Origin of the sequence: Halopseudomonas yangmingensis (assembly GCF_900114825.1) — a bacterium.
GTDB lineage: Bacteria > Pseudomonadota > Gammaproteobacteria > Pseudomonadales > Pseudomonadaceae > Halopseudomonas > Halopseudomonas yangmingensis.
Genome location: NZ_FOUI01000004.1, coordinates 1 through 57,671, shown reverse-complemented (window position 1 = coordinate 57,671; position 57,671 = coordinate 1). Strand labels below are relative to the sequence as shown.

Below are 57,671 nucleotides of genomic sequence, written 5' to 3'. Positions count from 1 at the left end.
GCCGTCATCACCTTCCACCATGTAGACAGTGGCGAAATGCTCGCGACGACGAATGCTGGCAATATCGGTCCCGGCCGGCAGACGCTCGGACAAGGCCGGCTCCTTGGCAGCCCTCTGCTGGTCATAGTTCAGCGGATCCATTTCATCGCTGAAACGACCTGTGCGCAGGTCAACCAGACGCGGGGTAATCTTGCCAAACTGCTCAGGTACGCTGCGGCCTTCTTCAAGCAAGCCGGCAATCGACAGGATGTTGCGCTGCTTGTCGAGCAACTGGTTCTTCTGCTGCACCGGCTTCAGTGCCACTGCGGCGGCGGACACCACCACGGAGCAGACCAGACAGACCAGGAACGCCACCGTAACGGTGCGTCCTACGGTTTCTTTCTTACTGGACATTGCGTGCAAGCCTCCGATTAATGTTGGCCTGAACCACGAAGTGGTCGATCAGGGGCGCGAACAGGTTGGCGAACAGAATCGCCAGCATCATGCCCTCGGGGAATGCCGGGTTGACCACACGGATCAGTACCACCATCACGCCGATCAGCGCACCGAAGATCCACTTGCCCTGATTGGTCATGGAGGCGGATACCGGATCGGTAGCCATGAAGATCATGCCGAAGGCAAAACCACCAACCACCAGATGCCAATACCAGGGCAGCGCAAACAACGGGTTGCTGCTTGAACCTATGGCATTGAACAGCAGACTGGTAGCCACCATGCCCAGCATCACACCGGCGACAATGCGCCAGTTGGCAATCTTGCTCAGCAGCAATACAGCACCACCAATAAAGATCGCCAGCGTGGAGACCTCGCCCATGGAACCATGGATATTGCCGACAAAGGCATCCATCCAGCTGATACCGCCAGCGACAATCCCCTCGACGCCACCTTCAGCCGCCAGGCTCAACGCCGTCGCGCCAGTGTAGCCATCAACCGAAGTCCATACCGCATCACCGGAAATCTGTGCCGGGTAAGCGAAGAACAGGAAGGCACGGCCAGTGAGTGCCGGGTTGAGGAAGTTTTTGCCGGTACCGCCAAAAACTTCCTTGCCGATCACCACGCCGAAGCTGATGCCCAGAGCCACCTGCCACAGCGGAATGCTCGGCGGGACGATCAGCGCGAACAGCACAGAGGTAACGAAGAAGCCTTCGTTGACCTCATGCTTGCGGATCGAGGCAAACAGGACTTCCCAGAAACCACCAACCAGGAAGGTCACCGCATACACAGGCACGAAATAGGCTGCACCATGAATGAAGTTATCCCACAGGCTGCCCGGATCAAAGCCGGCCAGCATGGCGATGATCGCCAGACGCCAGTTATCCTGAGCTGCCAGCAGATCAGGGCTGGCCGCATAGATGCTGTTAGCCTGGAAACCGATGTTGTACATGCCGTAGAACATCACCGGGAAGGTGCACAGCCATACGGTGATCATCATGCGCTTGAGGTCAAGGCCATCACGCACATGCGCAGTGGTCTTGGTGACATCAGCCGGACGGTAGAAGAAGGTATCCACTGCTTCGTAAAGGGCGTACCACTTCTCGTGCTTGCCGCCTTTTTCGAAGTTGTGTTCGATCTTGTCTAGAAACGCTCGCAGACCCATGGATTAACCCTCCTTTTCGATACGGGCGAGGTTGTCCCGCAGGATCGGGCCGTACTCGTACTTGCCGGCGCAGACATAGCTGCACAGCGCGAGATCTTCTTCGTCGAGTTCCAGACAGCCGAGCTTCTGAGCCATATCGGTATCACCCACCACCAGATAACGCAGCAACTGGGTCGGCAGGATATCCAGCGGCATGACCTGCTCGTACTGACCCACCGGCACCATGGCACGCGGACTGCCGTTGGTAGTGGTGGTGAAATCAAACAGCTTGCCGCCAGTCAGCTTGGAGATGAACACGTTGAGCACCGAGTGCTTGTTCACCCCGGCACGCAGGTAGTGCAGCATTTCACGCTCGTTGCCTTCAAGCAGCACCGATACCTGCTGGTGATAGCGACCGAGGAAGGCCACCGGACCACGGGCATTGCGGCCACCAAACACGGAGCCGGACACAAGGCGATTATTGCCCTGCTTGAGTTGACCGGCGGTCAGTTCGGTGAGGTTGGCACCGACACGGGTACGCAGCAAGCGCGGCTTCTGCACTTGCGGCCCACCCAGGGCTACGACCCGCTCGGTCCACAAACGCCCCTCGGTAAACAGCTTGCCAACCGCGATCACGTCCTGGGCATTGATCTGCCAGACACAGTGATTGACGCTGACAGGATCAAGGAAATGGATATGGGTGCCCGCATTACCTGCCGGGTGGGGGCCGGCAAAGCTTTCGGTACGCACACCACTGACGCCCTCACCCGGAAGCTTGGCGTCTTCGGCCTTGCACAGCCAGATGGGTGCAATGCGCGCCAGTACCTTCAGGCCATTCTCGAAGTCACTGGCATGCTCACGCACGATCAACGCAATATCGGCAGCCAGCGGGTTGCTGTCCATTGCCGTGACGAAAATCGAGGAGGGCTTGCTGTCGAGCGCCGGCACCTTGCTGTAGGGACGGGTACGCAGCGCAGTCCACAGACCGGAGGCAACCAGTTGGTCGCGCACCTTCTGCGGATCCAGCTGTTCAAGCTGGCTGACAGAATGGGCGTCGAAGGTCACTTCGTCGTTGCCGTCAATATCAATGACTACCGACTGCAGCACGCGCTTCTCGCCACGATTGATGGCGCTGACCACACCACTGGCTGGCGCGGTATAGATTACGCCCGGTGTTTTCTTGTCGCTGAACAGGATCTGGCCCAATTTGACCCGGTCCCCTTCGCGCACCTCCATGGTCGGTTTCATACCGTGGTAGTCGAAACCGATTACGGCGACGCTGCGCACAGGATTTCCATCCTCAATGCGCTGCTCGGGAGAGCCGGTGATTGGCAGATCCAAGCCCCGTTTGATTTTTATCATACGAATAGCCTAATCACTGGTTTGGAAGCTTCAGGGGCGGGAAGCCAGTACAGGTTGCGAGCCGGAAGACCGACCCGGATGACGCAGAAAACCCACGACCAGGCGACCACAAACCCCCAGTAAAAAATCCCGCCAAGTATAAAGATTCGGCCCTGTAAAGGCTACCGAAGCCCTTGGTTTTTTCAGGAATCTGCCCTGTCAAGCGGGAAAAATGCCGCAGCCTCGACAGCCTGCATGACCGATTCGCAAACAAACTTGACGCATATCAAATATAGCTGGCAATCCCGTATGCGATGCACGGCAAATACCTTTCGGGCAGACACAAAAAAAGGCGCCGAAGCGCCTTTTTTTGCCAGCACCCGAATCAGGCCGGGAAGGCCGGCGGGTTGACGTGGGCCATATCCTCGAGGATACGCACCACCTGGCAGCTGTAACCGAACTCGTTGTCGTACCAGACGTAGAGAATCACCCGGTTGTCATTGCAGATGGTCGCCTCGGCATCCACCACGCCGGCGTGCCGCGAGCCGACAAAGTCAGTGGACACCACCTCCTGGGAATTGGTGAAGTCGATCTGCTTGTGCAGCTCGGAGTGCAGCGCCATATGCCGCAGGTACTCGTTGACCTCGTCACGATCGGTCGACTTCTCGAGGTTCAGGTTGAGGATGGCCATCGACACGTTCGGCGTCGGCACCCGGATGGCATTACCGGACAGCTTGCCAGCCAGCTCCGGCAGCGCCTTGGCCACCGCCTTGGCGGCACCGGTCTCGGTAATTACCATGTTCAGCGCCGCACTGCGGCCACGGCGATTGCCCTTGTGGAAGTTGTCGATCAGGTTCTGGTCATTGGTATAGGAGTGCACTGTCTCCACATGACCATTGACGATGCCGTACTTGTCATTGATCGCCTTGAGCACCGGCACGATGGCGTTGGTGGTGCAGGAAGCGGCAGAAATGATCTTGTCTTCCGGGGTAATCACCGCATGGTTGATGCCATGCACGATATTCTTGATATCGCCCTTGCCCGGCGCGGTCAGCACTACCTGCGAGGCACCCTTGCACTGCAGGTGCTGGGACAGACCCGCCTCATCACGCCAGACGCCGGTATTGTCGACGATGATCGCATCCTCGATACCGTACTGGGTGTAATCGATGCTGGTCGGATCACTGGCGTAGATCACCTGGATCTGCACGCCATTGGCGGTAATGGTGTTGTTGTCCTCGTCAATGGTGATGGTGCCCTGGAAGGAGCCATGCACCGAATCACGACGCAGCAGACTGGCACGCTTGGACAGGTCGTTGGCGGCGCCCTTGCGCACTACCATTGCACGCAATCGCAGACCATCACCGGCACCGGTCTTCTCCACCAGAATGCGCGCCAGCAGACGGCCAATGCGACCGAAACCGTAAAGCACCACATCGCGCCCCTGACGCTTCTCGCCCTTGTGGTCAATAACACTGGCCAGCTCGGTTTTCAGGAAGGCATCCAGGTCAGCGCCACCGTTCTTCTTGAACTTGTCGACCAGGCGCGCCAGGTCGATGGAGGCCGGCCCAAGATTCAGGGTCAGCAGCTTTTCGATAACCGCATGGGTATCACGCACCGACAGCTCGGTATCGTCAATCTGACGGGCAAAACGGTGGGATTTGAGGATACTGATTACCGAACGGTTGACCAGGCCACGACCGTAAATCGAGGTAACAACACCATGCTCGCGGTACAGGCGACCGATCAGCGGAATCATCGCCTCGGCGATAGCCTCACGTTGGGTCCAGTTTTCCAGCCTTTGATCAAATTGGGATTGGGTCACGGCGATACCTTCCGGGGTCTGAGAAATCTGGGGCGCTATTATGCGTTTTGCTGCTCCTTGAGGCAACGCCATGCATCCCCTGCCCCGTGATTGCCGGGCTTGGGGTAAACTGGCGCCTTTTTGCAGGGACACACGGGTATGCCGGCCACACCGACTCTTTTCAGCCTCCCGGAAATCAGCAGCAACCAGCCACGCAGCAGCTGGAGCGGCCTGCATGGCGCCGCACGCGCACTGGCGATTGCCGAGGCGGCCAGCGCACACCCTGGACTGAGCCTGGTTGTCGGCAAGGACAGTGCCGAAGCCGACACGCTGGAACAGGAACTGCGCTTCTTCGCCCCGCAGCTGCCGGTACTCAGCTTTCCCGACTGGGAAACCCTGCCCTATGACCGTTTCTCGCCGCACCAGGACATCATATCCCAGCGCCTGACCAGCCTGTTCAAGTTGCCACAGGTCAGCCAGGGCATCCTCGTGGTGCCGATGACCACACTGCTGCAGCGGATTGCCCCGCGCAGTTTCCTTGGTGGATCAGTCCTGATGCTGGAGGTCGGCCAGCGGCTGGATATCGAGCGCATGCGGCTGAACCTGGATGCCGCCGGTTACCGCTGCGTGGATACCGTGTACGAGCACGGCGACTACGCGGTTCGCGGCGCCCTTCTGGACCTGTACCCGATGGGTAGCCGCCTGCCCTACCGCATCGATCTGCTGGATGACGACATTGACACCCTGCGCACCTTTGATCCGGAAACCCAGCGCTCAATCGACCGGGTCGAGCGCATCCAGCTATTGCCGGCCCGCGAATTTCCGCTGGACAAGTCGGCACTCACCGGCTTTCGCGCGCGCTTTCGCGAGCGCTTCGACGTCGATTACCGCCAGTGCCCGATCTACCAGGATCTCAGCGAAGGCATGGTGCCACCGGGCATCGAGTATTACCTGCCGCTGTTCTTCGAAGAACTTGACAGCCTGTTCGACTACCTGCCGGACAACACCCGCCTGTTCAGCCTGCCCGGCATCGAGCAGGCCGCCGAACACTTCTGGCAGGATGTGCGCAATCGCTACGAGGAACAGCGGGTTGACCGCACCCGACCGCTGATTCCACCAGCCGAGCTGTTTCTGCCGGTCGAGGAATGCTTTGCCCGGATCAAGCAGTACCCGCGAATCATCTGCCACCAGCAACAGCAACCGGCCGCGGTCGGCCACAGCGTATTCAACTGCCCGCCACCGGCCGAACTGGCAATCGACAACAAGCGTGAACAGCCACTGCAGGCATTGCTCGCCTTTGTCGCCGAGTTCAACGGACGCATTGCCTTTATTGCCGAATCCGCCGGCCGCCGCGAGGCGCTGCTGGATCTGCTGCGCCCGGCTGGTCTGCAACCCCTGGCCTTTGACGACTGGCCAGCCTTCCTCGCCAGCCAGCACCCCCTGGGACTGTTGATTGCCCCACTGGATCAGGGCCTGACCATCCAGCACCCGCCACTGGCACTGATCACCGAAGGTCAGCTGTTCGGCCAGCGGGTGATGCAACGGCGGCGGCGCGGCAAGGCCACCGATCTGGGCGATGCGATCATCCGCAACCTCACCGAACTGCGCGAAGGGGCGCCGGTGGTGCATATCGACCACGGCGTTGGCCGTTACCGTGGCCTGAGCAATCTGGAAATCGACGGCCAGCAGGCCGAGTTCCTTATGCTGGAATATGCCGGCCAGGCAAAACTCTACGTCCCGGTGGCCAACCTGCACCTGATCGCCCGCTACAGCGGTGCCGAGGATGACAGTGCACCGCTGCACCGGCTCGGCTCCGAGCAATGGCAAAAGGCCCGGCGCAAGGCTGCCGAGCAGGTGCGTGACGTGGCTGCCGAGCTGCTCGATGTGTATGCCCGCCGTGCCGCACGCAAGGGCTTCAGTTTCAGTGCACCGGAACGTGACTATCAGGCCTTTGCCGAGGCCTTCCCGTTCGAGGAAACCGCCGACCAGCAGGCCGCCATCGAGGCGGTGATTGATGATATGACCGGCAACCAGCCGATGGATCGTCTGGTCTGTGGCGATGTCGGCTTCGGCAAGACCGAAGTAGCGATGCGCGCCGCCTTTATGGCGGTGCACAGTGGCAAGCAGGTGGCCGTACTGGTGCCCACCACCCTGCTCGCCCAGCAGCACTACAACAGCTTCAAGGACCGCTTTGCCGACTGGCCGGTAACGGTCGAGGTAATGTCGCGTTTCAAATCAGCCAGGGAGGTGAAGGCTGCCGTCGAGGCGCTTGGCGAAGGCAAGGTCGACATTATCATCGGCACCCACAAGCTGCTGCAGGATGATATCCGCTTCAAGGACCTGGGACTGGTGATCATCGACGAGGAGCACCGCTTCGGCGTGCGCCAGAAGGAGCGACTGAAGGCCCTGCGCAGCGAGGTCGATGTACTGACGCTGACCGCCACGCCGATTCCTCGGACGCTGAACATGGCGATGTCCGGCATGCGTGACCTGTCGATCATCGCTACCCCCCCGGCGCGCCGGTTGTCGGTAAAGACCTTTGTCATGCAGCAACAGCCGAATGTGGTGAAGGAAGCCATCCTCCGCGAGCTGTTGCGCGGCGGCCAGGTCTACTACCTGCACAACGAGGTTGAAAGCATCGAGAAATGTGCCGCCGAACTGGCCGAGCTGGTACCTGAGGCACGTATCGGCATCAGTCACGGGCAAATGGCTGAACGCGCCCTGGAACAGGTGATGCGCGACTTCTACCACCGCCGCTTCAATGTGCTGGTCACCTCGACCATCATCGAAACCGGTATCGACGTGCCCAGCGCCAACACCATCATTATCGAGCGCGCCGACAAGTTCGGCCTGGCCCAGCTGCACCAGCTGCGCGGACGGGTCGGTCGCAGCCACCACCAGGCCTACGCCTACCTGCTCACCCCGCACGGGCGCAAGGTTACCGGCGACGCGGAAAAACGTCTGGAAGCCATTGCCGCTGCCCAGGATCTGGGTGCCGGCTTTACCCTGGCCACCCACGACCTGGAAATTCGTGGCGCCGGCGAACTGCTCGGTGACGGCCAGAGCGGGCAGATCCAGGCGGTCGGCTTCACCCTCTACATGGACATGCTGGAGCGGGCGGTCAAGGCCATCCAGCAGGGCAAGCAGCCGGAACTGGAGCAGCCGCTATCCGGCGGGCCGGATATCAACCTGCGCCTGCCGGCGCTGATCCCCGACGACTACCTGCCGGATGTGCATGCCCGACTGATTCTCTACAAGCGCATTGCCAGCGCGGCCAGTGACGATGACCTGAAGGATCTGCAGGTAGAAATGATCGATCGGTTCGGCCTGCTGCCAGAACCGGTAAAGACGCTGTTCCGGGTCACCCAGTTTAAACTGCGCTGTGCGCCGCTCGGCATCGTCAAGCTGGATGTCGGTGCCGAGCACGGACGCGTCGAGTTCGGCGCCGAGACCAGCGTAGATCCGCTGACGCTGGTGCGACTGATTCAGGACAGCCCACAGCGCTACCGACTTGAAGGCGCCACGCTGTTCCGCTTCAATGCGCCCATGGGCAATGCCGAACTTCGCCTGAACACCGTCGAAGCACTACTGGAACGCCTGCAGGCCGGCAACGGCAAATAAACCAAGGAAACATGCCATGAAAACTTTCACCCAGCGCCTGGTTAGCATTGTCCTTTTTGGCGCGAGCTGGCTGCTCGGTGCCGGCGCCCATGCCGACACTTACATTCTTGAAGTGGTTCTTTTCAGCCAGCCATCCGCCCAGTGGCAACAGGCCGAACCGCCACACTGGTCCTGGGCAGATCAGGCCACACTGCTCGAACAGAGTGCCCGAAGCAATCTGCGCGGTATCGACAGCAGTCGCCATCAGCTGCAACGTGACGCCGAACGGCTGACTGGCAACGGCTATCAGGTACTACTGCATCGCGCCTGGGAGCAGCCGGCCGACCCGGACCTGCAGGTTGCAGTACATGCCGGTGAGTCTCGTGGAGACCTGTACCCAGCCCAGGGTCTGGTCAGCCTGAGCAGCCAAGGTGCACTGCAGGTGGATCTCGAGTTCTGGCTGAATCGAGACCAAGGCAGCGAGCACCTGCAACAGAGCCGTCGCCTGCGTCTCAACGAAACCCATTATCTGGATCACCAGAGTCTCGGCATGCTGGTTCGCGTGTGGCGTTGAGCTGGCATACCGGCATTAATCAGCCGGCTTCCAGAACCTCCGCGAGTACGGCATGCACCTGCTGCATGCCGGCGGCCATCACCGATTCCATTGCCTCCATGCTCAGACTGCCAGCACTCAGTCCGGCAGCCGGATTCACCACTAAAGCCAGACAGGCATAGGGCAACCCGAGCTCGCGCGCCAGTACAGCCTCGGGCATACCTGTCATGCCAACAATATCGCAACCATCAGCAGCCATCCGGCGGATCTCTGCCGGCGTTTCCAGCCGAGGCCCCTGGGTGGCGCCATAAACACCCGCTGGCGCATGGTTGACACCCTGCTGCTTCAGCGCCTCCAGTAGATGTTCACGCATGAGCGCATCGTAAGGTTGGGTAAGATCCACATGCACCACCTGCTGCAGATCGTCCTCGAAGTAAGTACTCGCCCGTCCCCAGGTGTAATCGATCAGGTCGTGCGGCACGCAGAAATGCCCCTCGGCCAGCGCCGGATTGATCCCACCCACCGCATTCACCGCCAGCACCCGCGTGGCACCCGCCTCACGCAGGGCCCAGAGATTCGCCCGGTAATTCACCCGGTGCGGTGGAATCCGGTGTGGATCACCGTGGCGCGCCAAAAACAGCAGCTCGCGCTCCTGCAGACGCATCCGCAAGGGCGCTGCCGAAGGCTGTCCCCAGGGTGTATCAGCACTGCCCTGAGCCAGCCGCTCGACGCCCTCAAGCCGGGTCAGCCCGGTACCACCAATAATTGCCAGGGTCATGCCAGACTCCCGCCAAGCCGTTGTTCATCCTGCAGCATCTGCAAGCGCAGCCCCTCGGGCACATGCAGGGTGGAGGTCGGGAGGGCTACTTCGGCGCCCTGCTGTTCGATGATCGCCATGGTCTTCAACAGCACATCTTCCTTGATCCGGTGAAACTCTGCCCACACCGTGGTGGTCGTGAAGCAATAGATGAAGAAGTCCACGGATGAGGCTGCACAACGATCAAAATAGACCATCTGTGTCTGATCCTGGGCAATCTCCGGATGCTCGCGCAGCATCTGTCTGACCGCCTCAAGAACCGGCTGCATGCGTTGTATATCGTCGTAACGGATGCCTATATGTTCAAAGATGCGGCGATGGGTCATACGTGAGGGGTTCTGCAAGACTATGGTGGTAAACACCGCATTCGGTACATAAATCGGCCGTTTGTCGAAGGTACGGATACGGGTCAGACGCCAGCCGATATGCTCAACCGTTCCTTCGATTTCCTTTTCCGGCGAACGAATCCACTCGCCCACCTTGAATGGTCGATCCAGATAGATCATCAGCCCACCAAAGAAATTCGCCAGCAGATCCTTGGCAGCAAAACCCACGGCAATACCACCAATCCCGCCAAAGGCCAGCACACCGGAAACGCTGTATCCCAGCGACTGTAAAATCACCAGCGCGGCAGTAATGATCACCGAGATACGCAGCAACTTGCCGATGGCACTGACCGTGGTCTGGTCAACCGGTTTGGCGCGGTAGGCCGGGTCTACCAGACGCTTCTCCACCTCCAGTATCAGGCGAATCAGGAACCAAGCCAGCAACACGATCAACAACACCGATTGCAGGTTCTCCAGCACCTCGGCAAAACCCTCATCCATCTGCGTGGCGGTGATCTGCCCCGCCCATAGCAGTCCCATGCTCCAGATCAGCACCCACAGGGGACGACGCGCGGCAATCACCAGCGCATCGTCCCACACGGTATTGCTGCGCAGGGCGCGCTGTTCGATCCGATCAAGAATCAACTTGCCGATGTAGGCCAGCACCAGCGAGGTAAAGATCACGGCAAACGCCTGGTAAATCCACAACTCGCCCCCCAGTGGCAGCTCCTCCAACGGCAGGGTTTCCAGTAATTCGTTCATCGCTCCTCACCCAGCAGTCCAACAGAATCAAGCAAACGCACAGCTCGCAACCAGCGCGGATCAGCCTTGTACACTACCCCCGGCTCGCGCCTGGCCAGCAGTCCCACCAGGCGTTGCGAGGGTGCAATGCCTCGGTGCTGGGCTTGTTGTAACGCCTGCTCGGCACCACCACGGTCGTTGCATACCAACAGCATGTCGCAACCGGAAGCCAGCGCTGCATCTACCCGCGCCACCATATCGCCTGCCGCATGAGCGCCGGCCATACACAGATCATCACTGAAGATCACACCGTTAAAGCCAAGTTCGCCACGCAGGATTTCCTGCAACCAGCGCCGCGAAAAACCGGCAGGATGCCGATCAACCTGCGGATACAGCACATGCGCCGGCATGATGCCATCCAGCTTTGACGCCAGATCACGGAAAGGACGCAGGTCGGTTGCGCGTATCTCAGCTTCGCTGCGCTCATCCACCGGCAGATCAAAATGCGAGTCAGCCTCGGCCCAGCCATGACCGGGAAAATGCTTGCCAGTCGCGGCCATACCGGCCGCATGCAGCCCGTCAATATAGGCACCGCCGAGCGTTGTCACGGTCTCCGCACTGCTGCCGAGCGAACGGTTACCAATCACCGCACTGCGGCCATGATCCAGATCCAGCACCGGAGCAAAACTGATATCAATACTGCAGGCCAGCATTTCCGTGGCCATCAACCAGGCCGCTGCATGGGCCACTTCAACGGCTTGCTGCTGATTAGCAACTCGCCGTCCGATCTCGCCCAGCGCCGGCAAACGCAGCACACCCTGGCGCAACCGCTGCACCCTGCCGCCCTCCTGGTCAATGGCAATCAGCATATCCGGGCGCAATGCACGGATCGAACGCACCAGTTCACTCACCTGGGCAGGCGACTCGGTATTGCGGGCAAACAGGATCAAGCCGCCCACTTCGGGCTGGCGCAGCAGCTGACGGTCATCGGCATTCAACCAGAGCCCGTCTACATCAATCATCAATGAAGCCTGGGTCAAACGGAGTTACTCCCTGTGGTCACGGGGCAAGGGCCCCTCGAGGATATCGACCCGGCAACCAACCGGCGTCAGGTCGAACAGTGCAAGCATATTGCAGTTACTAAGGCGGATGCAGCCATGTGAAAGGGGTATGCCCAAAGGCTGGTCGTCAGGCGTGCCATGCATATAAATATAGCGACGCTGGCTGTCGCAACCGGCACCTCGATTGAAGCCCGACTGTTCACCGCACAACCAGAGAATGCGGGTCAGTATCCAGTCGCGTTGCGGGAATTGACCGGCCAGTGCAGGCGTCCATACCTCGCCGGTCGGCCGCCGGCCAACGAACACCGCCGCCAGCGGCTGGCCGTCGCCAATCCGGGCGCGCACACGATGACGACCACGCGGAGTACAGCCACTGCCATCACGCTCACCTGCGCCATTCAGCGCAGTGGATACCGTGCAGGCAAATACTACAACGCCGTCACACAGCCCCAGCAGGCGCTGCTCGGCAAGGGAAACCAGAATCTGATCAAGTGGCATGGCACCTCCGTGAAGTGCCACACAATAGCCGAAGCAGGCCGGCGATCAAACCCTCTCGAACGACTCGCGCGTGTCGGCAGATGTTGCCGTACCCGCATCCGGGCTACTGGCATGTGCACCAGCTGCCAGAAAAGGCACCATCATGCGCAACACATCATCCACGCCCGGCTGCTGACCGAACTCGGATTCGGCGATAGCCCTCAAAGCCTTCATGCTCGACAGGGTAAAGGCCGCACTGCCCAGCATGAAATTCACTCGCCAGAACAGCTCGTGTGGGGGAAGTTCTGGCAAAGCCCGCATCAGCAAGGCCATGTAACGGTTGAACACCCGACCGTAAACCTCGCCCAGATACTTGCGCAAATGGCCCTGACTCTGGCTGAAGGCCAGACCAAGCAACCGCATGAAAGTAGACAAGTCATTGCCGCTGCGCGGTTTAACCGTCAGCGCCTGCCGGACCAACATCTCCAGCAATTCCTCCAGCCCCAGGTGGTTACTGGTGCCGGCAGCCTGATGGCGATCAAGTTCCTGTTCAAGGCTGCTGACAAAAGGCCCGAGAAAGCGAACAAACACCGCCTGAATCAGCGCCTTTTTCGATCCGAAATGGTAATTCACCGCAGCCAGATTGACGCCGGCCTTGCTGGTGATAAGCCGCAAAGAGGTTTCAGCAAACCCCTTCTCGGCAAACAAAAGTTCCGCCACATCAAGAATGCGTTCTACGGTTTCAGACTGGGCCATTGGCAGACATCCACTAAAAACAATTGTTTCAAACATACGTTTCAAACACTTTGCCGTCAACCCGATTGTATCCGCCAACCCCATTCAACAAACTCAAGGGAGGACTTGCCAGCAGGCAATTGCTGTATATAATCACAGATACTGGATAAAAAAGCAGGCAAACGATATGCAGAAGCTCACCGCACGACAGCAGCAGGTTCTGGACTTCATTCGTCAGTACAGCCTCAGCAATGGCTATCCGCCGACCCGCGTCGACATTGCCCGCGAGCTCGGCTTCCGCTCGCCCAACGCGGCCGAAGACCACTTGCGCGCACTGGCCCGCAAGGGTGCCATCGAGATGATACCCGGTGCCTCTCGCGGCATCCGCCTGCCGGACGCCACCGAAGAGCAGGACGACCAGTTGCCCGTGATTGGCCAGGTCGCCGCCGGCTCGCCGATTATGGCGCTGGAAAACATAGAAGATCATTGCCGGATAGACCCGAACACCTTTCGCCCACGTGCCGATTACCTGTTGCGGGTACGCGGCATGAGTATGAAGGACATCGGCATCCTTGATGGCGACCTGCTGGCAGTGCACCGTACCAGTGAGGCTCGCAACGGGCAGATAGTAGTCGCGCGCATCGGCGAGGAAGTTACCGTCAAGCGCTTTCAGAAACAGGGCCGGAAAGTGTCGTTGATAGCCGAAAATCCGGATTTCGCCCCGATCGAAGTTGATCTTGGCGAGCAGGAATTGACCATTGAAGGATTGAGCGTTGGTGTCATCCGCCGCTGACCGAGGAGAGCAACATGGCCGCAGTAAGTGCCCGACAGTACCCCTTGCAACTGGATGAGCTTCGTGAAAACGCCCTGCGTGCTTGCCAGCGCACCCGCCTCGATCCACACAGGGACTCCCTGCGCACAATGGACTGGCCTGATGATTCCACGACAGCAGAGTGTGTGGCGGCAGGTTTCAGCGAAGTCAGCCTGTCGGATGCCGGTAGCGGTTGCCAACTGTGGCTGGCACCACTGCTGCGCGAACTCAGTCACAGTCACGAACGCCGCTGGCTGACCCTTCTCGACCCGCCGGCCAGCCTGGATCTGCGCTGGCTACGCAATGCCGGTCTTGACGGCCGCCAGCTGAGAATAATCCGCAGCAAGCCCGGAATGAATACCTGTGCTCTGTGCCTGGAATTGCTGGCCAGCGGTCTCAGTCACACCCTGATCAGTTGGCTTGAACTGTGTATCGAACAGCGCCAGAGCCTGGAAATCGCTGCACACAGTGGCAACTGCCGCAGCCTGAACATAGTGATCAAAAGCGCAGCCGCCGCCTGACAAACAAAAGGGCCGCACATGGCGGCCCTTTTGCAAACATTCCTGAACCATTCACGCATCAGTGCAATACGCGCCCCTCGGGCACTGATTGCTCGCCATCCATGATCTGGCCGACCATCTGCATACCGCTACTGATCATGACCTTGGCGACTTCAACGTGCTGGCCTTGCAAAAAATCCTGCGCCTCGTGGGAAAACTCGATCACCACCAGCGGCTCGGCATCATCATCGGAGCGGCGCAAGGCAATACGACCGTCGTCCAGTTCGATGATTTCCAAAAAAGGTGATGGCATCGGCAAATTCTCCTGTGAAAAACGACCGTAGTGTATCACAGCGATACCCTGACAGGCTTTCAGTACCGAATCACCACTCCTGCATGCCACTGCGAAATCGGTTGATGCAGTCGGACAACCCGGCTATGCACTGCTCTGCCGCCGCCGTCTCCCAACTCGCAGAAACGGCCGTGCTAGCAAGCAATTGGCTTGAACTGTCAGCAACCTCGCGCGGCGCAGCTGACAGCTGCTGCCAGGCAGACAGCATCAACGACAGCCAGCTGTCCGGTCTGCCGGCAAGCTCAATCAGCTCCCCAAGCTCGGCGCAGGGATAACGCTCAAGGTTGGAAACGACCAGCACCTGCTCCGGAATCCGCGCTTCCAGCAAGGGCCAGCGGTAACGTTCACCCACCTCGTGAAGCAGTCCGAGCAAGGTGCGCTGCAGATGCAACAGCACATGCTCACGGTGGTAGCGTTGCCGTGTCAGGGCATCCAGCGCCTGGTCATCCACAGCCGCCTGCCAGGATTGCAACGCCCAGCGGGCAAACTGAAGAGCCTGATTGGTGCGGGTGTAGACTTCATTAGCCATATGCGATTATCTCAGCGCTTGCCTTTGCCACGACCATCGTCCACCACCCACTGCTTGCCGTCATAGAAGGCCCTCCACCCGGTAGGCTTGCCGTCTACCTCGCTCTGAACATACTGCTCACGGGTCTTGCGACTGAAGCGAATCACGGTGGGCAGACCATCAGGGTCCTTTACCGGCGCGTCGAACAGGTAATGGTGTTTGGGATCTATCTCAGCCTGGTGCGGCAGCAACTCAGCCACCAGCGGCGCTCGGGTTTCACGGTTCTTGGGGAACTGACTGGCAGCCAGAAAGAGTCCGGACGCACCGTCACGCAACACATAGACATCATCCACCTTCTCGCAGCGCAACTCGGGCATGCGCACAGGATCCATCTTGGGTGGAGCAGCCTCACCGTTTTTCAACAGCTTCCGGGTGTTTTTGCAGGCACTGTTGGTGCAGCCGAAATACTTGCCGAAACGCCCGGTCTTCAACTGCATCTCACTGCCACACTTGTCACATTCAAGCGTCGGACCATCATAGCCCTTGAGCTTGAACTGCCCCTCTTCGATCTCGAAGCCGTTGCAATCCGGATTGTTGCCGCACACATGCAGCTTGCGCCGGTCATCAACCAGATAGCTGTCCATCGCCGTCCCGCACAGCTGGCAACGACGACGGCTGCGCAACACCCGTGACTCACCCTCATCATCGTCCTCGGCCACCTCGTTCCCGGGCACCAGGTTTACCGTGGCCTTGCAACGCTCCTTGGGTGGCAGTGCATACCCCGAACAACCCAGAAATACGCCGGTTGATGCAGTACGAATCATCATCGGCCGACCACAGTCCTGACAGGGAATATCGGTCAGGGTCGGCTGATTGGCACGCATGCCGACAGCGTCACCGCTGGCGCCCGCAGTTTCCAGCTTGCGCTTGAAATCGTCGTAGAAATTGTCCAATACCCGCTTCCATGGCACCTGCCCCTGCGCCACCTCGTCCAGCGACTCTTCCATGTTCGCGGTGAAGCTGTAGTCCATCAGGTTGGGAAAGCTCTCACTGAGCCGGTCAGTAACAATATCGCCCATCTTTTCGGCGTAGAAACGCCGGTTGTTCAGGGCCACATACCCCCGTTCCTGGATGGTAGAAATAATAGCTGCGTAGGTCGATGGCCGACCGATACCGCGCTTTTCAAGCTCCTTGACCAGACTGGCTTCGGAGTAACGTGCCGGCGGCTTGGTGAAGTGCTGTTTTGGTTCAAGCTGCTTCAGGGTCAGGTCGTTACCAACCTGGATATCCGGCAACACCTCATCCTCACTGCCCTTCCCTTGCGGCGGCATGACACGGGTGTAACCGTCAAACTGCAATATGCGCCCTTTCGCGCGCAGCTCAAAGGTACCTGCCTCAACCAGGATGCTGGTGGACAGATAACGCGCAGGCGGCATCTGGCACGCCACAAACTGCCGCCAGATCAATTCATACATTCGCTCGGCATCCCGCTCCATGCCTTTGAGATCGGTCGCCTTGAGCTTGACATCAGAGGGGCGGATGGCCTCGTGAGCCTCCTGGGCGCCATCTTTGCTTGAATACAGGTTGGCTGACTCCGGCAAATATTCAGTGCCGAAAGTCTTTTCGATATAGCCACGGGCCATGGCAATGGCGTCCGCCGACAGGTTGGTCGAGTCGGTACGCATGTAGGTGATGTAACCTGCTTCATACAGACGCTGGGCCATCATCATGGTCTTCTTCACGCTGAAGCCGAGCCGGGTACTGGCTGCCTGCTGCAGGGTCGAGGTAATAAAAGGTGCATTGGGGCGCGTGCTGGTCGGCTTGTCTTCACGCTTGCTGACACGGTAGGCCGCCGAGTCCAGCAGTGCCAGCGCCGCATCGGTCTGCGCCTTGTTGACCGGGCGGAAGGCCTGACCATTCTGGCGGACAACTTCAAAACGCGCCGACTCGGCCTTGGGCGTATCCAGCAACGCATGCACTTCCCAGAACTCTTCCGGAACAAAGGCGCGGATTTCCCGCTCGCGATCAACGATCAGCTTCACCGCCACCGACTGCACCCGTCCGGCGGACAGGCCGCGGGCGATTTTTTGCCAGAGCAGCGGCGACACCATATAACCGACAACCCGATCAAGAAAGCGTCTTGCCTGCTGGGCATTGACCCGGTTCAGATCCAGCTCACCCGGTTTCGAGAAAGCTTCCTGAATGGCCTTTTTGGTGATTTCATTGAACACCACGCGCTTGTAGCGGCTATCGTCACCGCCGATGCTTTCACGCAGGTGCCAGGCAATCGCCTCCCCTTCACGGTCCAAGTCCGTAGCCAGATAGACAGTATCCGCCTCGCGGGCCAGTCGTCTCAGCTCGTCAACCACCTTTTCCTTGCCCGGCAGGATCTCGTAACGCGCCGCCCAGCCGTTTTCAGGGTCGACGCCCATGCGGTTGACCAGTTGCACCCGTGCCTTGGCAGCCTTGTCCAGCTGACTGTCAGCGGTTTTGCGCGTCTTGGTCTTGCTCTCGGTCTTGGCACTACCGCTGGTCGGCAGGTCACGTATATGGCCAATACTCGACTTCACAATGAAATCGTTGCCCAGATACTTGTTGATGGTCTTGGCCTTGGCAGGCGACTCGACGATGACCAGTGCTTTTCCCATGGATAAACAGATTCCTTGCAGTAACAGAAGGATGGCGTGCTGCGCTGCGAGCCGCCGCCGCCGCGAAAGGCGTCAGGGTGCGAAAGGGATCAGAGCCTACACGTCTTCGCTGACAAAGGTAAAGCGTGGCAAGCGCTCGCCGTCAAGCTCTACGTCTTGTGTAAACATGTCCAGAGGGCGCACCCACAGATCAAAATTTCCATACAGGGTACGATAGACCACCAGCACCTCTTCAGTTTCAGAATGCCGTGCAATACCCAGCACCTGGTAGTCCTGCCCTTTGTAATGACGGTAGCGTCCCGGTTTCAGCATGCCTCGGTTCTCCCCATTCGCAAGCCGGCAAAAGCGCCGTCTCACGGTAAAAAACACTCGCCTGACGAGAGCATAGATCGTAACCTATCGGCATTGAACCGATCTGACCCGGCCTGACAGCTGGCAGGACCGGCAGAAGCAATCGACAGAAACACGAGGCAGGCAGTGGACAGCAACGCGACACAAAAGGCAACCGACTCGCTAAAGGTAAAGATTTTCCGCGCCGCGGAGGCCATCGTTAGCGAGCTGGGCGCTTCACAGCTCACTTTCGAGATTCTGGCGGAACGTAGCGAGGTCGATACCGACACGCTGAACACCCTGTTCCCCAGCCGCGAAGCCTTGCTCAGCGCAATGATTGAACACCGCCTCGAGCGCTTCCGTATCCGTTGGAGAGCCTATGAAAGCGTGTTGCCCGACGAACCCATGCGCGAATTCAAGGCACTGCTGCTGAGCAACCTGAGCGAATCCAGCGAGGAGAAAAACCTCGACTCGGCCATTCTGGCTGCTGCCGCCAGTAACCCTGCGCTGCTGCAAACCACCTCGGACGACGTGGAGGGGCTTTTCAGCATCCTTGCCAACTCGCCGCTGGGTCTGGCCCAGGCCAGCATCCTGTTCTTTTCGGTACGCGGCTATCGCCTGTTTGAGCAAATCGGCATCTGTCCGATGAGCGAAACCCAGCGCAGCGAATTTCAGGAAGAAATCATGCGTCTGGCGCGCAAGCTCTACGAACAGCGCCAGGAAGACTGATCACGCAGGATCTGTCTGCTCTCCAGTCTGGCGGCGCCATTGCCGCCAGGCAAGCCGCAAACAGGCAAAGGCCACCCAGGCGGCCATGACAATACTGGCCACCAGCGCCAGTTCAGCCAGCATCCGTCCCTGGTTATCCCCTGTGCCAAACAGGGTATCCAGTACCCAGATGATTACTGCCGGCGCCTGCTCGGCCTTGAGTTGCTCTACCGCAGCCGGGGTGAACAGCAGGACCGCCATCAGCAACTGCAGCGGCTCACGAACGAACCACCAGCCAATCCAGCGGGTCATCTTCCACCACACCAGCCAGCCGACCGCCGCCGCCGCCAGATAGATCAGCCAAACTGTCTGGTATTCGGATTCATTGAACATGCCGGTAATTCCATCCCATGGGGCCATTGAGCGGTGCCTATAATAGCGGCTTTTGCTTCCGGAGACCCGCCATGTCCGACAACTCGCAGACTGACGATTACCGCTGGCTGGAACAGCGCGACCATCCAGCGGTACTGGACTGGTTGCAGCAGCGCAATGCCGAGTGCGAAGACTGGCTGAGCCAGCATCAGGACCGCCGCCAGGCACTGTTCGAGGAGATTCGCGGACGTATCCGTGAAACCGACCTGTCATTACCCGGCGTGCGCAACGGCTGGCTGTACTACCGGCGCAGTCTGGAAGGCGCCGAATACCCGCTGTGGTACCGCTGCCGGCAAACCGCACCGGGCAATCTGCAGATCGACGACGCCAGTGAACAACTGCTGCTGGATCTGAACCTGCTGGCCGGCGACGGCTTTCTGCAACTCGGTGATCTGGCCATCAGCCCCGACCAGTGCTGGCTGGCCTACAGCCTGGACCGTCAGGGTGACGAGGTCTACCAGCTGTATCTGCTGGAAATCGACAGCGGCCATACCCGGGAGCTGCCACTGTCACAGGCGGACGGCTCGCTGGTCTGGGCCAACGATAACCGGACGCTGTTCGCCATCAGTCTGGATCAGGCCAGTCGGCCCAGCACCCTCTGGCGCCTGCGCCCCGACCAACCCGCCTGCATGGTCTACCACGAGAGCGACGAGCGTTTTCTGCTCAGCTGTGGGCGCAGTAGCAGCGAGCACTACCTGCTGCTGGAAAGCAGCAGCAAGAACACCAGTGAAATTCGCCTGCTGCCGGCCGATCAGCCGGATGCCAGCTGGCACGTGCTGGCGACCCGCCGCAGCGGCCATGAATACCATGTCGACCACGGCCCACAGGGGCTGCTGATCCGCAGTAATGACCGCGGCAGCAACTTCTGTCTGTACCGTTGCGATCCGGCCGGATGCGCTCCGGCCAACTGGCAGTTGCTGGTCGAGCAGGACCCGCAGCGCACCCTGGAAGATTTCCATGTGCAACAGCAGGCACTGGTACTGTGCTACCGCGATCAGGGACTGATACAGCTGGAGGTGCGTCCACAGTCCGGCAACAGCTACCCCGTAACCATGCCGGACAGCGTTTACAGCCTGAGTCTGGAGGCTGGCGAGGAATACCACAGCGACCGCCTGCGACTGCGCTACGAGTCGCTCAATCGGCCGGCACAGATCCGTGCCCTGCAACTGGCTGACGGCAGCCAGCAGGTGCTGCGCGAAACCCCGGTGGAGGGCCCGTTCAACGCCGCAGACTACCGTGTCGAGCGGCGCTGGGCGACGGCCAGTGACGGCAGCCGCGTACCCATCAGTCTGGTCGGCCGGCATGCCAGCTTCAACGCCCCGGCGCCACTCTACCTGTATGGCTATGGTGCCTACGGGGCCAGCCTTGACCCCTGGTTCTCGCATGCCCGGCTGTCATTGCTGGAGCGCGGCTGGATCTTTGCCATCGCCCATGTGCGCGGCGGCGCCGACATGGGCGAGCAGTGGTATCTGGACGGCAAGCTGGAACACAAGGAAAACAGCTTTGGCGACTTTATCGCCTGTGCCGAGCAGTTGCTCGCCGAAGGCCTGAGCACGTCCAGCCAGCTGGTGATTTCCGGAGGCAGTGCTGGCGGGCTGCTGATCGGCTGCGTGCTCAACCGGCGCCCGGAGCTGTTTGCCGCAGCCATCGCCGAGGTGCCCTTTGTCGATGTCTGGAACACCATGAACAACCCGTCACTGCCACTGACCATTGGCGAATACGAGGAATGGGGTGATCCGTCCGATCCTGCCGCCGCCGCGCGCATCCGCGGCTACTCGCCGTTCGACAATGTCGCCGCACAGCACTACCCGGCGCTGTATGTCAGCGCCGGTTACCACGACGTGCGGGTCCAGTACTGGGAAGCCGCCAAGTGGGTGGCGCGCCTGCGGGAACTGAAACTGGATACGCAGCCGCTGCTGCTACGCACCCTGATGGACGCTGGCCATGCCGGTGCCAGCGGCCGCTACCAGGCGATCCGCGAAGTGGCCGAGCAATACAGCTTCCTGCTGGCACTGATTGGCGACCAGGCGGACTGAGCCGGCTCAGTCACGCCGCCTGAAGCCACGCTGCTCCAGCAGCATGTAGAACACCGGCACGAAGATCAGCGCCAGCGAGCTGGCCGCCAGCATGCCGCCAACCACCACGGTGCCGATCTCCTGCCGACTGACCGCCCCGGCGCCGCTGCTGAATACCAGCGGCAGACTGCCGATGATAAAGGTCAGCGCGGTCATCATGATGGCGCGAAAGCGCTGCTGGGCTGCCGTCAGTGCTGCGTCATAGGGTGACATACCGTCCTTGCGGTTCTGCGCGGCAAACTCGACGATCAGGATGGCATTCTTCGCCGACAGGCCAATCAGCACCAGCAGCCCCACCTGAAAGTAAATGTCGTTGGGGAAACCACTCAGCAATGACGCCACCACCGCACCGAACACACCAAAAGGAATCGCCGTGGCCACCGCCAATGGCAGACTCCAGCGCTCGTACTGGGCGGCCAGAATCAAGAATACCATAAGGATGCCGAGGGCAAAGGCGATGCCACCGGAGGACGCCGAATCGATCAGCTGGTAGGCCTCACCCACCCAGCCAAGCTGGCTCTGGCTTCCCAGCACCTCACGCTCCAGTGCCTGCATCGCGGCCAGCGCATCCGCCGTGGTGTATCCCGGCGCAGGATCAGCGGTGACCTTGGTCGCCGGATACAGGTTGAAGCGACTCACCGAATCGATACCCTGGGTTCTTTCAAAGTTGACCACAGTACTCAGCGGCACCAGATCACCAGTGCCGGCTCGGACAAATACCTTGCGCAAGTCATCCGGATGGCTGCGGAACTCGCCCTCGGACTGCAGGTTGACCTGCCAGTTGCGCCCTTGCAGGGTAAAGTCGTTCACATACAGCGAGCCAAAGGTGCTGCGCAGGGTGGTGAAGATGTCATTGATGGCGATGCCCATCGCCTTGGCCTTGTCCCAGTCAACCTGGGCACTGTAACGCGGCACGCCGACATCCACCGCCGCCCGCACATTGGTCAGCTCCGGCCTCTTGGCGGCCGCCTCCAGCAGAAGGTCGGCCTCGGCTTTCAGGCGCAGCGGATCGGATTCACCACGCAACTGCAGGTAACCCTCAACCCCGCCGGTCAGCGACAGCCCGTTGATTGGTGGCGGCACAAAGGCGAAAACATTAGCTTCCTGAATCTGCGACCCCATGCCAAAGATCCGCCCGGCAATGTCCTGGGCACTCTGCCCCGGTGCCTCGCGGTCCTTCCAGTCGATCAGCGTGATAAAGGCCACACCGGTATTGGTGCGCAGGCCGCGATTGAGGATATCGAACCCGGCAAAGCTGGTAATGCCCTTGATTTCCGGCATCGCCACCACCTGCTGACTGAGATTCTCACGCACCGCCTCGGTGCGCCCGAGTGCCGACACCGGCGGTAGCTGGTAGACCGCCAGCAGAAAGCCCTGGTCTTCCTGGGGTACCAGGCCGCTGGACATACGTTCCAGCAGCCACAGGGTGGAGCCGATCAGCGCAACGAACAGCAGCAGGGTGATCAGCGCATGCCGCAGCATCCAGTCGACCACTCGGACAAAGCCATTGGTCAGCCAGTCAAATCCCCGGTTGAACCAGGCAAAGGCCGGTGATTCCTCAGTCTGATCACGACTCAGCAGCAAGGCACACATGGCCGGCGTCAGGGTCAGCGCAACCACCCCGGAGATCGCCACCGACACCGCGATGGTGATCGCAAACTGACTGTACAACTGACCGCTGAGACCACCGATAAAGGCTACCGGCAAAAACACCGCCACCAGCACCAGGGTCGAACCAACCACTGCGCCGGATACCTGCTGCATGGTCTTGCTGGCGGCCTGATAGCTGCTCAGCCCCTCGTCCCTGATCAACCGCTCGGCGTTTTCCATGACAATGATGGCATTGTCCACCACCACCCCGATCGCCAGAATCAACCCGAACAGGGTCAGCAGGTTAACCGAGTAGCCCAGCAGCGCCATACCGGCAAAGGTGCCGATCAGCGACACCGGAATCGCCACCAGCGGAATCAGCGTAGCCTTCAGGTGCTGCAGGAACAGAAAGGTCACCAATACTACCAGTGCAAGCGCCTGCAGCAGGGTAACCACCACCTCACGGATCGACACATCGATAAAGATGGTGGTGTCGTAGGGAATATCGAAACGCAGATCGGCAGGGAAGCTGGAAGACATGCGCTGCATCGCCTGGCGCACATTCTCAGCAGTTTCCAACGCGTTCGCGCCCGGCTGCAGGTAGATACCGATGGGCACTGCCGCCTTGGCATTGTAGGTAGCGGAGAAATCATAGCTCTGGGCGCCCAGTTCCGCGCGCGCCACTTCGCCAAGACGCAGGGCGCGGCCATCGACATCACTGCGCAGGATGATCCGTTCGAAATCCTCCGGAGTCACCATCCGCCCCGGGGTGCTGACACTGTAGGTAAAGGCCTGCCCTTCGGGGGCCGGCTCCGCGCCGATGCGCCCCGCAGCATACTGGGCATTCTGTTCACGCAGCGCCTGCGCCACATCGCTCGGGGTCAGCTGGTATTCGGCCAGCTTGTCCGGACGCAGCCAGATACGCATCGAATAGTCCTGCGCGCCAAACAGCGCGGCATTGCCGACACCGGGCAAACGTACCAGCTCATCCAGCACATTGAGCAACGCATAGTTACTGATTTCCAGCGTGTCCAGTTGCTGATGCTCGGAGGACAGTGCCACTACCTGCAAAATAGAGGTGGAGCGCGCCTGCACCTGTACCCCCAGATCACGCACCTCCTGTGGCAGCCGTGCGGTGGCGCGCTGCACCCGATTGTTGACGTCGATGGTGGCCTGATCCGGATCGGTACCGATGCGGAAATAGATAGTCAGCTGCATATTGCCGGAGTCGGCACTGTAGGATTCCATGTAGAGCATGTCATCCACACCATTGATCGCCTGCTCCAGCGGCGCTGCCACGGTATCGGCAATCACTTGAGCGCTGGCGCCCGGATAACTGGCGCTCACCACCACCTGCGGCGGCACCACGTCTGGGTACTGCTCGACCGGCAATTGCGTGAGTGATGCCCCACCGGCAATCAGGATAAGGATCGACAGCACCGTGGAGAAAATCGGCCGGTCAATAAAGAACTGAAACATGCCTTATTCTCCCGCCAGGTTTTCAGTTCCTGCCACCTGCACCGGCATACCCGGCTGCAACCCGGCCTGCCCGTTGATCACCACCGAGTCACCCGGCTGCAGCCCCTCGGCGATCACCTGCCGGTCACCAATCACATCACCCAGCACCACCTGACGCAACTCGGCCTGACCTTGCGGGTCGACCAGCCAGACCAGCGCACCCTCGGCATTCGCACCCACTGCCTGGGTCGGCACCATCAGCACATCATGCAGCCGGCGCAATACCAGACCCACCCGTACAAACTGGCCGGGGATCAGCTCACCGTCGGGGTTGGCCACCACTGCGCGGGCGGTAATGGTGCCGGTTGCCTGGTCAATCCGGCTGGAGGTGAAATCGATGCGCCCCTTGCGCTGGTAAAGGGAAGCATCCGGCAGCAGGATATCCACCTCACCCTGCAGGGTCTGGTCATGGATACGCGCACTGCGATGAATCGAGGCGTCCCGCTCGGGCAGCGCAAAGAACACATGCACTTGATCCTGCTGAACCACTCTAGTCAACAGGCTGCCAGCCTCCAGCAGACTGCCTTCTGGCAACACTTCCAGACTGGTTGACCCGGAAATCGGCGCAAGCACCTCGGTGTACGACAGATTCAGACGCGCCTCGTCCATTTCCGCCTTGGCCTGGGCCATCCCCGCCTCGGCAAACTCCAGGGCAGAACGTAGCCGGTCCCGCTCGCTGGCACTCACTGCGCCCCGGGAAAACAGCTGTTCGGCGCGCGTCCAGTCACGCTCAGCCTGTTGCTGCTCGGCGCGAAAGGTAGCCAACTGAGCCTCGGCCTGGGCCAAACGGATGCGCAGCGGCGTCGGATCGATACGGAACAGCAAATCGCCTTCCTGTACCAGCGAACCTTCCTGGTGCGAGCGTTCCAGCAACACCTCGGCAATCCGCGCACGCACCTCGACTTCACGAGCACCGCGCACCCGCGCCGGGTACTCCTGACGCTGGTCGACACTCAGTGGCTGCACCTGCTCGACGGTCACCAGAGTCGGCGGCATCTGCCCCTGTCCATTCTCGGCGGGCTCCCGGTTGCAACCGGCCAGCAGCACAAGGCCAGCCAGCAGCAGGGGCATGGCTCCAGTGGAAGACAGTTTGAACAGACGGCTTTTCATGGCAATTTCCATACGGGTTTCATAGTTGCGAATTAGCGGGTCGATAACCTGGGTGACAGGCACGGATAATTCCCGCTGGATGTGCGGATGATTCGCATTAGATGACACATGCGTCGCAACGACAACCGGCAGGATCAGAAAACACTGTTGCATCAGCGCAAAACCACACCCTATCCTGCGCCGATCTGTACATTCGGTACGTTAAAGGAACGCCGGCATGCCCTCCTCCACAAGCAACAATGTCCGACTGGTCGAAGTAGGTCCGCGTGACGGACTGCAGAACGAAGAACAGCCAATCACTGTGGCCGACAAGATCCGCCTGATCGATGATCTGGGCCACGCCGGCGTGCGCTGGATCGAAGCCGGCAGTTTCGTGTCGCCCAAGTGGGTACCGCAAATGGCCGGCAGCGATCAGGTATTTGCCGGCATCCAGCGCCTGCCCGGGGTGAGCTACAGCGCGCTGACACCAAATATGCAAGGCTTCGAAGCTGCACTCGCAGCCGGTGTCCGCGAAGTGGCGGTATTTGCCGCTGCCACCGAGGGTTTTTCACAACGCAATCTGAATTGTTCAATCAGTCAGAGCCTGCAGCGCTTTGCCCCGCTGCTGGAAGCTGCCAAGGCCCGGGGCATTGCCGTGCGCGGCTACATTTCCTGCGTACTTGGCTGCCCCTGCGATGGCGAGGTGGCGCCGCAGCAGGTCACGGCACTGGCCCGAGAACTGCTGGACATGGGCTGCTACGAGGTCTCCCTTGGCGACACCATCGGCGTCGGCACCCCCGGCAGCACCAGCCGGCTGTTCGAGCATGCCTTGCAGCAGCTGCCGGCAGACAGCCTGGCAGGGCATTTTCATGACACCTGGGGGCAGGCGCTGGCCAACATCCATGCCAGCCTGCAGCTGGGTATACGCAGTTTCGACAGCGCGGTCGCCGGGCTTGGCGGCTGCCCCTATGCCAAGGGGGCTACCGGCAATGTAGCCAGCGAGGATCTGGTCTACATGCTCAACGGCATGGGCCTGCACAGCGGCATTGATTTGCCCGCACTGATCGCCGCCGGACAGCGTATCTGCGAGCTGCTTGGCCGCCCCAACCAGTCACGCGTGGCGCGCGCCTGGCTGGCTGGCAATCATTGACACCGACCCATCCAGCAGGCCTTTAGCCAACAGCCCCAGCGTCACGATGGCACGCTCGGTATCGCGGTTCCAGGGAATCCCGCAGTTGAGCCGTAAACAGTGATTGAACTGGTCGGAATTACTGAAAACGATGCCCGGTGCAATGCTGATATTCTGCTCCAGCGCCAGATTGAACAGGGACAGGGTATCCACCTGTTCCGGCAGGCTCAGCCACAGGATAAATCCTCCGCGCGGCCGGGTGATTCGTGTACCCTCGGGAAAATGCTGCTGCACCGCCAGCTGGAAACAGGCCAGATTGTCGCGGTATTGCTGACGAATATGCCGAAGATGACGGTCGTAGCCGCCGTTCTCCAGATAGGCCGCCACGGCCATCTGACTGACGCTAGAGGCTGACAGTGTGGTGAAGGTCTGCAGCTTCTCGATCTGTTCCTGATACTTTCCGGCTATCACCCAGCCAGTACGCACACCCGGCGAAATCGTCTTTGAGAAACTCGAGCAGTACAGCACTGTGTCCGAACAGTCGAAAGCCTTCAGGGCACGGGTACGTCCATGGTCGAACATCAGCTCCCCATAGATGTCATCCTCGATAATCGGAATACCGCGTTGCGCCATCATTGCCACCAACCGGCGCTGGTTGGTCTCGGACATGGTGGCACCCATCGGATTGCCTGCCCGCGTGGTCACTACCAGCGTCTTGATCGGCCAGGCTTGAGCGGCTCGCGCCAGCGTATCCAGACACAGCCCGGTTTCCGGATGCGTCGGAATCTCGATTACCTGCAAACCCAGCAACTCGCACAACTGCAACAGACCGTAATAGACGGGTGACTCGATAGCTATCAGATCACCAGGGCGGGTCAGTGTCCGCAGGCAAAGCTGCAAGGCCTCGACACAGCCACTGGTAATCACCACCTGGTCAGGCTCGACCAGCGCACCGGCATCGCGCATGCGTATCGCGACCTGGCGGCGCAGCGGTTCGAAGCCCGGACTGAAGGTATAACTGAAGGCGCGTTGACCGTGGAAACGGGTGACACGGCTCATGTGCTGGTGCAATGCCCGCAACGGCAGAAACTCACTGGAGGGAACTGCCGCGCCCAGAGGAATAGTACCGTCACGACGCGCCTGACGCAGGATTTCACTGATAATGCCACTGCGGGTCACGGCATGCGGCGGCTCAACCCGGGCCATCACGGGTGGCGGCGCAGTCAAGGCAGGCGCCTGATGCACGTAGTAACCCGACTGTGGACGAGCCCTGACCAGGCCTTGATCTTCGAGAGTGGCATAGGCTTGCAATACCGTGGCATGGCTCACGCCTTTCTGCGCACTCAACTTGCGCACCGAGGGCACACGCTCACCCGGCTTGTAGAAACCCTTACGGATATCGTCCGCCAACTGGCGGGCAATCTGCTGATAAAGAAGCGTGGACATGGGACACCCTGGCATGCACGAAGCGGAGCGCCCTCAACCTCAATGGCCAAGAACGCCCTGAGGCTGATCAACTCCGAGCAATGAGTACAGCACAGACTGCGGGCGGAAGAAACTGTTCAGGTGCAAAAGTGCAAAAAACTGACTGTTGCGCAATCAGCCCTATTCCGCCACCGGCTCAACCGCCGATGCGGCTGGTGGAAACTGGGCCAGCCAACGCTCCCGATTGCGCTCCAGCAAAGGTTCCAATCGCCCCTCACGCAACCAGTCAGCCAGACCCGTGGCCAGCGCGCGACGCAGCGCCGCCGTATTGCAGGCAGAGTTGTGTGAAATTGTCAGGTACAACGGCTCGGCATTTACCGACCCTTCCATGGCCACAATTTCATCCGCCAATCCCATCTGTAGCAGCAATGCCTCACCCTGATGGCGTTCGTACACCACATAGTCAACCCGAGCACGCTGGAGCAACTGGAATGACTGCTCGATCGAGGGGACCTTCTTGATCTGCAAATAGTCACGCGCATAACGGTCAAATGCCATGCCAAAACTGTTATTGAGCAGCGTACTGCCTTTCAGGCCGCGCAGGTCGTGCCAGCCACTCCAGGGGAACAGGCTGTCACGTCGCACAAAAATAGCACTGGGTACTTCCATGTAGGGCGGATAGACATAATCCATGTATTCGAGCCGTTCCCGGGTCAGAAAAGCCCCCACCAACATATCCACACGCCCACTGCGAGCCTCTTCCTGAGCCCGTGACCAGGGACCGACATTCAACACATCAACCTTGACCCCGGCAGGCGCCAGCACGTCGGCAAGCATGTCCGCACCCACTCCGATAAGGCGGCTCCGGTCCTGCGGATCCACCCACAGCAAGGGCGGATACTGGGGATTGCCGGCAGCCACTACACGCTCGCACACAGGTGCAGCAGCCAAGGGTGTAGCCACAAGCCACAACAGCACTGCTAACAACCGGCTCATGCAGTCACCTGCGCAAGTTCCGCCGGCGCGCCACTGTGGAACCTGAATTGGGGATCATCCACATGGATCGCCAGGGCTTCCTGCTCGGCAAAAAAGGCAATGCGCTGGTCAATCGGGTCAGGGCTGTACTGGCGAGCCAGCTTCAGATAGTCCTCGAAGTGGCGTGCCTCGGACTTCAGCAATGAGCGATAAAAACTGCCCAGTTCGTCATCCAGATGCGGCGCAATCATGGCAAAGCGCTCACAGGATCGCGCCTCGATAAAAGCCCCGATAATCAGCGTATCGATCAGCCGCCCGGGCTCCTGCTGACGCACATGCTGGTGCAGACGACCGGCATACAGGCTGGCTGACAGCGAGCGATATTCCACGCCACGCTTTTTCATCAACGCCAGCACCTGCTCGAAATGACGCAATTCCTCACGGGCCAGACGGGACATCTTGTCCAGCAGCTCGGCATGTCCGGCATAGCGGAATAACAGGTTCACCGCCGTAGCGGCCGCCTTTTTCTCGCAATTGGCATGATCAATCAGCAACTCTTCGGGATGCTTGAGCGCGCGCACCACCCAGGCATTCGGCGTCGGGGCGGCAAGAAAGGACAGCAATGTATCGGGCAATGTCATCGGCTTTCCGAAATGATGCAAAAAGACTATGGTTGGCATTATAAGAGCATATTCAAGCCCGTGACCTGTTGACGCATGTCAACATGCATCAGCCGGAAACGCGCTAGATTGACACAAGACCAACAACAGACAGCGTTATCTCGCATAACTAGGGAGCAAGCCATGCAGGCCATCAAGCGTATCCTGGTCATAATCGACCCGAACCAGCAGAAGCACATCGCACTCACCCGCGCCAAACTGATCGCCGGTGTTATCGAGTCGGAGCTGCACCTGCTGGTCTGCGAGGATCGCCCGGATCACACCCCTTTACTCGAGAAGCTCACTGCAGAACTCACTGCCGAGGGCTTCACCGCAAGTCATACCCAGTGCTGGCACCGCAACCTGACTGAAACAATTATCCACGTCTTGCAATCCGAAGGGTGCGGCCTGGTAGTCAAGCAGCACCTGCCTGACAACCCGCTGAAAAAAGCCCTGCTGACGCCCGATGACTGGAAGCTGCTGCGCTACTGCCCGAGCCCCGTTCTGATGGTCAAGACCACCGAGTCCTGGATGAAAGGCGCGGTACTGGCCGCAGTCGATCTTGGCAACAGGGACGATCAGCACAAGGTGCTGCACGACACCATTGTCAGCAACGCCTCCGACATGGTCGAGATGATTGCCGGCACCCTGCATGTGGTCAGCGCCCATCCCGCGCCTATGCTGTCAGCGGCAGACCCGGTCTACCAGCTGCGCGAAAACATCCACCAGCGCTATATGGATCATGCGCAGGCCTATGTTGAACGCTACGACCTGAAAGAGGAGCAGATACATATCGACGAAGGCCCGGCTGACACGCTGATACCGCGTATCGCCCGCCAGGTTGGCGCCAGCGTCACTGTGATCGGCACCGTAGCCCGCAAAGGCCTGTCCGGCGCCCTGATCGGCAACACCTGTGAAGTGGTGCTGGACCAGCTCGAATGCGACCTGCTGGTACTCAAGCCGGAAGACATGCTGGCGCACCTCGAAGACATCCTGCAGAAGTAAGCCCGTTCCTGCCGGCATCGCCGATGCCGGCAGGATGGCTCAGACAAAGGTCGCACAGCCGGCCGTCTTAACTTCGCTGCGCTTTTAATGTAGAATTCCGCCCGCCGTAGGGCTCTGTGCCAGGCCTGCGCCTGCATTCCCCGACCGTATCCGTCAACCCGACCTCCGGGTTCCCCGCCGATACCGGACAGCGCCTGCACTGACCCGCACCTCCGGCGTCAAGATCCGTAAGGATGACCGTTCCGACCGTAGCGGAACAGACTGATGAGGGTAAAAACTGTGCTTGAAGCCTATCGCAAACACGTTGAGGAGCGCGCTGCCCTGGGCATCGTGCCTCAGCCGCTGAACGCCGAACAGACCGCCGGTCTGATTGAACTGCTGAAGAACCCGCCGGCCGGTGAAGAAGAGTTTCTGCTCGATCTGCTGATCAATCGCGTACCGCCGGGTGTTGATGAAGCGGCCTACGTCAAGGCCGGCTTCCTGTCCGCCGTTGCCAAGGGCGAAGCAACTTCTCCGCTGCTGAGCAAAGAACGTGCTGCCGAGTTGCTGGGCACCATGCAGGGTGGTTACAACATCGCCACACTGGTAGAGCTGCTGGACAACGCCGAACTGGGCGCCACTGCTGCCGAACAGCTCAAGCACACCCTGCTGATGTTCGACGCCTTCCATGACGTAGCCGAGAAGGCCAAGAACGGCAACGCCAATGCCAAGGCAGTCCTGCAATCCTGGGCCGACGGCGAGTGGTTCACCAACCGCCCGGCGGTAGCCGAGAAGATCAGCCTGACTGTATTCAAGGTTCCTGGCGAAACCAACACCGACGACCTGTCGCCGGCGCCTGACGCCTGGTCGCGTCCGGATATCCCGCTGCACGCGCTGGCCATGCTGAAAATGGCCCGTGACGGCATCGAGCCGGTCGAGCAAGGCGCCATCGGCCCGCTCAAGCAAATCGAAGCGATGAAGGCCAAGGGCCTGCCGGTTGCCTACGTGGGCGACGTGGTCGGTACCGGCTCCTCGCGCAAGTCCGCCACCAACTCGGTGCTGTGGTTCTTCGGCGACGACATCCCTTACGTTCCGAACAAGCGTGCCGGCGGCTTCTGCTTTGGCACCAAAATCGCCCCGATCTTCTACAACACCATGGAAGATGCCGGTGCACTGCCGATCGAATTCGACTGCAGCAACCTGAACATGGGCGACGCCATTGACGTCTACCCCTACGAAGGCAAGGTCTGCAAGCACGGCACCGATGACGTCATCACCACCTTCGAACTGAAGACCCAGGTGCTGCTCGACGAAGTCCGCGCTGGCGGCCGTATTCCGCTGATCATTGGTCGCGGTCTGACCGAGAAGGCCCGCGCCGAACTGGGTCTGGGTCACTCCGAGCTGTTCCGCAAGCCTGACGTACCGGCTGCCAGCAGCAAGGGCTTTACCCTGGCGCAAAAAATAGTCGGCAAGGCCTGCGGCGTCGAAGGCATCCGTCCCGGCACCTACTGCGAACCGAAGATGACCACCGTCGGCTCCCAGGACACCACTGGCCCGATGACCCGTGACGAGCTGAAGGATCTGGCCTGCCTCGGCTTCTCCGCCGATCTGGTAATGCAGTCGTTCTGCCACACTGCGGCCTATCCGAAGCCGATCGACGTCACCACCCACCACACCCTGCCGGACTTCATCCACACCCGTGGCGGTGTTGCCCTGCGTCCGGGTGATGGCATCATCCACAGCTGGCTGAACCGCATGCTGCTGCCTGATACCGTCGGTACCGGTGGCGACTCGCACACCCGTTTCCCGATGGGCATCTCGTTCCCGGCCGGCTCCGGTCTGGTCGCCTTTGCCGCCGCCACCGGTGTAATGCCGCTGGACATGCCGGAGTCGGTACTGGTGCGTTTCAAGGGCAAGATGCAGCCCGGTATCACCCTGCGTGATCTGGTACACGCCATTCCCTATTACGCCATTCAGGAAGGTCACCTGACCGTCGAGAAGAAGGGCAAGAAGAACATCTTCTCTGGCCGCATCCTCGAGATCGAAGGTCTGGACCACCTGACCGCCGAACAGGCGTTCGAGCTGTCTGACGCCTCTGCCGAGCGTTCTGCTGCCGGCTGTACCATCAAGCTCAGCGAAGAGTCGGTAGCCGAGTACCTGAAGTCGAACATCGTCCTGCTGCGCTGGATGATCGCCAACGGCTACCAGGACGCCCGCACCCTCGAGCGCCGCGCCCAGGCCATGGAAGCATGGCTGGCCAACCCGAGCCTGATGCAGGCCGACGCCGATGCCGAGTACGCGGCAGTGATCGAAATCGATCTGGCCGAGATCAAGGAGCCGGTACTTTGCGCCCCGAACGATCCGGATGACGCCCGCCTGCTGTCGCAAGTAGCTGGCGACAAGATCGACGAAGTGTTCATTGGCTCGTGCATGACCAACATCGGCCACTTCCGCGCTGCCGGCAAGCTGCTGGACAAGAACAAGGGCGCCCTGCCGACCCGTCTGTGGCTGGCTCCGCCGACCAAGATGGATGCGTTCCAGCTGACCGAGGAAGGCTACTACGGCATCTATGGCAAGGCCGGCGCCCGTATGGAAATGCCAGGCTGCTCGCTGTGCATGGGTAACCAGGCGCGTGTGGCTGCCAAGTCCACCGTGGTCTCCACCTCCACGCGGAACTTCCCGAACCGCCTGGGTGATGGGGCCAACGTGTACCTGGCCTCCGCCGAACTGGCCGCCGTGGCATCGATTCTCGGCCGCCTGCCGAGCGTTGAGGAGTACATGGCCTACGCTGCGGAAATCGACAGCATGGCCAGCGATATCTATCGCTACATGAACTTCAACGAGATCGAGACCTACCAGAAGGCTGCAGCGTCCATCCCGGTCGCCCAGCTGTAAGGGCAGGTGTAGTAAACAAAAACCGCTGCAGGTTAAGCTGCAGCGGTTTTTTTATGTCTGCGGCCAATTCCTCAGGCCAACGCAAAATAAATCTGTCCCCTTTATAGGGCGGGGTAACTCAATGAAAGTGTGTGGCGTAGAAATCAACAGCAACGATGTGAACCTCTGCCTGCTGTCTTTGGCAGACGGGATTTTTGAACTACCGGATTGTCGCGCGCGCCGACTGACGCTCAGAGACATCCACAGCACAGGTGAGCTGCGCTATTTTCAGCAGACCTTTGCCAAGCTGATGCAGGATTACCAGGTAGACCAGGTCATCATTCGGCAGCGGCCGATGAAGGGCAAATTTGCCGGCGGTGCGGTTGGATTCAAGCTTGAAGCGGCCATAGAACTGATCCCTGACCTGAACGTGCAGATTATGTCTACAACTGATATCAAGGAATCCCTGAAGCGCAATCCGATACAGATCGCATACGCCGACACTGACCTCAAGGCATACCAGGAGACAGCGTTCAACACCGCCTATGCTTTTCTGATGAAAGACAAATACGCTCCCAAGGATGAGTGAGTGGCACGCCTTCCTGCAATATCAGGATTGACCTCTGTAACCGCCGCAACATGCCACACCAGCGACCATATCCGGTTTTGGGGGGGCGCCGGCTTTCCTGGCCTGCCCCAAAGCCCGGCGACAGATGACCCCATCGTCTCGAACAGGTATCATTGGCGCCTTTCAAATCCGTCAGCCAATCAAGCCGAGTGTCCATGTCCAGCCAAGCTCAACAACGCCAGATCCTGGTGACCAGCGCCCTGCCCTACGCCAATGGTTCTATCCATCTGGGGCACATGCTGGAGTACATTCAGACCGATATCTGGGTGCGCTTTCAGAAGCTGCGCGGCCATCAAGCCATCTACGTCTGCGCCGACGATGCCCACGGCTCGGCAATCATGCTCCGCGCAGAGAAGGAAGGCATTACCCCCGAGCAGCTGATTGCCAACGTCAAAGCCGAACATACCGCCGACTTTGCCGATTTTCTGGTCAATTTCGACAACTATCACTCGACCCACTCGGACGAGAACAAGTACTTCTCCGAGCTGATCTACGGGCGTCTGAAGGAAGCCGGCCACATCGCCACCCGGTCGGTGACCCAGTACTTCGACCCGGACAAGGGCATGTTCCTCGCCGACCGCTTTATCAAGGGCACCTGCCCCAAGTGCGGCGCCGAGGACCAGTACGGTGACAACTGCGAGAAGTGCGGCGCGACCTACGAGCCGACCGAACTGAAGGACCCGCGCTCGGCGATTTCCGGCGCCACCCCGGTGCTCAAGGACTCGAAACATTTCTTCTTCAAGCTGCCGGACTTCCAGGCCATGCTGCAGGAATGGACCCGAAGCGGCGCGCTGCAGGAGGCGGTGGCCAACAAGATCGCCGAGTGGCTGGACAGCGGCCTGCAGGAATGGGACATCAGCCGCGATGCGCCCTACTTCGGCTTCGAGATTCCCGGTGAACCGGGCAAGTACTTCTACGTCTGGCTGGATGCGCCAATTGGCTACATGGCCAGTTTCAAGAACCTCTGCGCACGTACCCCGGAACTGGATTTCGATGCTTTCTGGGGCAAGGATTCGACTGCCGAGCTGTACCACTTTATCGGCAAGGATATCGTCAACTTCCACACCCTGTTCTGGCCGGCGATGCTGCACGGTGCCGGCTTCCGCCGCCCGACTGCGGTGAATGTGCACGGCTACCTGACGGTCAACGGGCAGAAGATGTCGAAGTCGCGCGGCACCTTTATCAAGGCGCGCACCTACCTGGACCACCTGAACCCGGAATACCTGCGCTACTACTACGCAGCCAAGCTGGGCCGTGGTGTCGAGGATCTGGACCTGAACCTGGACGACTTCGTGCAGAAGGTGAATTCCGATCTGGTCGGCAAGGTGGTGAATATCGCCAGCCGCTGCGCCGGTTTTATTCACAAGCTAGCGGGTGGAAGACTCCCCTCTGAAGAATTTGTAAAAGAGCACCTCAAAAATTTCCCCAATGATTCTGGCTGGGATGTGTTTTACGACGAGAGAGCACAACGAGTAATCGAGAAAGAAATTGAGGGAGCCTACGAACGCAGAGACTTCGGTCAAGCCATGCGAGCGATCATGCAGCAGGCTGACTTCGCGAATGGTTTCATCGCAGCGGTTGCTCCTTGGGCATTGGCAAAAGAAGGCCGCAACGAAGAAGCAATTGCCGCATCTGCACTAGGCATTAACTGGTTCCGCCGTATCATTGTCTGGCTCAAGCCTGTGCTGCCGAAACTCGCCGAGCAAGCTGAGCAATTCCTTAATGTCCAGCCTCTGAATTGGTATGACTACAGAACCTTTCTACAAACCCACCAACTCAACCAGTTCACTCCGCTGCTGACCCGTATCGAGCCGGCGAGGATCGAGGCGATGGTGGAAGCCTCGAAGGAAGATTTGGCCGCCAACGAGGCTGCCGCCGCGCCGGCTGGCAATGGCGAACTGGTCAAGGCGCCGCTGGCAGCGGAAATCAACTTTGATGCCTTCGCGGCGGTGGATCTGCGCATCGCGCTGATCGAAAAAGCCGAATTTGTCGAGGGTGCCGACAAGCTGCTGCGCCTGTCGCTGGATATCGGCGACGCCAAACGCAACGTATTCTCCGGCATCAAGAGCGCCTACCCCGACCCGGGCAAGCTGGAAGGCCGGCTGGTGCTCTATGTGGCCAACCTGGCGCCGCGCAAGATGAAATTCGGCGTATCCGAGGGCATGGTGCTGGCCGCCGGCCCCGGCGGCGAGGAGATTTTCCTGCTGAGTCCAGACAGCGGCGCCAAACCGGGCCAGCGGGTGATGTGAGAGCCGTAGTGACCAGGGTCGTAACCTGCAGCACCTGAGAAGCTAAACAGCCACGTTGGAAATCACCTGCGCAGGACCGTCCATGTCCTGGATGGACATGGCCGAGTTTACAGGGATGTATTCACAGCGTGTCCTGCGCAGGTGGTTTACAATGCGGCCTCCCGGGACTGGTCGCAGTGCCATGCAGATCTTTTCTAACGGTTAGGTGAAATGACGGAATTTGCCCTGATCCTGATCAGTACCATACTGGTCAACAACTTCGTACTGGTGCAGTTTCTCGGACTCTGCCCGTTCATGGGCGTGTCCGGCAAACTGGAAACAGCCATCGGCATGTCGGCGGCCACCACCTTTGTCCTGACGCTGGCGTCGATCCTCAGCTACCTGACCTTCCAGTACCTGCTGGTGCCTTTCGGACTGGAGTTCCTGCGCACCATTTCCTTTATTCTGGTGATTGCCGTGGTGGTGCAGTTCACCGAGATGGTGGTGCACAAGACCAGCCCGCTGCTGTACCGCGTACTGGGCATTTTCCTGCCGCTGATCACCACCAACTGCGCAGTACTCGGCGTGGCCCTGCTGAACACCAACCGCGCCGAACAGACCTTTATGAAGTCCGCCACCTACGGCCTGGGCGCCGCGCTGGGCTTTTCGCTGATCCTGGTGCTGTTCGCTGCGCTGCGCGAACGCATCGCGATTGCCGACGTACCGACGCCGTTCCGTGGCGCGGCGATCGGCATGATCACCGCCGGCCTGATGTCGCTGGCGTTCATGGGCTTCACCGGCCTGATCAGGTTGTAACGCCATGTCCCTGGTACTCACCGCAATCCTCATCCTGCTGGCGCTGGCCCTGGTATTCGGCGCCATCCTCGGCTTTGCCGCGATCCGCTTCAAGGTCGACGGCGACCCCATTGTCGAACAGATCAATGCGCTGCTGCCGCAGACCCAGTGCGGCCAGTGCGGCCACCCCGGCTGCCGGCCCTATGCCGAGGGCATTGCCAACGGCGAGCCGATCAACAAGTGCCCGCCCGGTGGCGAAGCAACCATTCAGGCCCTCGCCGACCTGCTGGATGTCGAGGCGCTGCCGCTGGACGCCGAACACGGTGAGGAAAAACCGCGTACCGTGGCCTATATCCGCGAGGCCGAGTGCATCGGCTGCACCAAGTGCATTCAGGCCTGCCCGATGGATGCCATTCTCGGCGCCGCCAAGCAGATGCACACGGTGATTGTTGACGAATGCACCGGTTGCGACCTGTGCGTGGAGCCCTGCCCGGTAGACTGCATCGACATGATCCCGCTGCCGACCACCCCGCAGAACTGGAAGTGGGACTACCCGCTGCCCGCCTCCCGCCTGATTGCCACCGACCGCGAGGCACAGCACGCATGAACAGCAACGCGATCAAGGTCTGGGACATTTCCGGCGGTATCCATCCGCCGGAGAACAAGCAGCAGTCGCTGCGTTACGGACTGGAAAAGGCACCGTTACCCGAACGCCTGATACTGCCGCTGCAGCAGCACATTGGTGCGCGCGCCGAGCCGGTAGTGCAGATCGGTGATCGGGTGCTCAAGGGCCAGCTGCTGGCCGAGGCACGCGGACTGGTCAGTTGCCCGCTGCATGCACCGACCTCCGGCACCGTAGTCGAGATTGACCTGGCGCCCTACCCGCACGCCTCCGGCCTGCCGGAGCTGGCGATCATCCTGGATAGCGACGGCGAGGACCGCTGGATCGAGCGCCAGCCGGTCGCCGACTACCGCACGCTGGAGCCGGCAACGCTGATGCAGATGATCCGCGAGGCTGGCGTCAGCGGCCTTGGCGGTGCCGGATTCCCCAGTGCGGTCAAGCTCAATGCGCGTCCGGAACAGAAAATCCACACGCTGATCATCAACGGCACCGAATGCGAGCCCTACATCACCGCCGATGACACGGCGATGCGCTACCGTGCCGATCAGGTGGTGGCCGGCATCGAAATACTGATGCACATCATCCGCCCCGAGCAGGTGCTGATCGGCATCGAGGACAACAAGCCGGAGGCAATTGCCGCCATGCGTGCTGCGGTCGGCGAGCGACCGCTGCAGGTGGTGGTGTTCCCCACCAAGTACCCCTCCGGCGGCGAAAAGCAGCTGATCCAGATCCTCACCGGCAAGGAAGTCCCCAGCGGTGGCCTGCCGGCGGATATCGGCATGCTCTGCCAGAACATCGGCACCCTGCTGGCAATCCACGACGCCATCCTGCTGGGCCAGCCGCTGATCAGCCGGATTGTCACCCTGACCGGCGACGCCCTGCAGCACCCGACCAATGTCGAGGCGCTGATCGGCACCCCGGTCAGCGACCTGCTGGCCTTTGCCGGCCTGCAGCCCGAACGCCTGCAGCGGCTGGTGGTGGGCGGCCCGATGATGGGCTTTACCCTGGAAAACCCGGTGGCGCCGATTATCAAGACCAGCAACTGCCTGATTGCCGCCACCCGTGAGGAACTGCCGCCACCGCCGCCGGCGCTGCCATGCATTCGCTGCGGGCTGTGCGCCGAGGCCTGCCCGGCCGACCTGTTACCGCAACAGCTGCACTGGTTTGCCATGGGCAAGGAATACGACCAGCTGAAACGCCAGCACCTGTTCGACTGCATCGAGTGCGGCGCCTGTTCCTATGTCTGCCCCAGCAGTATCCCGCTGGTGCAGTACTACCGCGCCGCCAAGGCAGAAATCCGCGCCCTGGAACTGCAGCACCTGAAGGCCGAGCACTCCAGGCAACGCTTCGAGCAGCGCCAGGCACGCCTGCAGCGCGAGGCCGAGCAGAAGGAACTGGAACGCCAGGCCCGCGCGGAAAAGGCCGCACGCCTGAAAGCCGCCAAGGAGGCCGAGGCCGCACAGGCGCCCAAGGCCACCAGCGAGACCACCGATACGCCGGCAGCAGCTGCTGCAGCAAAACCACCGGCCCTGAGCGATGAACAGAAGCAACTGAAGATTGCTGCCGCCACCGCACAAATGGCGGTGAAAAAGGCCAACAAGCAACTGGCCGCCAACCCCGACAACACCGAGCTGCAGGCGCAGATCGCCGAACTGGAAAAGGCCGCGCAGGCGGCCCAGGCAGCCTTCGAGGCGGCCACCGGCGGTAACGCCGAAGCACCGGCGGTGCGTACAGCGCCCAGCAAGGAGACCCTCTGATGGCCCTGTTGCGCATTACCTCGCCGCACGCCCTGGGCAACAACCGCACACGTAACCTGATGCTCTGGGTGCTGGCGGCGATGCTGCCGGGGATTGCCGTGATGACCTGGCTGTTCGGCTGGGGCACGCTGATCAACCTGACCCTGGCGAGCCTCTTTGCACTGGCCTTTGAAGCCGTTCTGCTGCGGCTGCGCCAGCGTCCGGTGGGTTTTTTCCTGGGCGACGGCAGTGCGCTGGTAACCGCCTGGCTTCTGGCCGTGGCACTGCCGGCCTATGCCCCCTGGTGGCTGGTGCTGGTCGCGGTGGGCTTTGCCATGCTGTTCGGCAAGCACCTGTATGGCGGCCTTGGCCAGAACCCGTTCAACCCGGCAATGCTTGGTTACGCCGTGGTGCTGGTGTCCTTCCCGCTGGAAATGACCAGTTGGCCAGCCTGGCGCGGCATCGAGCAGGTGCTGCCCGAGCTGCAGTCAACCCTGGGGCTGCTGGAGGGTCTGCAACGGGTATTCACACCCGGCGCCCTGGCGCTGGACGGCTGGACCCTGGCCACCCCGCTGGATGTGATGAAGAACAACAACAGCCTGACGGTGGCTGAACTGCAGGCCGCCCAGCCGGTGTTCGGCCTGCTCTCCGGTTACGGCTGGGAGTGGGTCAGCCTGGCCTGGCTGCTCGGTGGTGCCGTGTTGCTGTGGAAGCGCGTGTTCAGCTGGCATGCGCCGGTCGGCATGCTCGGTGCGCTGCTGCTGATGAGCCTGCTGTTCTGGAACGGCTCCGGCTCCAACTCCAACGGCTCGCCGCTATTCCACCTGCTGGGTGGCGCGACCATGCTCGGTGCCTTCTTTATCATCACCGACCCGGTGTCCGGCGCCACCAGCAAGCTCGGCCGCCTGCTGTTCGGCGCCGGGGTCGGCGTGCTGGTCTACATTATCCGCGTGTGGGGCAGCTACCCGGATGCCGTGGCCTTCGCCGTGCTGCTGATGAACCTGGCAGCACCGACACTCGACTACTACACCACCCCGCGCACCTATGGCCACCGCAAGGCCGAGCGCGGCATGAGTAAGGTGGACTGATGAGCGACGCACAGACAGACATCGGCACCGGCCGCTCGGTGATGCGCAACAGCCTGATCCTCGGGCTGTTCGCGATGGCCACCGTGGGACTGATCGCCTTTACCCAACTGGGCACCGCCGAGCGCATTGCCAGTGAGCAGCGCCGCGTGCAACTCAGCGCCCTTAACGAAATCCTGCCGCACCAGCTGCATGACAATGACCTGCTGCAGGATGCCTTCGTGATCGACGACCAGCCACTGCTGAACCTGCGTAAACCCGCCGAAGCCTGGCGCAGCCGGCTGGATGGCCAGGTCAACGCGGTGATCCTGCCGGTAATTGCCCCGGATGGCTACAGCGGTCGCATCGACCTGCTGGTCGGCATCATGGCCGATGGCAGCCTGGCCGGTGTGCGCGTATTGAATCACCGCGAAACCCCCGGCCTCGGCGACAAGATCGAGCGTACCAAGAGTGACTGGGTACTCGACTTCAATGGCAAGAGCCTGATGCTGCCGGCCGCCGACGGTTGGGCAGTACGCAAGGATGGCGGTGAGTTTGACCAGTTCACCGGCGCCACCATCACCCCGCGGGCAATAGTCCAGGCGGTCTACCGTGCGCTGCAGTACTTCGAGAACAACCGTGAGCAGCTGCTGCTGAGCACGCCCGACGCCGAGGAATCAGCCGATGGCCAGCACTGATCTGAAAAGCATTACCGCCGACGGGCTCTGGCACAACAACCCGGGGCTGGTCCAGCTGCTTGGGCTGTGCCCGCTGCTGGGCGTCAGCAGCACCACGGTGAACGCCCTCGGGCTGGGGCTGGCGACCATTCTGGTACTGGTCGGCTCGAATGCGGCGGTGTCCCTGATCCGCAACGCGGTGACCGACGCCGTGCGCCTGCCGGCCTTTGTGATGATCATCGCCGCGCTGGTGACCTGTACCGAGCTGCTGATGCAGGCGTTCACCTTCGAGCTGTACCAGATCCTCGGCATCTTTATCCCGCTGATCGTCACCAACTGCGCGATCCTCGGCCGTGCCGACGCCTATGCCTCCAAGCATCCGCTGCTGCCGGCGATGACCGATGGCCTGATGATGGGACTGGGCTTTGCCCTGGTGCTGCTGGTGCTCGGCATGCTGCGCGAACTGGTGGGCTACGGCACCCTGTTCAGCGGCATGGACCTGTTGCTCGGCCCGATTGCCGCCGACTGGAAGCTGGTGGTATTCAGCAATTACAAGGAAGTGCTGTTCGTCATCCTGCCGCCCGGCGCCTTTGTCTTTATGGGCCTGCTGATCGCCGCAAAGAACCTGATCGACAGCCACATCAAGGCACGTCAGGCCGCGCTGGCGGCCAAGCCAATGGCCGGCAGCAAGCGGGTCCGGGTGACCGGCACTATCAGCTGAGGATTGCTGTCGCGAACAGGCCACTCAGGCCTGTTCGTTCTCCTTGCGCCGCTTGAAGCGGTTACCCATACGCACACCCACATCCATCAGAAACTGCGTGTACCCATCCTGATCCTTGATCACCTCGCGCCAGAACGGCGAGTGGTGCATGGACATGGCACCATGCACCAGGGCCCAGGCTGCGCAGTAATGGAAATAGGCTGGCACATTCTCCAGCGAGCCCTCTTCGATCCGCTGCTGGATCACGCCAGTCAGGTGGTTGAAGTTGGAAGCCCGGATACCGTGCAGCTCCTCAACCAGATCCGGCAACTGATTGGCCTTGACCACCTTTTCTTCCAGACGGTCGAACAACCGGTAGCGCTCCGGATCACTCATACGAAAGGCAAAGTACTCGCGCGGCAGAGCCGCCTTGTCCTTGCTGATGGCATCCGAATGCAGCAGCTCAGCCAAGTCACGCTCGTAATCGAGCATCAGGCGAAGATAGATTTCCGCCTTGGACTTGAAGTGCTTGTAGATGGTGCCCTTACCGATACCCACTTCGTCGGCAATCATTTCCACGGTCACGCTGTCCTCACCCTGCTCAAGGAACAGCTTCAGCGCGGTATCGAGGATTTCCTGTTCGCGACGGCGAAACTCGCGGACCTTGCGTGATTCTTTCTGCATTGAACTACCCGATGACAAACTGGCTGAGATGCGCATTATACGCGAAAAACATGACCAGCCATCCAGCACTGTTATCAAAATGACCGGTAGTACCCAAACCGGTTTTGTCCCGGTGCGCCGCTTGACCCGGTGCGCAGCCATGCCATGCTGTACGGTCGAAAATGCCAGCAGCACAAGGATATCCTGCATGCGTCAGCACGCTTCATGGGCCACTGAATTTCCACAGACACCCGGCCTCATCTACCTCAACCATGCCGCCGTAGCCCCCTGGCCGCAACGCGCAGCGCAGGCAGTCTGCCGGTTTGCCGCAGAGAACGTAGCCCAGGGTGCCGCAGACTACCCGCGCTGGGCCAGTCAGGAAAAACACCTGCGTGAACAGCTTCGTCAACTGCTGAATGCGCCGTCCAGTGAAGACATTGCGCTGGTCAAGAACACCTCTGAAGCCCTGTCCTTCGTTGCCGCCGGACTCGACTGGCACCAGGGAGACGAAGTGCTGATCAGCGACCAGGAGTTCCCCTCCAACCGTATCGTCTGGGAAGCACTGGCCCCGCAGGGCGTTACCCTGCGCCGGGAAAGTCTGTCAGTAGATGACCCCGAGGCCGCGCTGATCAATGCCATGGGGCCGCGCACCCGCTTGCTATCCATCAGTTCGGTGCAGTATGCCAGCGGCCTGCGTCTGGACCTGCAACGGCTCGGGCAGGCCTGTCGCCAACGGGGCATCCTGTTCTGCGTGGATGCCATCCAATCGCTGGGCGCACACCACTTTGATGTTCAGCAAATCGACTGTGACTTCGCCATGGCTGACGGCCACAAATGGCTGCTGGGCCCGGAAGGACTCGGCGTTTTCTACTGCCGCGCCGAACGGCGCGAACAGCTAAAACCCAGCCAGTTCGGCTGGCATATGGTAGAAGCCATGGGCGACTACGACCGGGAGGACTGGACAGCGGCCGCCAGTGCCCGTCGTTATGAGCCGGGCAGCCCCAATATGCTGGCCCAACAGGCACTGTCGGCCAGCCTTGGCCTGCTGCTGGAAACGGGCATGACTGAGGTAGAAGCCGCCCTGGCAGAACGCATCGACTGGCTGCATCAGGCACTCGCCCGTCAACCAGGACTGCGCCTGTTAAGTCCCGCCGAACCTGAGCGGCGAGCCGGCATACTGACCTTCCATCTGGAGGGCGTCGACCATGTCGCACTTGTGCAGCGACTGCGCCAGCAGCAACTGGTCTGTGCTGCCCGCGGCGGCGGCCTGCGCTGGTCACCGCACTTTTATACACCAGCAGAGCAACTGGAGCAGGCGCTGGTGGTGCTTGAACGCTGCGTGCAGGCACCCGGCTGATCTTCAAGCAAACCAACAGATACAAGCGAAGCCCGATTGATAGCAAATCGTTTCAACAACAGAGAATTTGACGCTGGACAAGTCTGGTATCTGGTCAATACTGAGCATGCCGGTGACGAAAACTCTCCCCCGTCCTCGTTACCGGCAGCAGGCAATTCGGCAGCATGGGTGTTGCCTGTATCACTCCTAATGGTCTTGACCCGGATTCGTCCCCCTGAATTCGGGTTTTTTTTGCCCAAAAAAAACCCGGACTCTTTCGAATCCGGGATATTGCAGCCTTTTACCTGGAGCCGGAAGCAGACGCTTTCAGCTCAGGCAGTAAAGATCTCGATCAGCGTACACCGGCTGAACGCAGAGCGGTCGGCGTGAACTCGTTGTAGGTGTAGCTACCACCATACACGGGCGCAGAGCTCTCCTCGTTGAACAGGCCCAGGGCAATGTAACGACCGGCGAGCAGGTCATACAGGGTTTCCAGCGCGTAGGCCGGAATCTGGTCGCGGTAATGATGGACGATATGCCCCTCACCCACGCGCCACAGGGTACCGCGACCGTCGTAGTGATCGGCCAGGGTAATCATCCAGGAGTCCTCGTCCATAAAGAAGTTACGCTGGGCATAGATATGACGCATACCTTGCTTCACGTCGCCCTGCACTTCCCATACACGGTGCAACTCGAAACGCGTGTGCTCCGGATTGACGTGGCCAGCCTTGATGATGTCGTCATACTTCAGCGACGGGCTGCTCAGGTTGCTGTTGTAGGGGACAAAAATTTCCTTCTTGCCAACCAGTTTCCAGTCGTAACGATCAGGCGCACCACTGTACATGGCGAAGTTGTCAGTCGTACGCATGCCATCGGACGCCGTGCCCGGGCCGTCGTAGGCTACCTGCGGCGCGCGGCGAACACGTCGCTGACCCGCATTGTAAACCCACGCCATACGCGGCTCCTTGAGCTGGTCCAGGGTGTCGTGTACCAGCAGCACGTTACCCGCCAGACGAGCCGGTGCATTCACCCGCTGCTTGAAATACAGCAGGATGTTGGCGGCCGCATTCAGGTCCACGTCCGGCATAAACTCCGGATAGGCCACATCCTCTTCCATCTTGATGACGGTGTAGGAGCCATTGACTTGCGGCATGACCTGGATATAAGAGCGCTTGATGTTCTGGCGATAGCGGGTCAGGTGGTTCCACACCACTTCGGCACCCGACTTGGGAATCGGGAAAGCGAAATTGCTGTGGCTGAAGTTTTCAATACCGTCACCATTGTTCACCAGGCGTGCCTGACCAGCCTTGGCCTTGACCTGGTCATATACCGACTGCGGATAACCGACGGTACGGTGGCTCTGGTAAACCGGCATCCGGAAGCTGTCCGGGTAACGCTGGAACATCGCCTTCTGACCCGGGGTCAGGTTGTCGGCGTACTGCTCATAGTTCTGCGCCGTGATAACAAACAGCGGCTGCTCGTCAGCATAGGGATTGCTGAGGAAGTTACGGCTGTCGGCAGTACCCGCATCTACCGGCAGGCCACCGGTCCACTCGGGAATGGTGCCAGCCGCGTTACCGGCGCGCTCGGCACCAACCGGGGTCAATGTGCTACCCAGCTGATCGATTTCTGCCTGACTCAGGGACTGGGCGCTGACCGTGGCAGCCAGCAGGGAAAGTGCCAGACCGCCGGCACCGATTAACAGGTTTTTGATTGTCATTATTGTAGTCTCCAGGTGTCTTGGGCTCAGAAGCTCATGCCAACGCTGACTGCAGCGAAGTCACGATCAACCAGGGTGTTGTACTTGCCATCAAAGAAGTTGGTATAGCTGAGGCTGGCGTTGTACTTGTTGCCGTAATCGGCATTCACACCAATGCTCACCGACTTGGCGTTCTCGGTGAAGTTCGGGCTGTAGCCCTCGACATCGTGCGAGAAGGCCAGATTCGGCGTCAGGTTGATACCGGCAATCACGTTGCTGTACTCCAGGCTGGCGCGCAGGCGGTAGCCCCAGGAGAAGCTGGTGAAGTAACCATCGTTTTCACACCAGCTGCTGGCCTTGGGTGACCGATCAGCAGGCGGAGTCTCATGCAAATGCGAGCATCGTCCATTGATATCCGGACTTTGACCAAACAATGCATCACGTCCAAACTTGGTCTTGCCATTGCTGTTGCTGATCCCAGCGATATAGTTGGCACCGATCTCACCCACCAGCGACAGGCGATCAGCTGCCATGACACGGTCAACAAAATGCACAGCACTTAGCGAAGCCTGCCAAAACTCCTTGCGCTCATAGCCAGAAATTGTGGAGCCTGCAGACACACCCGCCAGACCACGATGAGTGTTGTCATCGTTAGTTGGCCCCTTAAGCGCACTCGCCAGGGCAGTACGACTCATATCGCCAGTATTGATCTGCAGTGGCATGTTTGGGCGATAGCTCAGTTCACCCGCTACAGAAGCACCTGCCACATCAGTCTGGAAGCTGGCGCCATAGAGACGAATATCTTCCGGATACTCAAGGAAATACCCCCCGGGTGTCGGATGGCGGGTCGCCGGATTTAGATCCCCTTTAATGTTTGAATAGTTAGGCGTACGGCTATGGTAGTTAAGGAAGAACAACCCAAACTCAGTATCGTTTAGCTCTGGCATAAACTTACGGAAGGCCACACCAAACTGGCCATCATCCCGCGCATCCTTATCTTTGCTGACTCTGTCGATGTAACTAAAAGGATTCTCCTTTCCTTGCGCCATGTCCATACCGCTAACTATCAGACGGGCATTACAACCCTTAGCCAGCACATCCGTAGCAAAGAAAGTCCCGCAGTTATCCACTACGGTCGGCGCCCACTTCAGCTGATAGAAGGCTTCCATGCTCAGGGTATCGGTCAGGCCCTGGGACAGGTACAGCATCTCGACCGGCAGCAGGCCTTCTTTCAGCTCGGCACCCGGACGACGGAAAGCGGACACGTCGATGGGGTTGATCGAGTTGATGCCATTCTGGATAAAGACACCCTCACCCCAGCTGACCACCTGGCGACCCAGGCGCACGTTGCCGGGATTATTACCAATCGAGTAATTGTGATAAACGAAGGCATCCAGCAGCTGTACACCGGAACCTTTCTGCAGCGGGTTGCGACCCTTGTCGCTGATGTCATAGAAACGCTGGCTGCCGTCCTTGGTCTCAAAGTCGTACCAGTAGTTGCCACGCAGGAAGGCACCAGAGTCACCATAGCGCAGCTCAAGGTCATGTGAGCCCTTGAAGATCTTGGAGAAGAAATCACCTTTCTTGTAGTTCAGCTTGCCGTCATCCGAGGTGCGCGATGCAGCCTGGCCACCAATCAGGTTGCCCTTGCTGTCGCGGGTTGCGGTATGGATGAAACGCTTGTCCGGATTGGCGGTGGACATGCTCGCGCCGATCGACAGCTGCGAGTCGAACTGACCATCCAGTTCACCCCAGGAAAAATTGGCGGCGTTGGCGGCACCGGCAAAGCTGACCAGGCCAATGGCCAACGGCAAGGCAGCACGCTGCCAGGTACGATTTGTTTTTGTCATTCTACTGCTCCGTTTGGGTAATCACGCCCCTGAACCCGGATTCAGGGCGGGGACGGCGGCAGTCTGGCATGACAGCAGCGGCTCTCTCTTGCCATTTGCGGCCAATTCGTTTTACCGTTGCGGCCACAAAACCGGCAACAATGTCCGATCAAGACAAGAAATATCGAAAAATATACCACCCGTGCCGCGCATGACTTTCAGGAGCAAGCTGCAGGATGCATCACCAGCCAGCACAGCAAGATCACCCGGCAACCGGCGGGCATGACTGGTGGCGAACCGCACTGGGCAACGCACTCCAGCATTACGGGCTTACCCCGGAGACGCTCGGACATTATTGCGGACAGCGTCCTGCCGGCAGCCTGCTCAGCCCGGATGACAACCGGGAACTATGGTCACGGGCCTGCCGGGATGCCGACGACCCCCTACTGGGGCTTCGCCTGCACCGCCTCAGTCTGCCGGCCCCTATCCTCGCCCTGCAGTTTGCCTGTCTTACCAGCGCCAGCCTTGGCCAGGCCATCGACTGCCTGATCGAGCATGCCGAGCTGTTCAGCCCCGGTTTGCAGATTCGTCACAGCACCGCTAACCGACTGACCTGTCAATCCGACCAGCCCTTGCCTGCCCCCCTGCAAGACGCCATCAGCGGCTACCTGTGCAGACTGCTGCAACAACTGTCACCCCTGCAGCCACTGGTAGAAGCAATTACCCTAGGGCATGCCCATCAGGACCGGCAGGCAGCCAGTCGCCTGCTGGGAGCCATTCCGTTGCAACAAGGTGCCGCCTGGCAACTGACCCTGGCAGGACATGACGCCAGTGCAACACTGCAAGGCGCAGACAGCGAATTGCACCTGCAGGCACGCCAGAGCCTGCAGCTACTGCAAGAACGATTGCCTGCGCGCGAACTGTCGCAACTGGTGACCCGGCAAATTCGCCGACAACTGGGCGATCCCGGACTGAACCTGGAGCGTATTGCCCAGAGCCTGAACATCAGCCCGCGCCATCTGCGCCGAAAACTCGGCCAGCAAGGCAGCAGTTATGACCTGCTATACGACGGCATCCGTCGCGATCAGGCAGAACAACTGGTGTTACAGGGTCGCCTGTCGCTGACCAGCATTGCCTACGAACTGGGTTTCAACGGCCCGAGCAGCTTCAGTCGTGCGTTCCGGCGCTGGACCGGCAGCAGCCCGACCCGCTGGCGTGAACAACAGACTGGCAGCAGCGCTGACTGATACAACAACCTTGCGCGACGGCGGCACTGCGGCAACACTCAGAACAGCTGCAGGGAGACCGCCATGTTCAAGCAACTGAATTTTCCGATCCTTATCATCCACCCGCAAAGCGGGCAGCCCGATATCGCTGGACGGCAATTACAGGCATTGCAGGTCAGCCTGCAGCAGGAAGGCTTTGAGGTGCTGGGTGCCGCCAGCCTTGAGGAAGGACGTCTGATTGCCGAGGCCCATCGCGGCCTGTCCTGCATCCTCTTCAGCACCGACCAGCAGGACGACATCGCCGACATCCAGGCATTGTTCGCCGCTGCCCATTCGCGCTCCCCGGAATTGCCGATACTGGCCCTGAGCACCCGCCAGAGCCTGGGCAGCGAACAACTGGCCGCCCTGCGCGAACTACCCGGGCTGCGCGGCATCATCTACCTGTTCGAGGACACCCTGGCGTTTATCGCCGGGCAGATAGCGCGTACCGCACGGGCCTATCTGGCGCAATTGCTGCCACCCTTCTTCAAGGCACTGCTCAACTACACCGGACGCGCCAGCTATTCCTGGCACTCGCCCGGCCATGGCGGTGGCGTAGCCTTTCGCAAGAGTCCGGTCGGGCGAGCCTTCCATGACTTTTTTGGCGAGAACACCCTGCGTTCCGACCTGTCCGTGTCGGTACCGGGGCTGGGCTCGCTGCTGGATCACAGCGGCCCGATTGCCGAGGCCGAAAGCAACACCGCACGCATCTTTGGCGCCGACCACAGCTTCTATGTGATCAACGGCACCTCCACCGCCAACAAGATCATCTGGCACGCCTTTGTCAGCCGCGATGATGTGGTGCTGGTTGACCGCAACTGCCACAAGTCGATCCTGCATGCCATCACCATGACCGGCGCCATACCCCTGTATCTGTCCGGCTCGCGCAACGACTACGGCATCATAGGCCCGATCGACCTTGGGCAGTTCAGCCGCGACAACCTGCGCCGGCAACTGGCCGAACACCCGCTGATCGGTGATCCGGACCGACCGATCCGCCTGGCAGTGCTGACCAATTCCACCTACGACGGCCTGTGCTGCAATGCAGAGCTGCTCAAGCAGCACCTGCAGGACAGTGTCGATATCCTGCATTTCGACGAGGCCTGGTTCGGCTACGCCGCCTTCCACCCCTTCTATGCCGGTCGCCACGGCATGGGCCGCAATCATGGCTTTCCGCGCGCCAACCACCCGCTGGTGTTTGCCACCCAGTCACCGCACAAGGTACTGGCCGCGCTGTCACAGGCATCGATTATCCTCGCCGAAGACAGCAGTGAGCAGCAGCTCGACGTGCCGCGCTTCAATGAAGCCTTCATGATGCATACCTCGACCTCGCCGCATTACGGCATCATCGCCTCGATCGACGTCGCCAGCGGCATGATGGCCGGCGATCCGGGCCGCTCACTGGTACAGGAAACCCTCGACGAGGCGCTCAGCTTCCGGCGCGCCATGCGCCAGAACGACGAAGCCCTGGAGGACGGTGAATGGTGGTTCGATGTATGGGAACCGGAGCAGGCGCTGCTGCAGAGTCAGCTGCGCGCCGAGGACTGGGTACTGCAGAGCCAGGCTGACTGGCACGGCTTTGGCGAACTGCAGGAGGACTGGGTACTACTCGATCCGATCAAGGTCACCCTGTTGACCCCCGGCATCGGCGAACAGGGCCGACTGGCACACAGCGGCATCCCGGCTGCACTGGTCACTCGCTTCCTTGCCGAACGTGGACTGGTGGTGGAAAAGACCGGTCTGTATTGCTTCCTGATCCTGTTCTCGCTGGGCATCACCAAGGGCAAGTGGAGCACGCTGGTGGCCGAACTGCAGGAGTTCAAGCGCCTGTATGACAGCAACACCCCGCTGGAGCTGACCCTGCCGGGCATTGCCCGCAGCGGCCACTACCGTGGACTTGGCCTGCGTGATCTGGGTGAGCGCCTGCACGACTTTTTCAAGCGGGAGAAACTGGTCTCGGTGATGCGCCGCATCTACACCGAACTGCCACAGATGCACCTGCGCCCGGCAGACGCCTGGCAGCAACTGACCCGCGGCAAGGTCGAGGCGGTGCCCATCACTCAACTGGCAGGACGCACCAGTGCGGTAATGCTGGTGCCCTACCCGCCCGGAATACCGCTGATCATGCCCGGTGAACGCTTCCCCGAGGACAGTGACGCGCTGGGTGATTTTCTGCGAATTGCCGCCGAGCAGGACCGGTTGTTCCCTGGTTTCGAAAGTGACATTCACGGCCTGCGAGCGCAGATTCTGGAGGATGGCAGTCGTCAGCTGTGTGTCGACTGCCTGCTGGCCAACTGAGCCCCCGCCACCGGCGGGGGCTGCCAGTCAAAGACTCAGGCTGCGATTCGAGGCCTTGAGAAATTCCTGCTTGAGGTCGGCATAGCTGTGCACCGCCGGGAACTGCGGGAACTCGGCAATCACGTTGTCCGGCGCATGGAACAGAATGCCGGCATGCGCCTCGGACAGCATGGTGGTGTCATTGTATGAGTCACCGGCAGCAATCACCCGGTAATACAGGCTCTTCAGGGCAATCACCGACTGCCGCTTGGGGTCCTTCTGGCGCAGCTGATAGTCCACCACCCGGTCGGTCTCGTCGGTGATCAGACGGTGGCAGAGCAGCGTGGGAAAGCCCAGCTGACGCATCAGCGGCTGGGAAAATTCATAGAAGGTGTCCGACAGAATGACCACCTGGAAGCGCTCGCGCAGCCAGTCGACAAACTCCACCGCACCCTCCAGCGGCTTCAGCGTAGCGATTACCTGCTGAATGTCACCCAGCTTAAGACCGTGCTGATCAAGAATGCGCAGACGCTGCTTCATCAGTACGTCGTAATCAGGAATATCCCGGGTGGTCGCCTTGAGCTCCTCGATACCGGTCTTTTCGGCAAAGGCGATCCAGATTTCCGGTACCAGTACCCCTTCAAGGTCAAGGCAGGCGATTTCCACGTTGAGACTCCCGATGCATTGGATGAAATGGCCGACAATCTACCCGCTGACGGCGCCCGGCGCAATCACGCACAGCGGCGTGGCCTGCCTCAATAAACACAAAAAAGCATAAAAATATAACCAAATAAAAGAGGATGGACTAAGCAGCGCTTTGCTAGACTCGCCGGCACAGCACGCCCAGTCACAGGAAAGCCGCATGACCCACAGCCTTGATATTGCCGCCCTCGCCGACAGCTACGCCCAGCGCTCCCCGCAGGACATTCTCAAGCTGGCCATGGACAGTTTCGACAACCTGTGGCTGTCGTTCAGCGGTGCTGACGACATAGTGGTGCTGGACATGGCCTTGAAGATCAATCCCGAGGTCAAGGTATTCACCCTTGATACCGGCCGCCTGCATCCGGAGACCTACCGTTTTCTCGAGCAGGTACGCGAACACTATGGCATCGCGCTTGAGGTGCTGTCTCCCGAGCACCAGGCGCTGCAGGCGTATGTCCATGAAAAGGGACTGTTCGACTTTTTCAAGAGCGGCCATGGCGAGTGCTGCGGGATCCGCAAGATTGCCCCACTGCGGCGCAAACTGGCCGGCGTGGATGCCTGGATCACCGGCCAACGCCGCGACCAGAGTCCCGGCACCCGCAGCCATGTCCCGGTGATCGAACAGGACACCAGCTTCGGCACCGAGGCGCATCCGCTGGTCAAGTTCAACCCGCTGGCCAATTACAGCAGCGAGGATGTGTGGAACTACATCCGCATGCTGGAAATCCCCTACAACCCGCTGCATGAGCGCGGCTTCGTCAGCATCGGCTGCGAACCCTGCACCCGCCCGGTGCTGCCCAACCAGCATGAGCGCGAAGGCCGCTGGTGGTGGGAGGAAGCCATCCAGAAGGAATGCGGCCTGCATGCGGGCAATCTGATTGCCAAAAGCAGCTAAAAAGCCAACAGTTTCTAGCTACAAGCTTGCAGCTTCTTAGTGCACCGGCAAAGCTACCCCGGCAAACAGTTCATCCAGCTCCTGCCGCCCGTGGCAGGCCACTGCCTGATCGACCATCTCACGGGTCAGGTGCGGGGCGAAGGCCTGGATAAAGTCATACATAAAGCCGCGCAGGAAGGTGCCCTTGCGAAAGCCGATCTTGGTCACGCTGGGCTCGAACAGGCGACTGGCATCCAGCGCCACCAGATCACTATCCACCTGCGGATCCACCGCCATGTGCGCAACAATGCCGACGCCCAGCCCCAGCCGCACATAGGTCTTGATTACGTCGGCATCGGCCGCGGTGAACACCACCTTGGGTGACAGGCCACGGCTGCTGAAGGCGTCATCCAGCTTGGAGCGGCCGGTAAAGCCGAACACATAGGTAACCAGCGGGTACTCAGCCAACGCCTCCAGGGTCAGCTCGCCCAGTTCAGCCAATGGATGGTTGCGCGGCACAATCACGCAGCGGTTCCAGCGGTAGCAGGGCATCATCACCAGATCGGAAAACAACTCCAGCGCCTCAGTGGCGATGGCGAAATCGGCGGTGCCATCCACCGTCATTTCACAAATCTGCACCGGCGTGCCCTGGTGCATATGCAGTGACACGTCGGGATAGCGCTGCATAAAACCACTGATCACCGGCGGCAGCGCATAACGCGCCTGGGTGTGGGTGGTGGCCAGGGTCAGCGTGCCCTTGCGCTCGTTGCTGAATTCCTGGGCGATCTGCTTGATGCTCTCAACCTTGCGCAGGATTTCCCCGGCAGTGGCAATAATGCGCTCACCAGCCGGAGTAATGCGGGTCAGGTGCTTGCCGCTGCGGGAAAACACCTCAACCCCCAGCTCATCCTCCAGCAGACGAATCTGCTTGCTGATCCCCGGCTGCGAGGTATACAGACTCTGCGCAGTGGCAGACACATTGAGGTCGTGGTGGGCAACTTCCCAGATATAGCGCAGCTGCTGCAGTTTCATTGATGAAGCTCCCGAACAAATACGCACACAGCGCCGGCAGATGCGGCACCCGCGCATTTTTTATAACCAGTTGAACAGCATTGACGGCAGTTTAGATCAAATTACCGTGTACAGGTTCACTCCGTCTGTCGCTTGCCGTTACTGACGCCATGCGGGACGTGCCCGGTGGGCACCACACCCACGGCTCTCTGGCAATGCCCCTCCTGATCATCGAAAAACAGATCCGCACCAAAGGCACTCAGGAAGGAAGACTTGTCCAGCCCACCGAGAAACAGGGATTCATCCAGACGAATGTCCCACTCGCGCAGCGTGCGGATAACCCGCTCATGGGCCGGCGCGCTGCGCGCCGTGAAGAGCGCTGTGCGGATCGGGCACTCCTCAACGCCAAACTCGCGCTGAATGCGATTGAGCGCCGCCAGAAAGGGCTTGAAAGGCCCGCCAGGCAGCGGCTGGCGGGCCGCTTCCCGCTCATGCGCCTGAAAGGCCTCCAGACCGTCACGCTGGAACACCTGCTCGGACTCGTCGGAAAACAGCACCGCATCACCATCAAAAGCAATTCGCAACTCATCACTGCCCTGGCGCAACTGGCCCGAGGGCAGAATGGTAGCGGCAGCAAAACCGGCCTCCAGCGTGCTGCGGACATCCTCGGCATGGGTCGAAAGAAACAGATGACAACCAAAGGCCGGGACATAGGTGAACGGACTACGGCCACCCGCGAAGGCGGCGCGGGTAATGCCCAGCCCGTAGTGCTGTATGGAGTTGAATACGCGAAGCCCGGTATCGGCGCTGTTGCGTGACAACAGCACCACCTCTACACGCTCCTCCCCCTCCAGCAACTGGTTGATACGCAACAGCTTGTTGACCAGTGCAAAGGCCTCGCCGGGCGGCAGCGGCGAGTCCTCTCTGGCAATCTGGTATTGCCGATAGGCTTCCAACCCCTGTTCTTCGTAAACCTGATGGCTATCAGCAAGATCGAACAGTGCTCTTGAGGAAATGGCGACCACCAGCTTGTCACCCAGATGTGCAGGCATATGAAATTCCGTTGGGCGGACGGCAAACGTCCGATTGAAAGACTTGATGCGCGCGATAGTGGTTGCAGGGGTAGCCCTCGCCGGCCAGCTTGATTAAGCTTGGAACCACTTTATTTCAGGGGCGCCCGCGCCCTCACCCGTTGATGAGACCCATGATGGCAGAGAACCGTACCAACGATATCAATATCGCTTCCGCCGAAGTACTGATAACTCCGGCCGAACTGAAAAGCAAGATTCCGATGACGCCGGCCGCGGAAGCCACCGTACTGGAAAGCCGCCAGGTCATCCGCAACATTCTCGACGGCAAGGACAAGCGTCTCTTTGTGGTTATCGGCCCCTGCTCGATCCACGATATCGAGGCCGCCAAGGACTATGCCCGCCGCCTCAAGACACTGGCCGACGAAGTCAGCGACAGCCTGTATCTGGTCATGCGCGTGTATTTCGAAAAACCGCGGACCACGGTGGGCTGGAAAGGCCTGATCAACGATCCCTACATGGACGACTCATTCAAGATCGTTGACGGCCTGCATATTGGTCGGCAACTGCTGCGCGATCTGTGTGAAATGGGTCTGCCGACCGCTACCGAAGCGCTCGATCCGATCTCTCCGCAGTACCTGCAGGACCTGATCTCCTGGTCGGCCATCGGTGCCCGTACTACCGAATCGCAGACCCACCGGGAAATGTCCTCCGGCCTGTCCTGCGCAGTCGGCTTCAAAAATGGCACCGACGGCAGCCTGACCGTAGCAATCAATGCCCTGCAGTCAGTCTCCAGCCCGCACCGCTTCCTTGGCATCAACCAGGACGGTCAGGTGGCGATCATCACCACCAAGGGCAACCAGTATGGCCACGTAGTGCTGCGCGGCGGCAACGGCAAGCCGAACTACGACTCGGTCAGTGTTTCCCTGTGCGAGCGCGAACTGGAAAAAGCCAAGGTTCCGATGAACATCATGGTCGACTGCAGCCATGCCAACTCGAACAAGGATCCGGCCCTGCAACCGCTGGTAATGGACAACGTGGCCAACCAGATTGTCGAGGGCAATACCTCGATCGTCGGCCTGATGGTGGAAAGCAACATTGGTTGGGGCAACCAGCCACTGTGCAACGACCTCAACCAGCTCAAATACGGCGTATCGGTTACCGATGCCTGCATTGACTGGGAAGCCACCGAAAACAGCATCCGCAGCATGCATGCCAAGCTCAAGGGTGTACTGGGCGAGCGCCAACGCTGACCGGCCAGAGGCTCCCGCATCACGCGGGAGCCTCAAAAGCTTTTAGCACAAACCTTTTTCTCCCCGTCACACCGCCTTACCGCCAGCCATCCAACACCCCGCAAAAACTCACCCGAACGGGCGATACGCCGTCGCGCTGGCATTGCAAAGAGCCACTCACCTGATCAGGTGAAACTACCATTCGGGTGATTGACTCACTTCGCAGTTGAAACAATTCTTGTGCACAGATTGTCTGCCTATGGCGGCAATCATCAGGTTTCACCCGGCAGTCACAACAAGTACAACATTCCGACTCATGGAGCCACAATGAAACACAACATGCACAAGCTTGCCCTGTCCCTGCTCGCCACCGGCGCGCTGATGTTCTCCTCTGCTGCACTGGCCAGCAACCCGGCACCGGATACCGGTAGCGGTGACGGCAGCAGCAGCCAGTACCAGATCGGGCCGGATCCGACCGTCTCCTTCCTGGAAGCTTCCAGCGGCCCCTTTAGCGTCCGCACAAGCAACGTATCCAGCCTGGTCAGCGGCTTTGGTGGTGGCACCATTCACTACCCGACGGGTGTCAATCGCCCGATGGCCGCCATTGTGGTGATTCCCGGATTCGTTTCGGCTGAATCCTCGATTGACTGGTGGGGCCCGAAACTGGCTTCCTACGGCTTTGTCGTAATGACCATCGGCACCAACAGCGGGTTCGACCAGCCGCCGAGCCGGGCACGCCAGATCAACAATGCACTGGACTATCTGGTTGCCCAGAACACCAACAGCAGAAGCCCTGTCAACGGCATGATTGACACCAACCGTCTGGGCGCCATGGGCTGGTCGATGGGTGGCGGCGGCACTCTGCGAGTTGCCGAGGAAGGTCGTATCAAGGCTGCCATTCCGCTGGCCCCGTGGGACACTACCAGCTTCCGCAGCAACCGTACCCCAACTCTGATCTTTGCCTGCGGCTCGGACAGCATCGCTCCGGTACGGACCCACGCCTCGCCGTTCTACAACCAGATCCCGACCAGCACACCCAAGATATTCATCGAGATCAACCGCGGCAATCACTACTGCGCCAACGGTGGCAACAGCAACAACGCCACTCTCGGACGCCTTGGCGTAGCCTGGATGAAGCGCTTCCTCGACGAGGATCGTCGCTACAGCCAGTTCCTCTGCGGCCCCCGCCACACCTCCGACCGCAACATTTCGGAGTCGCGCGACACCTGTAACTTCTAAGTCCTGCCGAAGCTGGCAGACTGAGTGATCCCCGAGGCTGACACACCAGGCAGCCTCCGGGAGCCCACCTGAACTGCCAGACTGCACGTCCACCTGGGACCGCCGACTTTAGTCGGCCAGCACGGCGTAGCCGTGCGCTGGGGTATGGTGCCGGGAAGCAATACCGGGATGGTCGTCTGAAAACCAGCAGCCCTTCGGACTGCATTGCCGACTGAAGTCGGCGGTCCCAGAAAAGCACACCCTTGACCGAGCGTTGGGCGGGGAGATTGTACGGCCACTGGGACCGCCGGATTTATCCGGCCAGCACTGCAACGCAGTGCGCTGGGGTGTGGTGCCGGGAAGCAATACCGGGATGGTCGTCTGAAACCCGGCAGCCCTTTGGGCTGCATTGCCGACTGAAGTCGGCGGTCCCAGAAAAGCACACCCTT

At 60.2% G+C, this 57,671-nt stretch carries 47 protein-coding genes and 1 pseudogene (1 of these 48 running past the window's edge); 23 read left to right on the top strand and 25 right to left on the bottom strand.

The features are described from left to right. The 4 genes from BMZ23_RS05535 to BMZ23_RS05520 all read right to left on the bottom strand — a co-directional run. On the bottom strand, positions 1 to 393 hold the 5' portion of the coding sequence (locus BMZ23_RS05535) for a Na(+)-translocating NADH-quinone reductase subunit C (RefSeq protein WP_093473794.1). 384 nt of this gene lie to the left of the window's left edge; only the first 393 of its 777 coding nucleotides appear in the window; it begins with the start codon at positions 391 to 393; its stop codon lies beyond the left edge, outside the window. Beyond that, positions 383 to 1,597 carry an NADH:ubiquinone reductase (Na(+)-transporting) subunit B gene (locus BMZ23_RS05530; RefSeq protein WP_093473791.1) on the bottom strand — a complete coding sequence of 405 codons (1,215 nt, stop codon included), beginning with the start codon at positions 1,595 to 1,597 and terminating at the stop codon, positions 383 to 385. The genes BMZ23_RS05535 and BMZ23_RS05530 overlap by 11 nt, the downstream gene beginning before the upstream one ends. Before the next feature lie 3 nt (positions 1,598 to 1,600). Then, entirely contained in the window at positions 1,601 to 2,938 is a 1,338-nt protein-coding gene (locus tag BMZ23_RS05525) for a Na(+)-translocating NADH-quinone reductase subunit A (protein WP_093473788.1), read from the bottom strand. Positions 2,939 to 3,302: 364 nt separating this feature from the next. Further along, a complete protein-coding gene (locus BMZ23_RS05520) occupies positions 3,303 to 4,742 on the bottom strand; it encodes a glyceraldehyde-3-phosphate dehydrogenase (protein ID WP_245748132.1) in 1,440 nt (479 codons plus the stop codon). A gap of 138 nt (positions 4,743 to 4,880) precedes the next feature. Here BMZ23_RS05520 and mfd point away from each other — a divergent pair, with 138 nt between their 5' ends. Both mfd and BMZ23_RS05510 read left to right on the top strand, forming a co-directional pair. Continuing rightward, positions 4,881 to 8,342: a transcription-repair coupling factor gene (gene mfd / locus BMZ23_RS05515; RefSeq protein ID WP_093473784.1), complete on the top strand. Its 3,462-nt coding sequence runs from the start codon at positions 4,881 to 4,883 to the stop codon at positions 8,340 to 8,342. Between the two features lie 16 nt (positions 8,343 to 8,358). Then, positions 8,359 to 8,895 (top strand): CsiV family protein, encoded by a 537-nt coding sequence (locus tag BMZ23_RS05510; protein WP_093473782.1) that lies wholly within the window; start codon positions 8,359 to 8,361, stop codon positions 8,893 to 8,895. A gap of 19 nt (positions 8,896 to 8,914) precedes the next feature. On the opposite strand, the gene BMZ23_RS05505 is transcribed toward BMZ23_RS05510, so the two are convergent. Genes BMZ23_RS05505 through BMZ23_RS05485 form a run of 5 tightly spaced genes read right to left on the bottom strand, consistent with a single transcriptional unit; the run spans position 8,915 to position 13,052 of the window. Further along, the gene (locus tag BMZ23_RS05505; RefSeq protein WP_093473780.1) at positions 8,915 to 9,652 is read right to left on the bottom strand and encodes an S-methyl-5'-thioinosine phosphorylase; all 738 of its coding nucleotides are present in this window, start codon (positions 9,650 to 9,652) and stop codon (positions 8,915 to 8,917) included. Next, complete coding sequence (locus BMZ23_RS05500) at positions 9,649 to 10,779, bottom strand: mechanosensitive ion channel family protein (RefSeq protein ID WP_093473778.1); 1,131 nt, start codon at positions 10,777 to 10,779, stop codon at positions 9,649 to 9,651. Before BMZ23_RS05500 ends, BMZ23_RS05505 begins: the two co-directional genes overlap by 4 nt. Then, entirely contained in the window at positions 10,776 to 11,780 is a 1,005-nt protein-coding gene (nagZ, locus tag BMZ23_RS05495; protein WP_093473776.1) for a beta-N-acetylhexosaminidase, read from the bottom strand. Before nagZ ends, BMZ23_RS05500 begins: the two co-directional genes overlap by 4 nt. 24 nt (positions 11,781 to 11,804) lie before the next feature. After that, on the bottom strand, positions 11,805 to 12,317 hold the full coding sequence (locus BMZ23_RS05490) for a L,D-transpeptidase (protein WP_093473773.1): 513 nt from the start codon (positions 12,315 to 12,317) through the stop codon (positions 11,805 to 11,807). A gap of 45 nt (positions 12,318 to 12,362) precedes the next feature. Beyond that, complete coding sequence (locus BMZ23_RS05485) at positions 12,363 to 13,052, bottom strand: TetR/AcrR family transcriptional regulator (protein WP_093473771.1); 690 nt, start codon at positions 13,050 to 13,052, stop codon at positions 12,363 to 12,365. A gap of 166 nt (positions 13,053 to 13,218) precedes the next feature. Between BMZ23_RS05485 and lexA the strand changes: the two genes are divergently transcribed. Continuing rightward, positions 13,219 to 13,824 carry a transcriptional repressor LexA gene (gene lexA / locus BMZ23_RS05480; protein WP_093473769.1) on the top strand — a complete coding sequence of 202 codons (606 nt, stop codon included), beginning with the start codon at positions 13,219 to 13,221 and terminating at the stop codon, positions 13,822 to 13,824. A gap of 14 nt (positions 13,825 to 13,838) precedes the next feature. Continuing rightward, positions 13,839 to 14,363, top strand: coding sequence for a SulA-like leucine-rich domain-containing protein (locus BMZ23_RS05475; RefSeq protein WP_093473766.1), 525 nt, complete (start codon positions 13,839 to 13,841; stop codon positions 14,361 to 14,363). Between the two features lie 58 nt (positions 14,364 to 14,421). On the opposite strand, the gene BMZ23_RS05470 is transcribed toward BMZ23_RS05475, so the two are convergent. The 4 genes from BMZ23_RS05470 to BMZ23_RS05455 all read right to left on the bottom strand — a co-directional run bounded on the left by BMZ23_RS05470 (position 14,422) and on the right by BMZ23_RS05455 (position 18,162). After that, a complete protein-coding gene (locus tag BMZ23_RS05470; protein WP_093473763.1) occupies positions 14,422 to 14,655 on the bottom strand; it encodes a hypothetical protein in 234 nt (77 codons plus the stop codon). 70 nt (positions 14,656 to 14,725) lie between these two features. Next, positions 14,726 to 15,223, bottom strand: coding sequence for a DUF6586 family protein (locus BMZ23_RS05465; RefSeq protein WP_093473759.1), 498 nt, complete (start codon positions 15,221 to 15,223; stop codon positions 14,726 to 14,728). An 11-nt stretch (positions 15,224 to 15,234) separates the two neighbouring features. Next, positions 15,235 to 17,850 carry a type I DNA topoisomerase gene (gene topA, locus BMZ23_RS05460; protein ID WP_093473756.1) on the bottom strand — a complete coding sequence of 872 codons (2,616 nt, stop codon included), beginning with the start codon at positions 17,848 to 17,850 and terminating at the stop codon, positions 15,235 to 15,237. A 96-nt stretch (positions 17,851 to 17,946) separates the two neighbouring features. Next, positions 17,947 to 18,162, bottom strand: a complete 216-nt coding sequence (locus BMZ23_RS05455) for a DUF1653 domain-containing protein (RefSeq protein ID WP_093473753.1) — start codon at positions 18,160 to 18,162, stop codon at positions 17,947 to 17,949. Positions 18,163 to 18,327: 165 nt separating this feature from the next. Between BMZ23_RS05455 and BMZ23_RS05450 the strand changes: the two genes are divergently transcribed. After that, positions 18,328 to 18,909, top strand: a complete 582-nt coding sequence (locus BMZ23_RS05450) for a TetR/AcrR family transcriptional regulator (RefSeq protein WP_093473750.1) — start codon at positions 18,328 to 18,330, stop codon at positions 18,907 to 18,909. Here BMZ23_RS05450 and BMZ23_RS05445 read toward each other — a convergent pair whose 3' ends face one another. Continuing rightward, complete coding sequence (locus BMZ23_RS05445; protein WP_093473747.1) at positions 18,910 to 19,281, bottom strand: hypothetical protein; 372 nt, start codon at positions 19,279 to 19,281, stop codon at positions 18,910 to 18,912. It lies immediately after the preceding gene. A 71-nt stretch (positions 19,282 to 19,352) separates the two neighbouring features. Here BMZ23_RS05445 and BMZ23_RS05440 point away from each other — a divergent pair, with 71 nt between their 5' ends. Next, positions 19,353 to 21,356: a S9 family peptidase gene (locus tag BMZ23_RS05440; protein WP_093473744.1), complete on the top strand. Its 2,004-nt coding sequence runs from the start codon at positions 19,353 to 19,355 to the stop codon at positions 21,354 to 21,356. 6 nt (positions 21,357 to 21,362) lie between these two features. On the opposite strand, the gene BMZ23_RS05435 is transcribed toward BMZ23_RS05440, so the two are convergent. Both BMZ23_RS05435 and BMZ23_RS05430 read right to left on the bottom strand, forming a co-directional pair. Then, positions 21,363 to 24,464, bottom strand: a complete 3,102-nt coding sequence (locus BMZ23_RS05435) for an efflux RND transporter permease subunit (protein WP_093473741.1) — start codon at positions 24,462 to 24,464, stop codon at positions 21,363 to 21,365. A 3-nt stretch (positions 24,465 to 24,467) separates the two neighbouring features. Then, on the bottom strand, positions 24,468 to 25,676 hold the full coding sequence (locus tag BMZ23_RS05430) for an efflux RND transporter periplasmic adaptor subunit (RefSeq protein ID WP_177197226.1): 1,209 nt from the start codon (positions 25,674 to 25,676) through the stop codon (positions 24,468 to 24,470). Positions 25,677 to 25,830: 154 nt separating this feature from the next. Between BMZ23_RS05430 and BMZ23_RS05425 the strand changes: the two genes are divergently transcribed. After that, complete coding sequence (locus tag BMZ23_RS05425; protein ID WP_093473735.1) at positions 25,831 to 26,742, top strand: hydroxymethylglutaryl-CoA lyase; 912 nt, start codon at positions 25,831 to 25,833, stop codon at positions 26,740 to 26,742. On the opposite strand, the gene BMZ23_RS05420 is transcribed toward BMZ23_RS05425, so the two are convergent. The 3 genes from BMZ23_RS05420 to BMZ23_RS05410 all read right to left on the bottom strand — a co-directional run bounded on the left by BMZ23_RS05420 (position 26,704) and on the right by BMZ23_RS05410 (position 29,762). After that, a complete protein-coding gene (locus BMZ23_RS05420) occupies positions 26,704 to 28,167 on the bottom strand; it encodes an aminotransferase-like domain-containing protein (protein ID WP_093473732.1) in 1,464 nt (487 codons plus the stop codon). The genes BMZ23_RS05425 and BMZ23_RS05420 overlap by 39 nt on opposite strands. Positions 28,168 to 28,326: 159 nt before the next feature. Further along, positions 28,327 to 29,142, bottom strand: a complete 816-nt coding sequence (locus BMZ23_RS05415; RefSeq protein WP_093473730.1) for a substrate-binding periplasmic protein — start codon at positions 29,140 to 29,142, stop codon at positions 28,327 to 28,329. Beyond that, complete coding sequence (locus BMZ23_RS05410; RefSeq protein WP_093473728.1) at positions 29,139 to 29,762, bottom strand: MiaE family protein; 624 nt, start codon at positions 29,760 to 29,762, stop codon at positions 29,139 to 29,141. Before BMZ23_RS05410 ends, BMZ23_RS05415 begins: the two co-directional genes overlap by 4 nt. Positions 29,763 to 29,924: 162 nt before the next feature. On the opposite strand from BMZ23_RS05410, the gene BMZ23_RS05405 reads away from it, so the two are divergent. The 10 genes and pseudogenes from BMZ23_RS05405 to BMZ23_RS05360 all read left to right on the top strand — a co-directional run bounded on the left by BMZ23_RS05405 (position 29,925) and on the right by BMZ23_RS05360 (position 42,109). Further along, a complete protein-coding gene (locus BMZ23_RS05405) occupies positions 29,925 to 30,785 on the top strand; it encodes a universal stress protein (protein ID WP_093473726.1) in 861 nt (286 codons plus the stop codon). A gap of 279 nt (positions 30,786 to 31,064) precedes the next feature. Then, complete coding sequence (gene acnB / locus BMZ23_RS05400) at positions 31,065 to 33,659, top strand: bifunctional aconitate hydratase 2/2-methylisocitrate dehydratase (RefSeq protein WP_093474242.1); 2,595 nt, start codon at positions 31,065 to 31,067, stop codon at positions 33,657 to 33,659. A 121-nt stretch (positions 33,660 to 33,780) separates the two neighbouring features. After that, positions 33,781 to 34,227, top strand: a complete 447-nt coding sequence (locus BMZ23_RS05395) for a DUF3010 family protein (RefSeq protein WP_093473724.1) — start codon at positions 33,781 to 33,783, stop codon at positions 34,225 to 34,227. A gap of 194 nt (positions 34,228 to 34,421) precedes the next feature. Continuing rightward, positions 34,422 to 36,515: a methionine--tRNA ligase gene (gene metG / locus BMZ23_RS05390; protein ID WP_093473721.1), complete on the top strand. Its 2,094-nt coding sequence runs from the start codon at positions 34,422 to 34,424 to the stop codon at positions 36,513 to 36,515. Positions 36,516 to 36,725: 210 nt separating this feature from the next. After that, positions 36,726 to 37,310, top strand: a complete 585-nt coding sequence (rsxA, locus tag BMZ23_RS05385; protein ID WP_093473719.1) for an electron transport complex subunit RsxA — start codon at positions 36,726 to 36,728, stop codon at positions 37,308 to 37,310. Between the two features lie 4 nt (positions 37,311 to 37,314). Continuing rightward, a complete protein-coding gene (rsxB, locus tag BMZ23_RS05380) occupies positions 37,315 to 37,896 on the top strand; it encodes an electron transport complex subunit RsxB (RefSeq protein ID WP_093473717.1) in 582 nt (193 codons plus the stop codon). Beyond that, positions 37,893 to 39,653, top strand: a pseudogene (gene rsxC, locus BMZ23_RS05375) (electron transport complex subunit RsxC); the annotation flags it as partial. The gene rsxB and the pseudogene rsxC, both read left to right, overlap by 4 nt. A 14-nt stretch (positions 39,654 to 39,667) precedes the next feature. After that, positions 39,668 to 40,735, top strand: coding sequence for an electron transport complex subunit RsxD (gene rsxD / locus BMZ23_RS05370; RefSeq protein WP_093473713.1), 1,068 nt, complete (start codon positions 39,668 to 39,670; stop codon positions 40,733 to 40,735). Next, a complete protein-coding gene (gene rsxG / locus BMZ23_RS05365; RefSeq protein ID WP_093473711.1) occupies positions 40,735 to 41,409 on the top strand; it encodes an electron transport complex subunit RsxG in 675 nt (224 codons plus the stop codon). The genes rsxD and rsxG overlap by 1 nt, the downstream gene beginning before the upstream one ends. Continuing rightward, positions 41,396 to 42,109, top strand: a complete 714-nt coding sequence (locus BMZ23_RS05360) for an electron transport complex subunit E (protein ID WP_093473709.1) — start codon at positions 41,396 to 41,398, stop codon at positions 42,107 to 42,109. Before rsxG ends, BMZ23_RS05360 begins: the two co-directional genes overlap by 14 nt. 24 nt (positions 42,110 to 42,133) lie before the next feature. Here BMZ23_RS05360 and BMZ23_RS05355 read toward each other — a convergent pair whose 3' ends face one another. After that, on the bottom strand, positions 42,134 to 42,772 hold the full coding sequence (locus BMZ23_RS05355; RefSeq protein ID WP_093474239.1) for a TetR/AcrR family transcriptional regulator: 639 nt from the start codon (positions 42,770 to 42,772) through the stop codon (positions 42,134 to 42,136). Positions 42,773 to 42,959: 187 nt separating this feature from the next. Here BMZ23_RS05355 and BMZ23_RS05350 point away from each other — a divergent pair, with 187 nt between their 5' ends. After that, entirely contained in the window at positions 42,960 to 44,108 is a 1,149-nt protein-coding gene (locus BMZ23_RS05350; protein ID WP_093473706.1) for an aminotransferase class V-fold PLP-dependent enzyme, read from the top strand. A 331-nt stretch (positions 44,109 to 44,439) separates the two neighbouring features. Here BMZ23_RS05350 and BMZ23_RS05345 read toward each other — a convergent pair whose 3' ends face one another. Further along, on the bottom strand, positions 44,440 to 45,807 hold the full coding sequence (locus tag BMZ23_RS05345) for a DUF1329 domain-containing protein (protein WP_093473704.1): 1,368 nt from the start codon (positions 45,805 to 45,807) through the stop codon (positions 44,440 to 44,442). 26 nt (positions 45,808 to 45,833) lie between these two features. After that, complete coding sequence (locus tag BMZ23_RS05340; protein WP_093473702.1) at positions 45,834 to 47,636, bottom strand: DUF1302 domain-containing protein; 1,803 nt, start codon at positions 47,634 to 47,636, stop codon at positions 45,834 to 45,836. Between the two features lie 215 nt (positions 47,637 to 47,851). Here BMZ23_RS05340 and BMZ23_RS05335 point away from each other — a divergent pair, with 215 nt between their 5' ends. Then, positions 47,852 to 48,862: an AraC family transcriptional regulator gene (locus BMZ23_RS05335; protein WP_093473699.1), complete on the top strand. Its 1,011-nt coding sequence runs from the start codon at positions 47,852 to 47,854 to the stop codon at positions 48,860 to 48,862. 63 nt (positions 48,863 to 48,925) lie between these two features. Next, entirely contained in the window at positions 48,926 to 51,178 is a 2,253-nt protein-coding gene (locus BMZ23_RS05330; protein ID WP_093473697.1) for an Orn/Lys/Arg family decarboxylase, read from the top strand. Between the two features lie 27 nt (positions 51,179 to 51,205). On the opposite strand, the gene thrH is transcribed toward BMZ23_RS05330, so the two are convergent. After that, the gene (thrH, locus tag BMZ23_RS05325) at positions 51,206 to 51,823 is read right to left on the bottom strand and encodes a bifunctional phosphoserine phosphatase/homoserine phosphotransferase ThrH (protein ID WP_093473695.1); all 618 of its coding nucleotides are present in this window, start codon (positions 51,821 to 51,823) and stop codon (positions 51,206 to 51,208) included. A 151-nt stretch (positions 51,824 to 51,974) separates the two neighbouring features. On the opposite strand from thrH, the gene BMZ23_RS05320 reads away from it, so the two are divergent. Next, positions 51,975 to 52,754 carry a phosphoadenylyl-sulfate reductase gene (locus BMZ23_RS05320; RefSeq protein WP_281242302.1) on the top strand — a complete coding sequence of 260 codons (780 nt, stop codon included), beginning with the start codon at positions 51,975 to 51,977 and terminating at the stop codon, positions 52,752 to 52,754. A gap of 36 nt (positions 52,755 to 52,790) precedes the next feature. Here BMZ23_RS05320 and cysB read toward each other — a convergent pair whose 3' ends face one another. Both cysB and BMZ23_RS05310 read right to left on the bottom strand, forming a co-directional pair. Beyond that, complete coding sequence (gene cysB / locus BMZ23_RS05315) at positions 52,791 to 53,765, bottom strand: HTH-type transcriptional regulator CysB (RefSeq protein ID WP_093473691.1); 975 nt, start codon at positions 53,763 to 53,765, stop codon at positions 52,791 to 52,793. A gap of 116 nt (positions 53,766 to 53,881) precedes the next feature. Further along, positions 53,882 to 54,796, bottom strand: a complete 915-nt coding sequence (locus tag BMZ23_RS05310) for a 5'-nucleotidase (protein ID WP_093473689.1) — start codon at positions 54,794 to 54,796, stop codon at positions 53,882 to 53,884. A 155-nt stretch (positions 54,797 to 54,951) separates the two neighbouring features. Between BMZ23_RS05310 and BMZ23_RS05305 the strand changes: the two genes are divergently transcribed. Further along, positions 54,952 to 56,025 carry a 3-deoxy-7-phosphoheptulonate synthase gene (locus tag BMZ23_RS05305; protein ID WP_093473687.1) on the top strand — a complete coding sequence of 358 codons (1,074 nt, stop codon included), beginning with the start codon at positions 54,952 to 54,954 and terminating at the stop codon, positions 56,023 to 56,025. A gap of 306 nt (positions 56,026 to 56,331) precedes the next feature. Next, entirely contained in the window at positions 56,332 to 57,243 is a 912-nt protein-coding gene (locus BMZ23_RS05300) for an alpha/beta hydrolase family protein (protein WP_093473685.1), read from the top strand. Positions 57,244 to 57,671 lie beyond the last annotated feature (428 nt).

Bases quoted from the DNA above. Each gene is read 5' to 3' on its own strand.
- rsxG (WP_093473711.1), top strand. From the start codon at position 40,735: ATGAGCGACGCACAGACAGACATCGGCACCGGCCGCTCGGTGATGCGC.
- cysB (WP_093473691.1), bottom strand. From the start codon at position 53,765: ATGAAACTGCAGCAGCTGCGCTATATCTGGGAAGTTGCCCACCACGAC.
- BMZ23_RS05440 (WP_093473744.1), top strand. From the start codon at position 19,353: ATGTCCGACAACTCGCAGACTGACGATTACCGCTGGCTGGAACAGCGC.
- BMZ23_RS05355 (WP_093474239.1), bottom strand. From the start codon at position 42,772: ATGCAGAAAGAATCACGCAAGGTCCGCGAGTTTCGCCGTCGCGAACAG.
- metG (WP_093473721.1), top strand. From the start codon at position 34,422: ATGTCCAGCCAAGCTCAACAACGCCAGATCCTGGTGACCAGCGCCCTG.
- mfd (WP_093473784.1), top strand. From the start codon at position 4,881: ATGCCGGCCACACCGACTCTTTTCAGCCTCCCGGAAATCAGCAGCAAC.
- BMZ23_RS05395 (WP_093473724.1), top strand. From the start codon at position 33,781: ATGAAAGTGTGTGGCGTAGAAATCAACAGCAACGATGTGAACCTCTGC.
- BMZ23_RS05500 (WP_093473778.1), bottom strand. From the start codon at position 10,779: ATGAACGAATTACTGGAAACCCTGCCGTTGGAGGAGCTGCCACTGGGG.
- BMZ23_RS05345 (WP_093473704.1), bottom strand. From the start codon at position 45,807: ATGACAATCAAAAACCTGTTAATCGGTGCCGGCGGTCTGGCACTTTCC.
- BMZ23_RS05525 (WP_093473788.1), bottom strand. From the start codon at position 2,938: ATGATAAAAATCAAACGGGGCTTGGATCTGCCAATCACCGGCTCTCCC.
- rsxB (WP_093473717.1), top strand. From the start codon at position 37,315: ATGTCCCTGGTACTCACCGCAATCCTCATCCTGCTGGCGCTGGCCCTG.
- BMZ23_RS05310 (WP_093473689.1), bottom strand. From the start codon at position 54,796: ATGCCTGCACATCTGGGTGACAAGCTGGTGGTCGCCATTTCCTCAAGA.
- BMZ23_RS05340 (WP_093473702.1), bottom strand. From the start codon at position 47,636: ATGACAAAAACAAATCGTACCTGGCAGCGTGCTGCCTTGCCGTTGGCC.
- BMZ23_RS05415 (WP_093473730.1), bottom strand. From the start codon at position 29,142: ATGAGCCGGTTGTTAGCAGTGCTGTTGTGGCTTGTGGCTACACCCTTG.
- nagZ (WP_093473776.1), bottom strand. From the start codon at position 11,780: ATGATTGATGTAGACGGGCTCTGGTTGAATGCCGATGACCGTCAGCTG.
- BMZ23_RS05510 (WP_093473782.1), top strand. From the start codon at position 8,359: ATGAAAACTTTCACCCAGCGCCTGGTTAGCATTGTCCTTTTTGGCGCG.
- BMZ23_RS05410 (WP_093473728.1), bottom strand. From the start codon at position 29,762: ATGACATTGCCCGATACATTGCTGTCCTTTCTTGCCGCCCCGACGCCG.
- BMZ23_RS05360 (WP_093473709.1), top strand. From the start codon at position 41,396: ATGGCCAGCACTGATCTGAAAAGCATTACCGCCGACGGGCTCTGGCAC.
- BMZ23_RS05335 (WP_093473699.1), top strand. From the start codon at position 47,852: ATGCATCACCAGCCAGCACAGCAAGATCACCCGGCAACCGGCGGGCAT.
- BMZ23_RS05485 (WP_093473771.1), bottom strand. From the start codon at position 13,052: ATGGCCCAGTCTGAAACCGTAGAACGCATTCTTGATGTGGCGGAACTT.
- BMZ23_RS05330 (WP_093473697.1), top strand. From the start codon at position 48,926: ATGTTCAAGCAACTGAATTTTCCGATCCTTATCATCCACCCGCAAAGC.
- BMZ23_RS05405 (WP_093473726.1), top strand. From the start codon at position 29,925: ATGCAGGCCATCAAGCGTATCCTGGTCATAATCGACCCGAACCAGCAG.
- rsxD (WP_093473713.1), top strand. From the start codon at position 39,668: ATGGCCCTGTTGCGCATTACCTCGCCGCACGCCCTGGGCAACAACCGC.
- BMZ23_RS05470 (WP_093473763.1), bottom strand. From the start codon at position 14,655: ATGCCATCACCTTTTTTGGAAATCATCGAACTGGACGACGGTCGTATT.
- BMZ23_RS05505 (WP_093473780.1), bottom strand. From the start codon at position 9,652: ATGACCCTGGCAATTATTGGTGGTACCGGGCTGACCCGGCTTGAGGGC.
- BMZ23_RS05305 (WP_093473687.1), top strand. From the start codon at position 54,952: ATGGCAGAGAACCGTACCAACGATATCAATATCGCTTCCGCCGAAGTA.
- BMZ23_RS05435 (WP_093473741.1), bottom strand. From the start codon at position 24,464: ATGTTTCAGTTCTTTATTGACCGGCCGATTTTCTCCACGGTGCTGTCG.
- BMZ23_RS05425 (WP_093473735.1), top strand. From the start codon at position 25,831: ATGCCCTCCTCCACAAGCAACAATGTCCGACTGGTCGAAGTAGGTCCG.
- BMZ23_RS05420 (WP_093473732.1), bottom strand. From the start codon at position 28,167: ATGTCCACGCTTCTTTATCAGCAGATTGCCCGCCAGTTGGCGGACGAT.
- BMZ23_RS05455 (WP_093473753.1), bottom strand. From the start codon at position 18,162: ATGCTGAAACCGGGACGCTACCGTCATTACAAAGGGCAGGACTACCAG.
- BMZ23_RS05445 (WP_093473747.1), bottom strand. From the start codon at position 19,281: ATGTTCAATGAATCCGAATACCAGACAGTTTGGCTGATCTATCTGGCG.
- topA (WP_093473756.1), bottom strand. From the start codon at position 17,850: ATGGGAAAAGCACTGGTCATCGTCGAGTCGCCTGCCAAGGCCAAGACC.
- BMZ23_RS05490 (WP_093473773.1), bottom strand. From the start codon at position 12,317: ATGCCACTTGATCAGATTCTGGTTTCCCTTGCCGAGCAGCGCCTGCTG.
- BMZ23_RS05350 (WP_093473706.1), top strand. From the start codon at position 42,960: ATGCGTCAGCACGCTTCATGGGCCACTGAATTTCCACAGACACCCGGC.
- rsxA (WP_093473719.1), top strand. From the start codon at position 36,726: ATGACGGAATTTGCCCTGATCCTGATCAGTACCATACTGGTCAACAAC.
- BMZ23_RS05530 (WP_093473791.1), bottom strand. From the start codon at position 1,597: ATGGGTCTGCGAGCGTTTCTAGACAAGATCGAACACAACTTCGAAAAA.
- lexA (WP_093473769.1), top strand. From the start codon at position 13,219: ATGCAGAAGCTCACCGCACGACAGCAGCAGGTTCTGGACTTCATTCGT.
- BMZ23_RS05465 (WP_093473759.1), bottom strand. From the start codon at position 15,223: ATGGCTAATGAAGTCTACACCCGCACCAATCAGGCTCTTCAGTTTGCC.
- BMZ23_RS05475 (WP_093473766.1), top strand. From the start codon at position 13,839: ATGGCCGCAGTAAGTGCCCGACAGTACCCCTTGCAACTGGATGAGCTT.
- BMZ23_RS05300 (WP_093473685.1), top strand. From the start codon at position 56,332: ATGAAACACAACATGCACAAGCTTGCCCTGTCCCTGCTCGCCACCGGC.